The 56148-nt window shown below is 67.5% G+C and carries 49 protein-coding genes and 1 riboswitch (1 of these 50 only partly in view); of the genes, 18 read left to right on the top strand and 31 right to left on the bottom strand.

The window, feature by feature from the left end; translation table 11 throughout:
- Together ACTJJM_RS11915 and ACTJJM_RS11910 are read left to right on the top strand one after the other, a co-directional pair.
- Positions 1–532, top strand: the 3' portion of a protein-coding gene (locus ACTJJM_RS11915) for a cation diffusion facilitator family transporter (protein WP_071306312.1). 449 nt of this gene lie to the left of the window's left edge; only the last 532 of its 981 coding nucleotides appear in the window; its start codon lies off the left edge, out of view; its stop codon occupies positions 530–532.
- Positions 533–643: 111 nt separating this feature from the next.
- A complete protein-coding gene (locus ACTJJM_RS11910) occupies positions 644–1069 on the top strand; it encodes an organic hydroperoxide resistance protein (RefSeq protein WP_004153735.1) in 426 nt (141 codons plus the stop codon).
- A gap of 231 nt (positions 1070–1300) precedes the next feature.
- Here the strand turns inward: ACTJJM_RS11910 and mmsB are convergent, their stop codons facing one another.
- From mmsB to ACTJJM_RS11885, 5 genes are read right to left on the bottom strand one after another with little or no spacing between them, the layout of a single operon-like run.
- The gene (mmsB, locus tag ACTJJM_RS11905; protein ID WP_043401854.1) at positions 1301–2191 is read right to left on the bottom strand and encodes a 3-hydroxyisobutyrate dehydrogenase; all 891 of its coding nucleotides are present in this window, start codon (positions 2189–2191) and stop codon (positions 1301–1303) included.
- Positions 2188–3363 carry an enoyl-CoA hydratase/isomerase family protein gene (locus ACTJJM_RS11900; RefSeq protein ID WP_248854208.1) on the bottom strand — a complete coding sequence of 392 codons (1176 nt, stop codon included), beginning with the start codon at positions 3361–3363 and terminating at the stop codon, positions 2188–2190. The genes mmsB and ACTJJM_RS11900 overlap by 4 nt, the downstream gene beginning before the upstream one ends.
- Positions 3360–4157, bottom strand: a complete 798-nt coding sequence (locus ACTJJM_RS11895; protein WP_010487013.1) for an enoyl-CoA hydratase — start codon at positions 4155–4157, stop codon at positions 3360–3362. The genes ACTJJM_RS11900 and ACTJJM_RS11895 overlap by 4 nt, the downstream gene beginning before the upstream one ends.
- A complete protein-coding gene (locus ACTJJM_RS11890) occupies positions 4154–5320 on the bottom strand; it encodes an acyl-CoA dehydrogenase family protein (RefSeq protein WP_029380118.1) in 1167 nt (388 codons plus the stop codon). Before ACTJJM_RS11890 ends, ACTJJM_RS11895 begins: the two co-directional genes overlap by 4 nt.
- Positions 5321–5334: 14 nt before the next feature.
- Positions 5335–6840, bottom strand: a complete 1506-nt coding sequence (locus ACTJJM_RS11885; RefSeq protein WP_440865599.1) for a CoA-acylating methylmalonate-semialdehyde dehydrogenase — start codon at positions 6838–6840, stop codon at positions 5335–5337.
- Between the two features lie 114 nt (positions 6841–6954).
- On the opposite strand from ACTJJM_RS11885, the gene ACTJJM_RS11880 reads away from it, so the two are divergent.
- Positions 6955–8322: a helix-turn-helix domain-containing protein gene (locus ACTJJM_RS11880; RefSeq protein ID WP_010487019.1), complete on the top strand. Its 1368-nt coding sequence runs from the start codon at positions 6955–6957 to the stop codon at positions 8320–8322.
- A 283-nt stretch (positions 8323–8605) separates the two neighbouring features.
- Here ACTJJM_RS11880 and ACTJJM_RS11875 read toward each other — a convergent pair whose 3' ends face one another.
- Positions 8606–10453, bottom strand: a complete 1848-nt coding sequence (locus ACTJJM_RS11875) for a patatin-like phospholipase family protein (RefSeq protein WP_241873507.1) — start codon at positions 10451–10453, stop codon at positions 8606–8608.
- A 154-nt stretch (positions 10454–10607) separates the two neighbouring features.
- A riboswitch (cobalamin riboswitch) is annotated at positions 10608–10822 on the top strand.
- 160 nt (positions 10823–10982) lie between these two features.
- Between ACTJJM_RS11875 and ACTJJM_RS11870 the strand changes: the two genes are divergently transcribed.
- Positions 10983–11669 (top strand): epoxyqueuosine reductase QueH, encoded by a 687-nt coding sequence (locus ACTJJM_RS11870; RefSeq protein WP_440865596.1) that lies wholly within the window; start codon positions 10983–10985, stop codon positions 11667–11669.
- 56 nt (positions 11670–11725) lie between these two features.
- Positions 11726–12352: a bifunctional nicotinamidase/pyrazinamidase gene (gene pncA, locus ACTJJM_RS11865; protein WP_071306318.1), complete on the top strand. Its 627-nt coding sequence runs from the start codon at positions 11726–11728 to the stop codon at positions 12350–12352.
- Positions 12353–12559: 207 nt separating this feature from the next.
- Here the strand turns inward: pncA and purU are convergent, their stop codons facing one another.
- Positions 12560–13411, bottom strand: a complete 852-nt coding sequence (gene purU / locus ACTJJM_RS11860) for a formyltetrahydrofolate deformylase (protein ID WP_029550788.1) — start codon at positions 13409–13411, stop codon at positions 12560–12562.
- 114 nt (positions 13412–13525) lie between these two features.
- Here purU and ACTJJM_RS11855 point away from each other — a divergent pair, with 114 nt between their 5' ends.
- On the top strand, positions 13526–14437 hold the full coding sequence (locus ACTJJM_RS11855) for a LysR family transcriptional regulator (RefSeq protein WP_010487028.1): 912 nt from the start codon (positions 13526–13528) through the stop codon (positions 14435–14437).
- A gap of 3 nt (positions 14438–14440) precedes the next feature.
- Here ACTJJM_RS11855 and ACTJJM_RS11850 read toward each other — a convergent pair whose 3' ends face one another.
- From ACTJJM_RS11850 to ACTJJM_RS11840, 3 genes are all read right to left on the bottom strand, one after another.
- Positions 14441–15541, bottom strand: a complete 1101-nt coding sequence (locus ACTJJM_RS11850; protein ID WP_043400603.1) for an NADH:flavin oxidoreductase/NADH oxidase — start codon at positions 15539–15541, stop codon at positions 14441–14443.
- 165 nt (positions 15542–15706) lie between these two features.
- Positions 15707–16513, bottom strand: coding sequence for an NAD-dependent protein deacetylase (locus ACTJJM_RS11845; RefSeq protein ID WP_197657278.1), 807 nt, complete (start codon positions 16511–16513; stop codon positions 15707–15709).
- A gap of 55 nt (positions 16514–16568) precedes the next feature.
- Complete coding sequence (locus ACTJJM_RS11840) at positions 16569–16970, bottom strand: acyl-CoA thioesterase (protein WP_004153688.1); 402 nt, start codon at positions 16968–16970, stop codon at positions 16569–16571.
- Between the two features lie 153 nt (positions 16971–17123).
- Here ACTJJM_RS11840 and ACTJJM_RS11835 point away from each other — a divergent pair, with 153 nt between their 5' ends.
- The gene (locus ACTJJM_RS11835; RefSeq protein ID WP_440865592.1) at positions 17124–17759 is read left to right on the top strand and encodes a LysE family translocator; all 636 of its coding nucleotides are present in this window, start codon (positions 17124–17126) and stop codon (positions 17757–17759) included.
- Between the two features lie 144 nt (positions 17760–17903).
- On the opposite strand, the gene ACTJJM_RS11830 is transcribed toward ACTJJM_RS11835, so the two are convergent.
- Both ACTJJM_RS11830 and ACTJJM_RS11825 read right to left on the bottom strand, forming a co-directional pair.
- Complete coding sequence (locus ACTJJM_RS11830) at positions 17904–18923, bottom strand: ribonucleotide-diphosphate reductase subunit beta (RefSeq protein ID WP_005407669.1); 1020 nt, start codon at positions 18921–18923, stop codon at positions 17904–17906.
- Positions 18924–19070: 147 nt separating this feature from the next.
- Positions 19071–21473 (bottom strand): ribonucleoside-diphosphate reductase subunit alpha, encoded by a 2403-nt coding sequence (locus ACTJJM_RS11825; RefSeq protein WP_049409985.1) that lies wholly within the window; start codon positions 21471–21473, stop codon positions 19071–19073.
- A gap of 530 nt (positions 21474–22003) precedes the next feature.
- On the opposite strand from ACTJJM_RS11825, the gene ACTJJM_RS11820 reads away from it, so the two are divergent.
- The gene (locus ACTJJM_RS11820) at positions 22004–22840 is read left to right on the top strand and encodes a DUF2884 family protein (protein WP_164192485.1); all 837 of its coding nucleotides are present in this window, start codon (positions 22004–22006) and stop codon (positions 22838–22840) included.
- Between the two features lie 102 nt (positions 22841–22942).
- On the opposite strand, the gene zapE is transcribed toward ACTJJM_RS11820, so the two are convergent.
- Positions 22943–24043: a cell division protein ZapE gene (gene zapE / locus ACTJJM_RS11815; RefSeq protein ID WP_029380119.1), complete on the bottom strand. Its 1101-nt coding sequence runs from the start codon at positions 24041–24043 to the stop codon at positions 22943–22945.
- Positions 24040–24711 carry an alpha/beta hydrolase gene (locus tag ACTJJM_RS11810; protein ID WP_043400616.1) on the bottom strand — a complete coding sequence of 224 codons (672 nt, stop codon included), beginning with the start codon at positions 24709–24711 and terminating at the stop codon, positions 24040–24042. The genes zapE and ACTJJM_RS11810 overlap by 4 nt, the downstream gene beginning before the upstream one ends.
- A 43-nt stretch (positions 24712–24754) precedes the next feature.
- On the opposite strand from ACTJJM_RS11810, the gene ACTJJM_RS11805 reads away from it, so the two are divergent.
- Complete coding sequence (locus tag ACTJJM_RS11805) at positions 24755–25612, top strand: EamA family transporter (protein WP_440865588.1); 858 nt, start codon at positions 24755–24757, stop codon at positions 25610–25612.
- A gap of 301 nt (positions 25613–25913) precedes the next feature.
- Here the strand turns inward: ACTJJM_RS11805 and ACTJJM_RS11800 are convergent, their stop codons facing one another.
- The 3 genes from ACTJJM_RS11800 to ACTJJM_RS11790 form a co-directional block, all read right to left on the bottom strand.
- Positions 25914–27359: an ExeM/NucH family extracellular endonuclease gene (locus ACTJJM_RS11800; protein WP_440865586.1), complete on the bottom strand. Its 1446-nt coding sequence runs from the start codon at positions 27357–27359 to the stop codon at positions 25914–25916.
- A gap of 292 nt (positions 27360–27651) precedes the next feature.
- Complete coding sequence (locus ACTJJM_RS11795; RefSeq protein WP_043400625.1) at positions 27652–28170, bottom strand: c-type cytochrome; 519 nt, start codon at positions 28168–28170, stop codon at positions 27652–27654.
- 219 nt (positions 28171–28389) lie between these two features.
- Positions 28390–29007, bottom strand: coding sequence for a TetR/AcrR family transcriptional regulator (locus ACTJJM_RS11790; RefSeq protein ID WP_019661871.1), 618 nt, complete (start codon positions 29005–29007; stop codon positions 28390–28392).
- Between the two features lie 161 nt (positions 29008–29168).
- On the opposite strand from ACTJJM_RS11790, the gene ACTJJM_RS11785 reads away from it, so the two are divergent.
- Genes ACTJJM_RS11785 through ACTJJM_RS11775 form a run of 3 tightly spaced genes read left to right on the top strand, consistent with a single transcriptional unit; the run spans position 29169 to position 33962 of the window.
- The gene (locus tag ACTJJM_RS11785) at positions 29169–30332 is read left to right on the top strand and encodes an isovaleryl-CoA dehydrogenase (RefSeq protein WP_019337659.1); all 1164 of its coding nucleotides are present in this window, start codon (positions 29169–29171) and stop codon (positions 30330–30332) included.
- Between the two features lie 10 nt (positions 30333–30342).
- Positions 30343–31953: a carboxyl transferase domain-containing protein gene (locus tag ACTJJM_RS11780; RefSeq protein WP_010487057.1), complete on the top strand. Its 1611-nt coding sequence runs from the start codon at positions 30343–30345 to the stop codon at positions 31951–31953.
- 8 nt (positions 31954–31961) lie between these two features.
- Positions 31962–33962: an acetyl/propionyl/methylcrotonyl-CoA carboxylase subunit alpha gene (locus tag ACTJJM_RS11775; RefSeq protein ID WP_010487059.1), complete on the top strand. Its 2001-nt coding sequence runs from the start codon at positions 31962–31964 to the stop codon at positions 33960–33962.
- Between the two features lie 19 nt (positions 33963–33981).
- Here the strand turns inward: ACTJJM_RS11775 and ACTJJM_RS11770 are convergent, their stop codons facing one another.
- Complete coding sequence (locus ACTJJM_RS11770; RefSeq protein WP_010487060.1) at positions 33982–35148, bottom strand: putative peptide maturation dehydrogenase; 1167 nt, start codon at positions 35146–35148, stop codon at positions 33982–33984.
- Between the two features lie 138 nt (positions 35149–35286).
- Between ACTJJM_RS11770 and ACTJJM_RS11765 the strand changes: the two genes are divergently transcribed.
- Complete coding sequence (locus ACTJJM_RS11765) at positions 35287–35583, top strand: NHLP-related RiPP peptide (RefSeq protein ID WP_010487062.1); 297 nt, start codon at positions 35287–35289, stop codon at positions 35581–35583.
- A gap of 7 nt (positions 35584–35590) precedes the next feature.
- Here the strand turns inward: ACTJJM_RS11765 and ACTJJM_RS11760 are convergent, their stop codons facing one another.
- From ACTJJM_RS11760 to aceB, 4 genes are all read right to left on the bottom strand, one after another.
- The gene (locus ACTJJM_RS11760; RefSeq protein ID WP_440865581.1) at positions 35591–38089 is read right to left on the bottom strand and encodes a putative peptide modification system cyclase; all 2499 of its coding nucleotides are present in this window, start codon (positions 38087–38089) and stop codon (positions 35591–35593) included.
- A 4-nt stretch (positions 38090–38093) separates the two neighbouring features.
- On the bottom strand, positions 38094–39134 hold the full coding sequence (locus tag ACTJJM_RS11755; RefSeq protein ID WP_049410007.1) for a GGDEF domain-containing protein: 1041 nt from the start codon (positions 39132–39134) through the stop codon (positions 38094–38096).
- A 417-nt stretch (positions 39135–39551) separates the two neighbouring features.
- Entirely contained in the window at positions 39552–40853 is a 1302-nt protein-coding gene (gene aceA / locus ACTJJM_RS11750) for an isocitrate lyase (RefSeq protein WP_010487068.1), read from the bottom strand.
- 65 nt (positions 40854–40918) lie between these two features.
- Positions 40919–42541, bottom strand: coding sequence for a malate synthase A (aceB, locus tag ACTJJM_RS11745; protein ID WP_012478791.1), 1623 nt, complete (start codon positions 42539–42541; stop codon positions 40919–40921).
- 109 nt (positions 42542–42650) lie between these two features.
- On the opposite strand from aceB, the gene ACTJJM_RS11740 reads away from it, so the two are divergent.
- Together ACTJJM_RS11740 and ACTJJM_RS11735 are read left to right on the top strand one after the other, a co-directional pair.
- Positions 42651–43619 (top strand): LysR family transcriptional regulator, encoded by a 969-nt coding sequence (locus ACTJJM_RS11740; protein WP_071306331.1) that lies wholly within the window; start codon positions 42651–42653, stop codon positions 43617–43619.
- A gap of 332 nt (positions 43620–43951) precedes the next feature.
- A complete protein-coding gene (locus tag ACTJJM_RS11735) occupies positions 43952–44860 on the top strand; it encodes a LysR family transcriptional regulator (protein ID WP_235651253.1) in 909 nt (302 codons plus the stop codon).
- A gap of 81 nt (positions 44861–44941) precedes the next feature.
- On the opposite strand, the gene ACTJJM_RS11730 is transcribed toward ACTJJM_RS11735, so the two are convergent.
- Together ACTJJM_RS11730 and lepB are read right to left on the bottom strand one after the other, a co-directional pair.
- Entirely contained in the window at positions 44942–46198 is a 1257-nt protein-coding gene (locus tag ACTJJM_RS11730; protein ID WP_019337439.1) for an MFS transporter, read from the bottom strand.
- A gap of 124 nt (positions 46199–46322) precedes the next feature.
- A complete protein-coding gene (gene lepB, locus ACTJJM_RS11725; protein WP_143994095.1) occupies positions 46323–46949 on the bottom strand; it encodes a signal peptidase I in 627 nt (208 codons plus the stop codon).
- A 257-nt stretch (positions 46950–47206) separates the two neighbouring features.
- Here lepB and ACTJJM_RS11720 point away from each other — a divergent pair, with 257 nt between their 5' ends.
- Both ACTJJM_RS11720 and ACTJJM_RS11715 read left to right on the top strand, forming a co-directional pair.
- Complete coding sequence (locus tag ACTJJM_RS11720) at positions 47207–47608, top strand: hypothetical protein (protein ID WP_440865577.1); 402 nt, start codon at positions 47207–47209, stop codon at positions 47606–47608.
- Between the two features lie 3 nt (positions 47609–47611).
- Positions 47612–48058: a 3-dehydroquinate dehydratase gene (locus ACTJJM_RS11715; protein WP_004153636.1), complete on the top strand. Its 447-nt coding sequence runs from the start codon at positions 47612–47614 to the stop codon at positions 48056–48058.
- A 160-nt stretch (positions 48059–48218) separates the two neighbouring features.
- On the opposite strand, the gene dcp is transcribed toward ACTJJM_RS11715, so the two are convergent.
- The 3 genes from dcp to arfB form a co-directional block, all read right to left on the bottom strand.
- The gene (gene dcp, locus ACTJJM_RS11710; RefSeq protein ID WP_311068859.1) at positions 48219–50375 is read right to left on the bottom strand and encodes a peptidyl-dipeptidase Dcp; all 2157 of its coding nucleotides are present in this window, start codon (positions 50373–50375) and stop codon (positions 48219–48221) included.
- Positions 50376–50486: 111 nt separating this feature from the next.
- A complete protein-coding gene (locus ACTJJM_RS11705; RefSeq protein WP_224329368.1) occupies positions 50487–51047 on the bottom strand; it encodes a lysophospholipid acyltransferase family protein in 561 nt (186 codons plus the stop codon).
- A 46-nt stretch (positions 51048–51093) separates the two neighbouring features.
- Entirely contained in the window at positions 51094–51525 is a 432-nt protein-coding gene (gene arfB, locus ACTJJM_RS11700) for an alternative ribosome rescue aminoacyl-tRNA hydrolase ArfB (protein WP_005420755.1), read from the bottom strand.
- Between the two features lie 133 nt (positions 51526–51658).
- On the opposite strand from arfB, the gene ACTJJM_RS11695 reads away from it, so the two are divergent.
- Positions 51659–52186, top strand: a complete 528-nt coding sequence (locus ACTJJM_RS11695; RefSeq protein ID WP_010487093.1) for a DUF2059 domain-containing protein — start codon at positions 51659–51661, stop codon at positions 52184–52186.
- Positions 52187–52256: 70 nt separating this feature from the next.
- On the opposite strand, the gene ACTJJM_RS11690 is transcribed toward ACTJJM_RS11695, so the two are convergent.
- The 4 genes from ACTJJM_RS11690 to ACTJJM_RS11675 all read right to left on the bottom strand — a co-directional run bounded on the left by ACTJJM_RS11690 (position 52257) and on the right by ACTJJM_RS11675 (position 55979).
- The gene (locus tag ACTJJM_RS11690) at positions 52257–53000 is read right to left on the bottom strand and encodes a pseudouridine synthase (protein WP_440865574.1); all 744 of its coding nucleotides are present in this window, start codon (positions 52998–53000) and stop codon (positions 52257–52259) included.
- Positions 53001–53107: 107 nt separating this feature from the next.
- Positions 53108–53686, bottom strand: coding sequence for an O-methyltransferase (locus ACTJJM_RS11685; protein ID WP_440865572.1), 579 nt, complete (start codon positions 53684–53686; stop codon positions 53108–53110).
- Between the two features lie 5 nt (positions 53687–53691).
- Positions 53692–55347 carry a ubiquinone biosynthesis regulatory protein kinase UbiB gene (ubiB, locus tag ACTJJM_RS11680; RefSeq protein WP_010487100.1) on the bottom strand — a complete coding sequence of 552 codons (1656 nt, stop codon included), beginning with the start codon at positions 55345–55347 and terminating at the stop codon, positions 53692–53694.
- Positions 55344–55979: a ubiquinone biosynthesis accessory factor UbiJ gene (locus ACTJJM_RS11675; RefSeq protein WP_440865570.1), complete on the bottom strand. Its 636-nt coding sequence runs from the start codon at positions 55977–55979 to the stop codon at positions 55344–55346. Before ACTJJM_RS11675 ends, ubiB begins: the two co-directional genes overlap by 4 nt.
- Between the last annotated feature and the right edge of the window lie 169 nt (positions 55980–56148).

Here is a 56148-nt window from a genome sequence, read left to right as displayed (position 1 = left end):
AGGCGCGTTGGCCTGGTTCATCCTGCGCGCCAACCGCCGCATCGGCTCGGAGTTCATTGCGCTGGACGCGAAGAACTGGGTGATCGCAGCCAGCATGTCGGCCTGCTATCTGCTGGCCTTCCTCGGCGGTGTGCTGGTGCAGGGCACCTCGCTGGCCTGGGTCGGCCCATACATCGACCCCGCCATCCTCGCCTTCGTCTGCGTGCTGGTGATGATCGCCCCGCTCGGTACCGTGCGCCGCGCGCTGGCCGGCATCCTGCTGGTCACCCCGCCGGAGCTGCAGGCGCACGTGGATGCGGTGGCGCGCGACATCGTCGCCAAGCACGGCTTCGTCGAGCACCGCAGCTACGTGGCCCAGGTGGGGCGAGGCGAGCAGATCGAGCTGTTCTTCGTGGTGCCGGAAAACGACCCACCGCGGCCACTGGTGGAATGGGACCAGCTGCGTGATGAGATCGGCGATGCGCTCGGCGAGGCTTCGCCGGACCGCTGGCTGACCATCATGTTCACCACCGATCGCGAATGGACGATCTAGGCCCACAGGACGATCGATCAAGTTTTTCGTACGCATTGCAACCCAAGGTACGCGAAAACCGGGCAAAGTAGGCTCCAACGCAACACCCACCCACTGACCAGGAGCATCCCGATGTCCATCGAAAAGGTTCTGTACACCGCCCAGGCCACCTCCACCGGCGGCCGTGAAGGCCGTTCCGTCTCCTCCGACAACGTGCTGGACATCCAGCTGTCGACCCCGCGCGAGCTGGGCGGCGCCGGCGGTCCGGGCACCAACCCGGAACAGCTGTTCGCGGCGGGCTATTCGGCCTGCTTCCTGGGCGCACTGAAGTTCGTGGCCGGCCAGGCCAAGGTCGCGCTGCCGGCCGACACCACCGTGACCGGCAAGGTCGGCATCGGCCAGATCCCGACCGGCTTCGGCATCGAAGCCGAGCTGACCATCAACGTGCCGGGCGTGCCGCGCGAGCAGGTGGAAGAGCTGGTGCAGAAGGCGCACATCGTGTGCCCGTATTCCAACGCCACCCGCGGCAACATCGACGTGACGCTGATCGTTGCCTGATGCGGTGCTGCCGGCCAGCGGCCGGCACTACCAACATGAAAGGCAAAAAAATGGGCGGATGCCGGTCGAAACCGGGCATCCGCCCATCCCACCTCGGGTGGGCCCCGGCGCGCGGCCGGGGACGCATTCGCTACGGCGCGCATCCATCCTTCTGGAGGAGAGCCCCCTTGTTGTTCAAGGGGGTGCGCCAACGGCGCGGCGATAAGGTGGAATGCGCGGAACAGCGACCGGTTACCGGTCGCTGGTGATGAGCTGCACGACGCTGGAGAAATCCAGCTTGCCGCGGCCGGCCTGGTGGTTCATCGAGTACAGGTTGCGGGCCACTTCGCCCAGCGGGATCGAGGCGCCGACACTCATCGCCGCTTCCACCGCCAGGCCCATGTCCTTCAGCATCAGGTCGCTGCCGAAGCCGCCGCTGTAACCGCGCGAGGCCGGTGCATTCTCCAGCACGCCCGGCCACGGATTGCACACTTCGGTGGCCCAGCTGCGGCCGGTGCTGACTGCCATCATCTGCGACAGCACCTTCGGGTCCAGCCCGTGCGCCACGCCCAGGGCGATGGCTTCACCGGTGACGGCCATGATCACGCCCAGCGCCATGTTGTTGCACAGCTTGGCCACCTGGCCGGCACCACTGGCGCCCACGTGGAAGATGTTCTTGCCCATCGCCTGCAGCACCGGGCGCGCGCGTTCCAGCGCGTCCTCCTCGCCACCGACGATGAAGGTCAGGGTGCCGGCCTGGGCACCGGCGGTACCGCCGGACACCGGTGCGTCGAGCATCTGCAGTCCACGCGCGGCGGCGGCTTCAGAAACCTTGCGCGCGCTGGCCGGGGCAATGGTGCTGCAGTCGATGACCAGTGCACCGGCCGGAATCGCGGCGAGGATGCCGTCGTCGCCCAGGTACACGCCTTCGACGTGGCGGCTGGCCGGCAGCATCGAGATCACTACCTCCGCATCGGCCAGGGTTTCGCGCGCCGATGCCGCCGCGCTGGCACCGGCATCGACGGCGGCCTGCACCGCGGCCGGAACCAGATCGAACACGCGCACGGTATGGCCGTTCTTGACCAGATTGGCGGCCATCGGGCCACCCATGTTGCCCAACCCGATGAATGCAATGCGGCTCATGCAAGGCTCCTTTCAACAAGGGGAGTGCCCAGGTCGGCCAGCGGATGCGCGGCATCGGCCCAGGGGGAAGCGAAGAAGGTGTCGGCCCACGCGCCGCTGGCCTCGGCCAGGGTGGCCGGGTTCCACTGCGGGTTGCGGTCCTTGTCGATCAGCAGCGCGCGGATGCCTTCGGCGAAATCGCCGTGGGCGGCGCAGTGCAGCGCGGTGATGTACTCCAGACGATAGACACTGGCCAGGTCCTGGCCGGCACTGCGGCGCTGCAGTTCGTACGCCAACCGTGCCGAACCCGGTGCGCCGGCCGCAAGGGTCTTCTGAGCCGCCTGCAACCAGGCGTCGTCGGTCTGCAGGCCGGCAATGCGCGCAACGATGGCTTCAAGGTCATCGCCTTCGCACAACGCATCGACCTGCGCCGCGTGGGCCAGCAGTGGACCGGTGGCGGCATCGCTGGCATGCGACTGCAGCAGATGGGTCAGGCGTTCTTGGTTGTGTGCGGCATCACTGGACCAGGCCACCTGCAGCAGCGCATCGAACACTGCACTGCGGCGCTCTTCGGCCACGTGCACGTCGGCCAAGCCGGCGTAGATGGCATCGCCCGGGTTGAGCAGTGCGCCGGTCAGGGCCAGGAACAGGCCGCCCTTGCCCGGCACGCGCGGCAGCAGCCAGCTGCCACCGACATCGGGGAACAGGCCAACAGTGATTTCCGGGAAGGCCAACTTGGAGCGCTCGCTGACCACGCGGTGGCTGGCGCCGGACATCAGGCCGATGCCGCCGCCCATCACGATGCCATGACCCCAGCACAGGATCGGCTTGGCGTAGGTGTGAATGAGGTAATCGACGCGGTATTCAACGTCGAAGAACTCAGCGGCGTAGTCGTTCTCGCGGATGTCGCTGCGGCCGGCCTCACGGAAGGCGACCATGGCCTTGTACAGGCTGTGCAGGTCGCCGCCGGCGCAGAACGCCTTTTCGCCGGCGCCCTGCAGCACCACCATGGCGATGCCGTCGTCGTCGGCCCAGGCATTCAACTGCTTCAGCAGCAGGTGCGCCATCGGCAGCGAGAAACCATTGAGCGTGCGCGGCGCGTTGAGCGTGGCGATGCCGATACGCGTGCCGTTGCCGGCCACGCGCTCTTCGAAAAGCACCGGTGCGTCGTCGGCAGCGGTGTCGGTGCTCATGCGTTCTTCCACTGCGCGGTGCGCTTTTCCAGGAAGGCAGTCACGCCCTCGACCTGGTCGGCGGTGTCGAACAGGTCGACGAAGGCTTCGCGCTCGGCCACCAGCGCCGAGGCGTGGGTGCCGGTGCGGGTGGACTGCACCAGGGTCTTGCAGGCGGCGATGCTGGTCGGGCTCTGCTTGCCGGCCTTCTTCGCCCATTCCAGCGCCAGTGCCTTGGCTTCGCCCTTGCCAACCTTTTCTTCGGCAAGGCCGATGCGCAGTGCGGTCTCGGCAGTGATGCGCTCACCCAGCAGGATCATGCGCTTGGCCCAGCCCTCGCCCACCAGACGCGGCAGGTTCTGGGTGCCGCCGGCGCACGGCAGCAGGCCGACGGTGGCCTCCGGCAGCGCGACCTGGGCATGGTCTTCGATGATGCGCAGGTCGCAGGCCAGCGCACATTCCAGGCCACCGCCCATGGCGTAGCCGTTGATCGCGGCGATCGACACGCCACGGAACCCGGACAGCGCTTCGAAGGCTTCGCCGAAGCGGCGCGCGGCCTCGCGTGCGGCGGCCTTGTCGCCGGAGGCGAACTGGTTGAGGTCGGCACCGGCGGAGAAGAACTTCTCGCCGTCACCGGTGATCACCAGTGCGTAGATGTCGCGGTCTGCGTTGAGCGCGCCCACCAGGTCGCGCAGCGCGGACAGGCTGTGCACGGTCCAGGTGTGCGCCGGCGGGTTGTTCAGGGTGACCACGGCGGTGTGGCCGTCGGCCTCGACCTTCAGGCCCACGTGCTCCTGGGTACGCCAATCCTTCATCGCAGTTCCTCTTCGGTGTTGAGCAGGTGACGGGCAACGATCACCCGCATGATCTCGTTGGTGCCTTCCAGGATCTGGTGCACGCGGCAGTCACGCAGCAGGCGCTCGATCGGGTATTCGCGGATGTAGCCGTAGCCACCGTGGATCTGCAGTGCTTCATTGCAGACGTTGAAACCCGCATCGGTGGCAAAACGCTTGGCCATCGCGCACCAGACATTGGCATCGCTGGCACCGGCATCGAGCTTGCGCGCGGCGGTGTGCACCATCTGCCGCGCGGCCACCAGCTGCGTGACCATGTCGGCCAGCTTGAACTGCAGTGCCTGGAACTCGGCCAGCGCCTTGCCGAACTGGCGGCGCTCGCCCATGTAGCGGCGCGCGGCATCCAATGCGCCCTGCGCAGCACCCAGCGAGCAGGCGGCGATGTTGATGCGGCCACCATCCAGCCCCTTCATCGCCAGCTTGAAGCCACCGCCTTCCTCTCCCAGAAGATGGCTGACCGGCACGCGGACGTTTTCGAAGGTGATGCCACGGGTGGGCTGGCTGTTCCAGCCCATCTTCTCTTCCTTGCGGCCGAAGCTGATGCCCGGCAGGTCCGACGGCACGGCAATGGCGCTGACGCCACCTGCACCGGCACCGCCGGTACGCGCCATCACCACCAGCAGTTCGGTGGCACCGGCGCCGGAGATGAAGGCCTTGGCGCCGTTCAGCACGTAGAAGTCGCCATCGCGCACGGCGGTGGTCTTCAGCGAGGCCGCATCGGAACCGGCGCCCGGCTCGGTCAGGCAGTACGAGGCCAGCTTGTTGCCCGAAGACAGGTCGGTGCCCCACGCATCGCGGAGTGCCGGCTGGCCCCACGTGGACACCATCCACGAGGCCATGTTGTGGATGCTGATGTAGGCCGCGGTCGACGGATCGACGTTGGCGAGCTCCTCGATGACGACGGCGGCGTCCAGTCGGCTCAGGCCGCTGCCGCCCACTTCCGGGTCCATGTACAGACCGCAGAAGCCCAGTTCACCGGCCTTGGCGATCGCCTCGCGCGGAAAGATGCCCTCCGCATCCCATCGCGCGGCGTGTGGCGCCAGTTCGGCCTGTGCGAAGTCGCGCGCTGCCTCGCGGTACGCCTGCTGCGCTTCTTCCAGTTCCGTCGTCATCGAGTGGCTCATGGCTGCTCCTGCCGTTACTTCAGGCTGATCGTGGTGTTGACGCCGTGGCTCAGCGTTTCGTCATCGAACCAGCGCGCGGTGACCGTCTTGGTCTGGGTGTAGAACAGCACCACCTGCTTGCCGTACGGGCCCAGGTCGCCCAGCTTGGAGGCGCGCGAACCGGTGAACGAGAACAGCGGCACCGGCACCGGGATCGGCACGTTGATGCCGACCTGGCCGACGTCGATGTCTTCCTGGAACTTGCGCGCGGCCGCGCCGGACTGGGTGAACAGTGCGGTGCCGTTGCCGTTCGGGTTGCTGTTGACCATCGCGATGGCGTCTTCCAGCGTTTCCGCTTCGAGGATGACCAGCACCGGCCCGAAGACCTCTTCCTGGTAGATGCGCATGTCGGTGGTGACACCGGCAAAGATGGTCGGGCCGACGAAGTTGCCCTTCTCGAAGCCATCGACCTGCGGCTTGCGGCCATCGAGCACCAGCTTGGCGCCCTGCTCCACGCCCGAGGCGATCAGGCCTTCCACGCGCTCGCGGGCGCTGCAGGAAATGACCGGGCCGACGTCGGTGCCGGCCACGGTGCCGGCACTGACCTTCAGGGTCTTGGCCTTTTCAACCAGATCCTGCACCCAGTTGCGCGCTTCACCGACCAGCACCAGGGTGGAGGCGGCCATGCAGCGCTGGCCGGCCGCACCGAAGGCGGCGCCGACCATCGCGTTGAGGGTCTGTTCCTTGTTGGCGTCCGGCAGCACCACGGCGTGGTTCTTGGCGCCCATCATGCACTGCACGCGCTTGCCGGCCAGCGAGGCGCGGTTGTAGACGTGGGTGCCGACGCGGGTGGAACCCACGAACGAAACAGCCTTGATGTCCGGGTGGTCGCAGATCGCGTTGACCACTTCCTCGCCACCGTGGACGACGTTCAGCACGCCCTTCGGAATGCCGGCTTCCAGGGCAAGCTCGACCAGGCGCATGGTGACCATCGGGTCCTGCTCGGACGGCTTGAGAATGAAGGTGTTGCCGGTGGCGATGGCCATCGGGAACATCCACAGCGGGATCATCGCCGGGAAGTTGAACGGGGTGATGCCGGCGCACACGCCCAGCGGCTGCATGATCGTGTAGGTATCCACGCCATTGGCCACGTTGTTGGCCAGCTCGCCCAGCTGCAGGTTGCCGATGGCGGCGGCGTGCTCGACCACTTCCAGGCCGCGGAACACATCGCCTTCGGCGTCCGGCAGGGTCTTGCCCTGTTCGGCGGTGAGGATGTGGGCCAGCTCGCTCATGTGCTCGCGGATCAGCTGCTGGTACTTCAGGAAGATGCGTGCACGGGTGCCGATCGGGGTCTTGCGCCAGGTCTTGAAGGCTTCCTTGGCGGCGGCGACGGCGGCGTCCACTTCGCCGGTGGTGGCGAACGGCACCTTGGCCAGCACGTCCTGGGTGGCCGGATTGATCACGTCCTGCCAGTGGGAGGTGGCCGATTCGATGAACTGGCCATCGATCAGCATGCGGATACGGGGCGCTGCAACAGTCATGATGACAATCCCACGGGCTCGAAAGATGCTTGGCATTATTCACAGCACCCACCTCGATTTCCGGGCTGAATCCGCTTAATCTGGCCAACACGCCAGACGATTAATGTTAATTCTGTGAATTATTCAGCCACCCAGCGACAACTTGGCCTGCGCCTGCTGCGGCTGCGCGAGCAGCGTGGTTACAGCCAGGCCGACCTGGCACGTGCGCTGGGGCTGTCGGCCAGCTACCTGAACCAGATCGAGCGTAACAAGCGCCCGTTGACGCCGGCGGTGCAGAAGAAGCTGGGTGAGGTGTTGGGCGACGTTTCCTCGCTGTTCGACGAAGATGAGCCCGCCGCACTGCAGGAGGCACTGGGCGAGACCCTGCGCGACCTGGGCCTGGCGGAGGTGAGCGCGACCGAGCTGCGCGCCTTGGCCGGCAACCTGCCGCAGGTCAGCCGCGCCCTGCTGGACCTGCATCGGCGCCACCTGGCGCTGCGCGAACATGCCGCCGCCCTGGAATTCCAGCTGGGCGAGCCGGGTGCCGGCAGCACCCTGCCCGCCGGTGACCAGGTGCGCGAGTTCTTCAACCGCATGCACAACCACATCCCCGAGCTGGACGAACTGGCCGAGCGCCTGTTCGCCGAGTGGGGGCTGTCGCCCGGGCATGTGGCACCACGCCTGCGCCAGCTGCTGGCCGACCGCCATGGCGTGCTGGTGGAAGTGGCGGCGCTGCAGGCCGGGCGCGAGAAGCGCCAGTTCGATGCCGGTGCACGGCGGCTGTGGCTGCCCGATTACCTGGAACCGGGCCAGCAGGCATTCCAGATGGCCGCCGAACTGGCCCTGCACGGCTACCTGCCGCAGATCGATGCGGTGGTGGCGCGTGCCGGCTTCACCGATGAGGCACGCATCGCGCAGGCGCGCATCGGCCTGTCGAACTATTTCGCCGGCGCGCTGGTGATGCCGTACATGCGCTTCCTGCGTGCGGCCGAGGCCAGCAGCTACGACATCGAACTGCTGGCGCATCAGTTCGGCGTCGGCTTCGAGGCGGTGTGCCATCGGCTGAGCACGCTGGCACGGCGCAGTGCGCCGGGGCTGCCGTTCTTCTTCATCCGCGTGGACCGTGCGGGCAATGTGTCCAAGCGCCATTCGGCCACCGATTTCCATTTCTCGCAGGTGGGTGGGTCGTGCCCGCTGTGGATCGTCTACGAGGCGTTCAACCAGCCCGGGCGCATCCTTACGCAGACGGCGCGCATGCCCGATGGGCGCCGCCATTTCTGGCTGGCGCGGCAGGTCAGCAGCGGGCCGGTGGGGCATGGCCAGCCGCGCAAGACCTTCGCGGTGGCGCTGGGCTGCGACCTGCAGCATGCCGAGCGGCTGGTGTATTCGCTGGGGCTGGATGTGCAGAGCCCGGGCAATTCGGTGTCGATTGGCCCGGGCTGCCGGGTGTGCCCGCGCGAGGACTGCATGCAGCGCGCGTTCGCGCAATTGCCGGGGCGGTAGGGTTGGTTCGGCAGGGCTGCGCCCTGCACCTGCCGAAGCCGAAGCAACAGCAACAGCAAAAGCTGGCATTCCGTGGGATGGCGGGGCGGTGTCGGATTGCGGGGACGCCGTGAACCCGTCCCTGGGGGCTTGGCCGCGGCATCCATGCCGCGGACACCCCGCAATCCGACACCACCCCGCCTTCGACGGTTTCCTTCCATCTGTCGGAACGACGTATTGCTCTGGTAGGTGTCGACCTTGGTCGACACGCTTGATCCACGCAAGGCGTGGATCTACTACCGGGTCAGTAGATCGGCGTCACCTTCATCTGCGGCAACGGGCGCGGTGCGCCGTCGGTGAGGTCGGGGCCGAGGTCCTCCCAGCTGCGACCCTGTTCGACCATCAACCCCCACAGCTGCTGCGAGGCCAGCCGCTTGTCTTCCGAACCCAGCTTGTATGACGGTGGCGTCGGCTGGCCAGTGGCAACCATCGCGTACGCCGCGCGGTAGGCCAGCACCTGCTGCGCCGGGTCATCGGTGCGCGCCACTTCCAGCGTGTAGCGCTGGTAGGCCGAGGCCAGGTTGCGCCAGCGGATCCAGTAGTGGTTCTCGAACGAGAATGAGCAGAAGCGCGCGCCCGCCAGGCTGCCCTTGTCGGCGATGCGGGTCAGCACCTCCTGCGGCATGTCCAGGTTCATGCCGCCTTCGTCGCCCTGCAGGCTGACGTGCACGATGCGGTCGCGGTAACCCGGCGCGCGCGCCTGCAGCAGATCGCGCCAGTTCTGCATGGTCGCCACCACCGCGAACAGGAAACGCCCCAGTTCCGCGGCCGCCAGCGGCGTGGCGATCGACTGATAGGTGCGCTGCCAGCCATGACGGTTTTCGGTGGGCAGGAACACCGCGTGTTCCAGCGACTGGCGGCCGCTGCTGCCATGGCTCACGTCTTCGGCGTGCTGCGGGTAGACCAGGTTGATGGCGAAGGTCGGCCAGCGCGGCAAGGCGGCATCGAACAGATGGATCGGGAAGTTGCTGCTGATGCCGCCATCGGAGAACCAGCAGATGCGGAAGGCGGTGATCACCGGGCCACAGGTCTGCCCGGCACTGGTCAGCCCTTCCATGCTGTCGGCCACGTTGTGCTCCTGGTCGGCCGCAGGCGCGGTGGGTTCGCAGCGACGCTCGCGGCGCGAGGGCTCATGCAGCGGCACCGCGCTGATCAGCAGCGGGAAGCTCAGGCTCATGCGCGTGGCCACCAGCACCGGCAGCTTCGGGCCCTGCGGCAGGTGGTAGTACCGTCGCCCCTCCACCTCCAGCGGCGGGCCAGCTTGATCCACCAGCCACTGCACCACGCTGGCCGGGAACAGCTGCTCGAACTCCTCGCGCAGGAACCAGAACTGCGCGCCACCCAGCGGCAGCGTACGCGGCTCGTTGTGCGACACACAGGTGGTGATCATCTGCAGGCTGATCGCATGCGGGCTGTCCGGCTCGCCGGCATAGCGCGGCGCATCGTGCAGGTCGGCGAAGGTGAGCGGTGCATCCAGCGGCTTGCCGGACAACTGCTGCAGGCACTCGTGCAGCCACTCGGTCAACGCCGGCTTGCGTGCATCACGGCCGAGGCCGCTGCACAGGCCCAGCAGATTGCGCCGCGCCACCCGCGCCACCCGCAGCGCGGCACCGGCCACGCCGGCACCGTAAGCGCACAGCAGCGACGGCAGCAGCGTGGCGGCCACGCCGCTCCAGCCACCACCCCACCAGCCCAGGCCGAGCAGCAGCGCCAGCGACACCAGCACTTCCAGCGGCGCGATCTCGAACACGGCAACGGCCAGGCACAGCAGCTTGTGCGGCAGGCGGGCATTGCCGGTCAGCACCACCAGCAGCCGATAGGCCGCACGCGCGCCCCGTGCCGGCTGGAACAGGCTGTAGATGAAGCCGCGCCGCGACAGCTGCGCCGACACCGCCGACAACCCGCCATAGCCGGCATCGCCAGGCAGGTGCTCGCCCGCCTGCTGGCGGCGATCACCGCAGGCTGCCGCGGCCGCCACCGCCGCAGCGATGGCGCCGGCCGAGGTGCCGCCGATGCTCTTGAAGCGATACTCGCGCGCCAGCGCCAGTACCGCATTGGGGTACACGATGCCGCTGGTGATGCCGCCTTTCATGACCAGATCGCAGTACTTCGCCGCCACGAGCCACCTCCCGTCTGTCGATGCACAGTATGGCAAGAGGGGCTCTCACAGCCTGAGAAACGAGCCACAGCCCTGCGCTTTGATTGGCCCTTGACCATTGGCCTCGACGCGTCCACCGTGGGCACGCCGAAGGTATCCCCGCCGTGGCATTGATGGCGGCCGGGATTTAAACGGGAATCCGGTGAAGGCGCCTCGCGCGCCCATTCCGGAGCTGCCCCGCAGCGGTGAATGGAAACGAATCCTGCCAACAGCACTGGGCTCGCGCCTGGGAAGCGGCAGGTAGTAGGTGGGCTGCGGCCCGTGTCCATCAGCCCGAATACCGGCCCCGGCCGGGGACACGACCGTCCCCTGATTCGACCTGGAATCTCCGCGGGGAGGTTGCCGGGGCCGTCGTTGTCCTGCGCGTGCAGGCAATGCGGCCGCGCGCGTCCTTTTCACGGTATCCGGCCAGACCTGTTCACCCACGCGCTGATGCATGGGCCACCGCCGTTGCCGGCGGTCCATGCGGTACTTGACGATGACCGAGTTCCAACGCCCCACCCTGACCCTGCCTGCCGATGGCAAGCGCCTGCTGCTGCATTCATGCTGCGCGCCCTGCTCCGGCGAAGTGATGGAGGCGATCACCGCCTCCGGGATCGACTACGCGATCTTCTTCTACAACCCCAACATCCACCCGGTGAGGGAATACGAGCTGCGCAAGCAGGAGAACATCCGCTTCGCCGAGCAGCACGGCATCCCGTTCATCGACTGCGACTACGACACCGACAACTGGTTCAGCCGTGCGCGCGGCATGGAGAACGAGCCCGAACGCGGCATCCGCTGCACGATGTGCTTCGACATGCGTTTCGAGCGCACTGCGCTGTACGCGCACGAACACGGCTATGACACCATCAGTTCTTCGCTGGGCATCTCGCGCTGGAAGAACATGGCGCAGATCAACGACTGCGGCATCCGCGCCGCGTCGCGCTACGAGGGCCTGCAGTACTGGGACTACAACTGGCGCAAGGGCGGCGGTGCCAGCCGCATGATCGAGATCAGCAAGCGCGAGCAGTTCTACCAGCAGGAGTACTGCGGCTGCGTGTACTCGCTGCGCGATGCCAACCGCCATCGCCGCGAGAATGGCCGTGAGCGGATCAAGATCGGCCTGCTGTACTACGGGCAGGACGCTGGGACGCCGCAGGGCGATTGACCTGTGCCGCCGGGGCGGCCACGCTGGTCGCCCCTTCACGTTGTAGTGGACCTGCCATGACTGCCCTGCCCGCCGATGTCGCCCTGCTGGTGATCGACCTGCAGCCAGACTTCATGCCCGGCGGTACGCTGGCCTGCGACCAGGGCGATGCGCTGGTGGTACCGATTGCCGGTCTGCTGGCGCAGCGCCGCTACCGCACCGTGGTGGCGACACAGGACTGGCACCCGGTCGACCATGCCTCGTTCGCCAGCCAGCACCCCGGCCAACGCCCCTTCGAGACCATCCTGCTGCACGCGCAGCCGCAGACCCTGTGGCCGGACCACTGCGTGCAGGGCAGCGCCGGTGCCGCCCTGCACCCGGGCGTGGACTGGACCGTGGCCGACCTGATCCTGCGCAAGGGCACGCGCCAACAGGTGGATTCGTACAGCGCCTTCCGCGAGAACCATGGCCCCGATGGCGAGCGCCCAGCTACCGGCCTGGCCGGCTGGCTGCACGAGCGCCGCATCCGCGAAGTGCACGTGTGCGGCCTGGCCCGCGATTACTGCGTGCTGTGGAGCGCGCAGGACGCAGTGAAGTCCGGCTTCCGGGTGAAGTTCCTGTGGGAGCTGACCCGGCCGGTGACCGAAGCCAATGACGCGATGGTGCGCGAGGCGCTGGGCAAGGCGGGAATCGCGATCGCCTGACGGGCGACCGCCGGGCATGGCCCGGCGCTACCGCGCACGTCGCTTATGCCGCTTGCGCGCTCCTGCCCACGACAACACAATCGATTCATCCAGCCCCCCAACTACGCCCCCCTACAGATCGCGGGACGGCCGAACCGGGGGCTTTTCACTGGATGAAATCAGGATTCGGTAGTGCCGGGCCATGCCCGGCGGACGCGGGATGGGCGATTACCGGAACACCACCGTTCGGTGCCCGTTGAGCAGGATGCGGTGCTCCACATGGCGGCGCACCGCGCGCGCCAGCACCAGCGATTCGGTATCGCTGCCCAGCCGCACCAGTTCGCGCGGTGCCATCGCGTGGTCCACGCGGGCCACGTCCTGTTCGATGATCGGGCCTTCGTCCAGATCCTCGGTGACGTAGTGCGCGGTGGCACCGATGATCTTGACCCCGCGCGCGTGCGCCTGGTGATACGGCTGCGCGCCCTTGAAGCTGGGCAGGAAGCTGTGGTGGATGTTGATCGCACGGCCGGCCAGTGCGCGGCACAGCGTGGGTGACAGGATCTGCATGTAGCGCGCCAATACCACCAGATCGATGCGCTCGCGCTCGACCAGGTCGATGATCTGCTGCTCCTGCACCGCACGCGTATCGGCGGTCACCGGCAGATGGTGGAACGGCACCTGGTAGGACGCGGCCAATGGCGCGAAATCGGCGTGGTTGGACGCCACTGCCGCGATGTCGACTTTCAACTGGCCGCTGTGGGCACGGAACAGCAGATCGTTGAGGCAGTGCCCCTGCTTGCTGACCAGCACCAGCAGGCGTGCGCGGCGGCGGCCATCATGCAGCTGCCAGTCCATGCCGAAGCCTTCGGCAAGCGTGGCCATGGCGGCGTACACGGTCTCCAGCGGCAGGCTGGCATCGCGGTCGAAATGCACGCGCAGGAAGAAGCGGCCGCTCTCCTCGTCGCCGAACTGCTGGGCGTCGAGGATGTTGCAGCCGTGGTCGAACAGCAGGCCGGACACGCGGTAGACGATACCGGTACGGTCGGGGCAGGACAGGGTAAGGATGGAATCGGGGCGCATCGCCACAGTGTAGGGCAGCGCCCTGCCCAGCGGCCGGATGATCACCGATGCAACCGACCTGCTTGGTTCAGTCCCAAGCGATACTTGGAACTCCCCGTGGCAAGCTGGTCGGTCATGAACCTGTTGCAACTGATCCGCAGCTTCACCCGCACCGCAGAGACCGGCAGCATTGCCGCCGCGGCCCGCATCCTTGGCATCAGCGCCACCGCAGTCGGCCAGAACATCAACCGGCTGGAGGCGCATCTGGGGGTACGGTTGCTGAACCGAAGTACGCGCCAGCTGGCCCTCAGCGAGGCCGGCGCGCTGTACCTGGCGCAGGTGCGCCACATCGAAGCCGACCTGGCGCGCGCGCAGGCGATGGTCACTGCCGGTGACATCGAGCCGGCCGGGCCGCTGCGCATCGCCAGCAGCAGCGCCTTCGGTCGCCATGTGCTTGCCCCCTTGCTGCCTTCACTGCAGCAGCGTTACCCACAACTGCAGCTGGAGCTGCGCCTGACCGACCGCGCCGTGCAGCATGGCCCGGAAGCGGTGGATGCCAGCATCCGCATCGGTGCGCAGCTGGAAGATGGCGTGGTCGCACGGCAGCTGGCACGCGTGCCCTTCGTGTTCTGTGCCTCGCCGGCCTATCTGAAAGCGCACGGCACCCCGCAGCAGCCCTCCGAGCTGAGCGGTCATCGCGGGCTGCTGCACCGCTTCCCCACCGATGGCCGGCCGCTGCGCTGGGGCCTGCTGAAGGATGGCCAGCGCGTGGACGCCGCACTGCCGCCGAGCATGGTCTGCGATGACATCGATGCACTGGCAACGCTTGCCGCGACCGGTGCCGGCATCACCCGGCTGGCCGCATTCGTGGCCGAGCCCTATCTGCGCGATGGACGCCTGCAGGCGGTGTTCGGCGCCGACACGGCGTGGCGCCCGGAGCCGATGGAGGTCTATTTCTGCGTCAGCGACCGCCGCGACTTCACCGCCAAGATCCGCGCGCTGTTCGAGCACCTGCAGGCCGGCATGGCGCCGGCCTGGCGGGTGTGAGCCTCAGCGCGCCTTGAACACGCCGCGCGCGTCGCGCGGCTCGCAGCGCAGGTACTGCGGCGCCGGTTCCACGCTGTCGCGCAGCGCGGCGGCGGCATGCCACGGCCAGCGCGGGTCGTAGAGGATGCCGCGCGCCAGGGCCACGGCATCGGCGTGGCGATGGCGCAGGATCGATTCGGCCTGCTCGGGCTCGGTGATCATGCCCACAGCGATGACCGGCATGCGCACCTTGGCCTTGATCGCCGCCGCGAACGGCACCTGGTAGCCCGGGCCGACGGTGATCTTCTGGCGCTCGTCCAGGCCGCCGCTGGAGACATGCAGGAAATTGCAGCCGCGCGCGTCCAGCACCTGGGCCAGCGCTTCGCTCTGCACCAGATCCCAACCACCGTCGACCCAGTCGCTGGCGGAAATGCGTACACCCACGGCGACCTTGTCGGACACTGCCGCACGCACCGCGTCGAACACTTCCACCAGCAGGCGCAGGCGGTTCGGCAGCGAGCCACCATAGCCATCGGTGCGGCGGTTGCTCAGCGGCGACAGGAACTGGTGCAGCAGATAGCCGTGTGCGGCATGCAGCTCGATCAGCTCGAAGCCCAGGCGCTCGGCGCGCACCGCACTGGCGGCGAAGGCGGCGATGACCTCGGCGATGCCGGCCTCGTCCAGTTCCTGCGGTGCCGGATCGCCGGCATGGAACGGCAGCGGCGACGGCGCCACGGTGGACCAGCCACGCGCATCATCGGCTGGCAACTGGCCGCCGCCGTCCCACGGGCGCTTCACCGAGGCCTTGCGGCCGGCGTGGCCGAGCTGGATGCCCAGCGGCATCGGCGACCAGCGGCGGACGCTGGCCAGCACCTGTGCCAACGCGGCTTCGGTACCGTCGTCCCACAGGCCCAGATCGGCCCAGCTGATGCGGCCGCGCGGCTCGACCGCGGTGGCTTCCAGGATCAGCAGGCCAGCGCCCGACTGCGCCAGGTTGCCCAGGTGCATGGCGTGCCAGTCGCTGGCGCGACCGTCTTCGGCGGAGTACTGGCACATCGGCGCGATGACGATGCGGTTGGACAGGGTCAGGGGGCCGAATGAAATCGGCGAGAACAGCTGGCTCAAGACGGTGATGAACGACGTAGGGGGTGCGTATTGCACCGCTGCGCGGCTCGCGGATCAACCATCTGGATGGATCGCTGTTTCGCGGGGACGCATGATGGGTAGCGCCGGGCCATGCCCGGCGAACGTGCGGCGCGGCACCCCGTTTCCGCCGGGCATGGCCCGGCGCTACCCGGTAACGAGCCCTGCCAGCGCCTCGGCGCAATCCCGCTCATCCTTGAACTGCAGCAGGTCGTCGGCACGGGTGCGGCCGCGGTTCAGCGCCGCCACCGGCAGCCCTGCCCTGGCCGCCGCCTGCACGAAGCGGAAACCGGAATAGACCATCAGCGAAGAACCCACCACCAGCACGGCGTCTGCCTGCTGCAGGTGCTCATGCACCGCTGCCACGCGTTCACGGGGCACGTTTTCGCCGAAGAACACCACGTCCGGCTTCAGCAGGCCGCCGCAGGACGGGCAATCGGGCACCACGAAGCTGGAGAAATCGGTCTCCAGATCGGCGTCGCCATCCGGGGCGATACCGGCCTCCAGCGCGTCCCAGCCCGGATTGGCGTCTAGCAGGCGCTGCTGGAAGTCCTCGCGGCCGCGGCGGCGTTCGCAGCCCATGCAGCGCACCCGATCCAGTCGGCCATGCAGGTCGATCACGTTGCGGCTGCCGGCCCGCTGGTGCAGGCCGTCCACGTTCTGGGTCAGCAGCACCTGCAGCTTGCCGCGGCTTTCCAGGGCAGCCAGGGCCTGGTGGGTGCCATTGGGCCGGGCCAGGCCGAAGCGCGGCCAGCCCAGCAGGCTGCGCGCCCAGTAGCGCTGGCGGGTGGCCGCCTCGCCCATGAAGGCCTGGTAGGTCACCGGCGGCGTGCGTTTCCACTGGCCGTCGGTATCCCGGTAATCGGGAATGCCCGAGGCGGTGCTGCAGCCAGCGCCGGTCAGCACGAACAGGCGCTGGGCGCGGTCGATGAAGTCGGTCAGTGGCGGGGTCATGGCTGCCAGATGGGGGCGCGGCGGCGCCCCCGCAAGCGCCGGTCCGTTGGCCGGGTCAGGCCGCCGGCAGCGGTGGCACCGCGATCGGGTGGCCTTCCTCGTCCAGCGCGATCATCACGAAGTGACCGCGGGTACACAGCTTGCGCTCGCCGCTATGCAGGTCTTCGGCGACCAGCTCCACCTCGACCTTCATCGAGCTGCGGCCGACTTCGACGATGCGGCCGATGGTTTCGACCATCTGGCCGATGCGGATCGGCAGCTTGAAGTCGACCTGGTCGCTGCGCGCGGTCACCACCGTGCGGCGCGAATAGCGGGCGGCGGCCAGGAAGGCCGCCTTGTCCATCCACGCCAGTGCCTGGCCACCGAACAGGGTGCCGAGGTGGTTGGTGTGGTTCGGGAAGACGATTTCGGCCATGCGCACTTCGGTGGGCGGCACGGTCTCGGGGATCGGGGTCATGGGGGTGCTTCGGTGTGTGGGGACCGGTAATTTTATGCGACCGGCGTGACGGCCATCGGAACGCATGTGCAATGGCCACCTGGCAGCGGTGCCTGCGCAGGCCCCGCCCATGGCAGGCGCTACACTGCGCCACGCCCACTGCCAGGACCGCCCATGCCCGCACTTTCCGACCTGTTGGCCTTTGCACTGGTCTCGCTGGCCATGGTGATCACGCCCGGGCCGAACATGATCTACGTCATCTCGCGCTCGATCTGCCAGGGGCCGATGGCGGGACTGATCTCGCTGGGCGGGGTGGCGCTGGGCTTCGTGTTCTACATGCTGTGCGCGGCGCTGGGCATCACCGCCCTGCTGATGACGGTACCGTTCGCCTACGACGCGCTGCGCATCGGCGGCGCGCTGTACCTGCTGTACCTGGCCTGGCAGGCGCTCAAGCCGGGTGGCCGTTCGCCGTTTGCAGTGCGCGACCTGCCGCAGGACAGCCCGTGCAAGTTGTTCACGATGGGCTTCCTGACCAATCTGCTGAACCCCAAAGTGGCGGTGATGTACCTGTCGCTGCTGCCGCAGTTCCTGCACCCGGACAGCGAAGGCAGCGTGCTGATGCAGTCGATCGTGCTGGGCTCCACCCAGATCCTGGTCAGTGTCAGCGTGAATGGCATGATCGCGCTGACCGCTGGCAGCATCGCCGGCTTCCTGGCCGCGCACCCCACCTGGCAGATGGTGCAGCGTTGGCTGATGGGCACGGTACTGGCCGGGCTGGCGGTGCGCATGGCGGTGGAAGGGCGGCGATAGCCGCTCTTTGTAGAGTCGGGCCATGCTCGACTGATCTTCGCGGACAGCAGTCGAGCATGGCTCGACTCTGCAAAAGCCAGGCGCGCAACAAAAAACCCCGGCGATCGCCGGGGTTTTTTGTTGCGACAGGCTTGACCGGTTCGATCAGAAGTTCATGTCGAAGGCCACTTCGCCCTGCACGCCGACCTGGTAAGCCGAGACGCGGCGTTCGAAGAAGTTGGTCAGTTCCTGCACGTCCTGCAGTTCCATGAACGGCAGCGGGTTGCGCACGTTGTACTTCTTTTCCATGCCCAGCTTGGCGAAATGCTGGTCGGCGCAGTGCTGCAGGTACTGGCGCATGTCGCGGGTGGAAATGCCGGCCACGCCGCCGGACAGCACGTCCTCGGCGAACTGCACTTCGCACTCGATCGCCTCGGCCAGCATGTCGTAGACCTGCTGCTTCATCTCTTCGTCGAACAGGTCCGGTTCTTCCTCACGCACCACACGCACCGACTCAAACGCGAACTCCATGTGCGCGCTCTCGTCGCGGAACACCCAGTTGGTGCCCGAGGCCAGGCCCGGCAGCAGGCCACGCGAACGGAAGTAGTACACGTAGGCGAAGGCAGCGAAGAAGAACAGGCCTTCGATGCAAGCGGCGAAGCAGATCTGGTTGAGCAGGAACTGGCGGCGCTGTTCGCGGGTCTCGATGCGGGTCAGGCTCTGGATCGAGTCGATCCACTTGAAGCAGAAGTCGGCCTTCTTCTTGATCGAGTCGATGTTCTCCACCGCCGAGAACGCCTTGGCGCGCTCTTCCGGATCCGGCAGGTAGTTGTCGAGCAGGGTCAGGTAGAACTGCACGTGAAGCGCTTCTTCATACAGCTGGCGCGACAGGTACATGCGCGCTTCCGGCGCATTGAGGTGCTGGTACAGGTTCAGCACCAGGTTGTTGGACACGATCGAGTCGCCGGTGGCGAAGAACGCGACCAGCCGGTGGATCAGGTGGCGCTCACCCGGCGACATCTTGCTGTGCAGGTCGGTGATGTCGATCTGGAAGTTGATCTCTTCCACCGTCCAGGTGTTCTTGATCGCGTTCCTGTACATGTCATAGAACTGCGGGTAGCGCATCGGGCGCAGGGTCAGTTCAAAACCGGGATCGAGCAGCATCTGCTTGGGCTTGTCGGCCATGGGTGTTTCCTTGAATTCTCGGGTCAAAACGCCGGGCGTGGCCCGGCGCTACCTTGGTGTTTCCGTACTGCAGCCGAGCATGGCTCGGCTCTACAGGTGCGAGGTGTTCGAGTGCCGACCAACGGTCGGCAGCCACCGCGCGGCGTGTTACTGGCAGGCCTCGCAGGCTTCCGGGTTTTCCAGCGAGCAGGCGATGGCTTCGTCCGGGCTGAACACCTTGGCCGGGGCCGCGCTGCTCACCGTGGTCTTGGCGATCTTGGTGGCCGGGCGCGAACGCAGGTAGTAGGTGGTCTTGATGCCCTGCTTCCAGGCGTACATGTACATGGAGGACATCGCGCCGATGTTCGGGCTTTCCATGAACAGGTTGAGCGAGGCCGACTGGTCGATGAAGGCGCCACGCTCGGCGGCCATGTCGATCAGCGAGCGCATCGGCAGTTCCCACGCGGTGCGGTAGACCTCGCGCAGCGTTTCCGGAATCTGCGCCACGCCGGCGATGGAACCTTCGGCCAGCTTGATGGCATCGCGCATGTCGGCGGTCCACAGGCCCAGCTTCTTCAGCTCGTTCACCAGGTAGCGGTTGACCTGCAGGAAGTCACCGGACAGGGTCTCGCGCTTGAACAGGTTGGACACCTGCGGCTCGACGCACTCGTAGCAGCCGGCGATCGAGGCGATGGTTGCGGTCGGGGCGATCGCGATCATCAGCGAGTTGCGCAGGCCGTGTTCCTTGATGCGCTCACGCAGGGCATCCCAGCGTGCGGTGTCTTCCGGCACCACGTTCCAGGCGTCGAACTGCAGTTCGCCGCTGGCGGCACGGGTGTCGTTGAACGACGGGTGCTTGCCGCGTTCCTGGGCCAGCTCGCAGGAGGTTTCCAGCGCGTGGAAGTAGATCGCTTCGGCAATCTTCTTCGACAGGGCGCGGGCTTCGGCGCTGTCGAACGGCAGGCGCTTGCGGAAGAACACGTCCTGCAGGCCCATGCAGCCCAGGCCGACCGGACGCCAGCGCAGGTTGGCGCGGCGGGCGGTTTCGATCGGGTAGAAGTTCAGGTCGATGACGCGGTCGAGCTGGCGCACGGCCAGGCGCACGGTCTCGGCCAGCTTCTCGAAGTCGAACTCGTTGTGCTCGTCGAAGTGGTTGCCCAGGTTGATCGAACCCAGGTTGCACACCGCGGTTTCATCGTTGGAGGTGACTTCCAGGATTTCGGTGCACAGGTTGGACAGGTGGATCACGTTGCCCGGACGCAGGGTCTGGTTGCTGGCGCGGTTGCACTTGTCCTTGAAGGTCATCCAGCCGTTGCCGGTCTCGGCCAGCGTACGCATCATGCGGGCGTACAGCTTGCGCGCGGAGATGGTGCGGTTGGCCTTGCCCTGGGCTTCGGCCTGCAGGTAGGCCTGCTCGAAGGCTTCGCCGAACAGGTCGGTGAACTCCGGCACGACGCGCGGATCGAACAGCGACCATTCCTGGTCGGCCTCGACGCGCTTCATGAACAGGTCCGGCACCCAGTTGGCCAGGTTCAGGTTGTGCGCACGACGGGCTTCGTCACCGGTGTTGTCACGCAGCTCGAGGAAGTCCTCGATGTCGGCGTGCCAGGTTTCCAGGTACACGCAGGCCGCGCCCTTGCGCTTGCCGCCCTGGTTCACTGCGGCCACGGACGAATCCATGGTCTTCAGCCACGGCACGATGCCGTTGGAGTGGCCGTTGGTCGACTTGATCAGCGAACCACGCGAACGCACACGGGTGTAGCTGACGCCGATGCCGCCGGAGAACTTGGAAAGCTGGGCGATGTCGCCGTACTTGGAATAGATCGACTCCAGCGAGTCCTGCGGCGAGTCCAGCAGGAAGCACGAGGACAGCTGCTCGTGGGTGGTGCCGGAGTTGAACAGGGTCGGGCTGGACGGCAGGTAGTCCAGGTTGCCCATGCGCTTGTACAGCGCCAGGGTCTCGGACACGTCCTCGCTCAGCGCGCTGGCGATGCGCAGGAAGAACTGCTGCGGGGTCTCGATCACCTTGCGGGTGTGCGGGTGGCGCAGCAGGTAACGGTCGTACAGGGTGCGCAGGCCGAAGTAATCGAAGTTCAGGTCCAGCGAGATGTCGATGGCATCGTTGAGCTTGCGTGCGTTGGTCTGCACGAAGTTCAGCAGGCGGTCGTTGATCAGGCCGACTTCGTGGCCACGGCTGACCGACTGCGAGAATGCGTAGATTTCCTGGCCGGAGACTTCCTTGGCGATGTAGTTGGCCAGCAGGCGCGCAGCCAGGCGGCCGTATTCGGGCTCTTCACCGATCAGCAGGGCGGCGGTGCGGATGGACAGTTCGTCCAGCTCGCGGGTGGTGGCGCCGTTGTACAGGCCGGAAATGGTGCGGGTGGCCACGCGCATCGGATCGACGGCGTGCAGGCCTTCGGAGGAACGCTGCACCGCGCGCACGATCTTGTTCAGGTCCACCAGTTCGGTCGTGCCATTGCGCTTGGTCACACTCATCGCGTTGGCCGTCGGCGGCGACGTCAACAGGAATTCGCTTTCCTTCTCGATGGTGGCGCTGGATTCGGTGGTCACGGCGTGTGTCCTCTTGGCGTGATTGGTGGGTGCTCGATGCATCGGGTGACGCAGCCCGGGACATGACAGCCCAGGATGGCAGGACGGCGTCGCAGGGGATGAGACCCTGCGCCTGCCACTGCCGTTGGCGATCGCGGATGGGTACCCCGGGCATCCCCTGGAATTGGGGTTGCTGCGACCGACGGCCACAAGATAGTGGGGGTAGTGGGGTCCGTCAACGCCAAATGTAGTGAAATTCGGCAATCCCTTGCGCCGCAAGGATCGTGCCATCGGCGCCCGGATCAGACGCTTCAGACCTGCCGGAACGGGCTGCGCAGTCAAGCCCGAAAGGCGTCATTGCGGTGGTACAACGCACCGCGAAAACGGAACAATGACAGCTTCACATGACAGTGATGAAACTGGCTAGGGACAACCCTGTGGATAGATGGTGGGCAGCCGGTGGGAATCCGGTGGACGGGTGACTTCCGGCCGGTGACGCCCGCGCGCTGACGGCGGATGCTGGCCGCTCGCTCCCGGAAAAGGATGCTCCGATGCACCTGCGGTTGCCCGCGCTGGCCCTGCTGCCCGCCCTGTTCATCGCCCCGGCGCTGGCCGCCGAGGGGCTGGACCTGCGTTCGGACCAGTGCGGCATCCATACCGACTATGACGTGCTGGTGGACAGCGGCGGCATCTGGCTGCGGCATGGCCCGCAGGCGCCGCATGAAGTGGTGTTCCACGACGGCGAGCTGAGCCTGGACGGCAGGATGGTCACGGTCAGCGCCGCCGACGCCGCCCGCCTGCGGCAGATGGAGGCCGGTGCCCGCCAGTTGATGCCGGCGGCCACCGCACTGGCCCACGAAGTCTCCGGGGTCACCTTCGATGCGCTGGACGCTGCCTTCGAGGCCATCACCGGCAAGTCCCGCAACCGCCAGATGCGGGCGATGCGCGGCGAGATGCAGGACTGGATCGACGCCAGCCTGGGCCGCGGCTACTGGGAACAGGAAGCCTTCGGCGACGGCTTCGACGCGCACATCGAGCAGATGGCCGAGACGATGGCCGGGTCGATGACCCGCAGCGTGCTGTGGCAGGTGTTCACCGGCCGCGCCGGGGCCATGGAGCGCCGCGCCGATCGCCTCGATGCCGAAGTCGACCGCCGCATGGAAGCGCGCAGCCAGCAGCTGGAAGCCAAGGCAATGGCCCTTTGCCCGCTGGTGCGTTCACTGGCAGAGGCCCACGATGCGCTGGAAGTGCGCTACCAGGGACAGCCACTGCGGCTGCTGGAGCGCGGCGAGAGCGTTCGGGTGGAGCACGGCAGCGGCTCGGGGCTGCATGTGTCGGCCGGGCCGGATGAGCGGCCGTTGGGGAGCGCGGTTGCGCCCACCCGATAGCCGCGCCGTGCTGTCGTAGAGCCGAGCCCACGCTCGGCTGCTTTTCGGCACATCATGCAAAGGCAGCCGAGCGTGGGCTCGGCTCTACAAACGGCACTACCCTCACGCCCGGTGCGGGGTGCCCAGGTATTCGGCGCTCTGCATTTCGATCAGGCGCGAAGCAGTGCGCTCGAACGCGCCCTGCAGGCGCTGGCCGGTGTACAGCTCGATCGGCGAGGTGCTGGCGGTGCAGACCAGGTTGACGTGGCGGTCGTACAGCTCGTCGATCAGGTTGACGAAGCGGCGCGCGGCATCTTCGTTCAGGCGATCGAATGCCGGAATGCCGCCCAGCAGCACCGTGTTGAACTCGTGCGCGATCTCGATGTAGTCCGAGGGCCCCCGCGGGCCCTCGCACAGCGCGGCGAAATCGAACCAGGCGATGCTCTTGCCGCGGCCACGGACCGGAATCTTGCGACCCTCGATCTCGATGTTGCCGGCCTTGGCCGGCTGGCCGCCACTCAGCTCGTTCCAGCGCGTGGCCAGCCACTCATCGCTGTCGGCCGCCAGCGGTGCGCGGTACACCGGCGAGCGGGTCAGCGCGCGCATGCGGTAATCCTCGGTGCCTTCGGCGTACAGCTCGACGCAGAAGCGCTGCAGCAGGCCGATGGCCGGCAGGAAGCTCTCGCGCTGCAGGCCATTGAGGTACAGGTTCTCCACCGCCGTGTTGGAGGTGGTGACCAGGGTCACGCCTTCGGCGAACAGCCGCTCGAGCAACCGTGCCAGCAGCATGGCATCACCGATGTCGGTGACGAAGAACTCGTCGAGCACCAGCACGCGCAGGTTGCTGCGCCATTCCTGGGCGATCTTCGCCAGCGGGTCGCTCTGGCCCTGGTGCTCGCGCAGGCGCTCGTGGACGCTGCGCATGAAGCGATGGAAGTGGGTGCGGTACTTCTGCTTGATCGGCAGGCCGTCGTAGAACAGGTCGACCAGGAAGGTCTTGCCGCGGCCGACGCCGCCCCAGAAGTACAGGCCCTTGACCGGCTCGGGCTTTTTCCAGAACGAGGACAGGCGGTCCAGCCAGCCGTCCTCGGCACTGTCCAGCAGGCCCAGGTGGATGCGGTCCAGCTCGGCCAGCGCCGCGTGCTGGGCCGGGTCGTTCTGCCAGTCGCCACGGGCGACCCCTTCCGCGTACCGCTGCGACGGGGTCAACTCGGTTGCACTCATGCCGCTGCGCCCAGCCAGTGCTTCACGCCGTGGGTCAGCGCGCCGCGCAGGTCGATCAGCTTGCGGTGGAAGAAGTGGCTGGTCTCGGGCATGCGCACCAGCTCATGCGGGAAGTCCAGCGTGTCCAGCCACTGGTAGACGGCCTGCGGGTCGACGATCTCGTCCTGCTCGCCCTGGATCACCAGCCAGCGCGCCGGCGGTGCGATGCCATCGAAATCCCAGCGACCGGCCGGCGGCGCGATCGAGATCAGCGCTTCCGGCTGCAGCGCGGCAGCGGCCTTCAACGAAACGAACGAACCGAAGCTGAAACCGGCCAACCACAGGCGGTCGTCCGGACGCTGGCTGCGCACCCAGGCGGCGACGGCCTTCAGGTCATCCTGCTCGCCCACGCCGTGGTCGAACTCACCGGCCGACGCGCCAACACTGCGGAAGTTGAAGCGCACCGTGGCGATGCCCAGCTCGCGCAGGGTGGTGGCGGTCATGGTGACCACCTTGTTGTGCAGGGTGCCGCCCTCGGTGGACAGCGGATGGCAGACGATGGCCACGATCGGCTGCACCGGCACATCGGCCTTGGGCAGGTCGACGACCACTTCCAGCGGGCCGGCCGGGCCGTCCAGTTCGAGGCAGGCGGTTTCGCCAGGGGCGACGGGGAACGAAGGCTTGTGCATGGCACCATGATACCGTCCCCTGCCCCCGCCCTGTGCCCGCCCCATGCTCTACCTGTCCTTGGCCGTGATCTGCAGCGTGCTGGTTTCGGTGGTGTTGAAGCTGGCCAACCGCCGCCAGCTGGATGTCGCGCAGATGGTCACCTGGAACTATCTGGTCGCTGCAACGCTCACCGCCGCGGTGCTGCAGCCGCCGTTGGATGCACTGCGCGCGCCGCATGCGCCGTGGCTGTCATTGCTGGCGCTGGCGGTGGTGCTGCCGTCGATCTTCCTGGTGCTGGGCCGCGCGGTGGCGGTGGCCGGCATCGTCCGCAGCGACGTGGCGCAGCGGCTGTCGCTGCTGCTGTCATTGGCCGCCGCGTTCCTGTTCTTCGGCCAGACCGCCACGCCGTGGAAGTTGGTCGGCCTGGCGCTGGGCCTGGTCGCCATGGTGGCGATCAGCCTGCGCCCGCGCGGACCGGCGGTGGCGTCCTCACCCGGTGGCTGGGGCTGGCTGCTGGGCGTCTGGGCCGGGTTCGCGGTGGTCGACGTGCTGCTCAAGCAGGTGGCGCTGTCGGGCACGCCGTCGATGGCGGCGGTGCTGGCCAGCTTCAGCGTGGCCTTCGTGCTGATGCTGGCCCTGCAGCTGTGGCGGCATGTCAGTGGCCGCAGCCGGCTGGCCTGGCACAACCTGGGCGCGGGTGCGCTGCTGGGCCTGCTCAATGGCGGCAACATCCTGTTCTATGTGCATGCGCACCAGTCGATGCCGGACAACCCGGCCACCGTGTTCGCCGGCATGAACATCGGCGTGGTGGTGCTGGGTGCACTGGTGGGCGTGTTCGCGTTCGGCGAGGCAACCACGAAGTGGAACCGCGCGGGTCTTGCGCTGGCGGTGCTGGCGATCGGATCGATCGCCTGGGGGTGAGCGTTGGTTGCGGCGGGCCATTTCCGCGCCCGCGGTGGGATGTCACTTTTCTTTTCGCGCGAAAAGAAAAGTAACCAAAAGAAACGCGCCGCCAGCCGCGAGCCGGTGCTGTGCACCGGTTCCCTGCGCTTCTCGGTGAACCAGGGGACGGCGCCGAACTCGCTGCGCTCAGACATCGGCGCCTCTTCGCCCCTGATTCACCTGCGATGCTCGGCTCGCTTGAAGGCGGACTGGTAGATCAAAAGCAAAGGCGGCATCCGTGCCGATCAAGGTGCCTACCAGAGCAGATCCCCGGCGAACCTTATCTGTCGAAACCCAGCAGCAGTGGGTCGTGGTCGGAGCTGCGCCACGGGCCCTGCACGTTGCGGCCCTGGTAGCCGCTGGCGTCCTGCTCGTCGGCGTTGCTGTGCCATTCGGCGGCGCCGCGCAGGCGCTTGGCCATGCCCGGGCTCAGCAGCGCGTGGTCAAGGCGGCCGGTATAGCCGTTGTAGACGTAGCTGTAGGGATGCTCGACCTTGGCGACCTTGAACGCGTCCTGCCAGCCCAGGTCATGCAGGGTGCGGATCGGGTCTTCCATCGCGTAGGCATTGAAATCGCCGAGCAGCACCGCGTCCTTGACACCGGTACCGGTCGGGTCGGTCTGCAGCCAGGCATGCAGCTGCTGCGCGGAGGTCACGCGGGTGGCGTTCCAGCAGCCCTGGTTGTCGTTGCGGTCGGCGTCGGCACCGGCGGCGTCGCGGCAGCCCTTCGACTTGAAGTGGTTGGCCACCACCACGAACGGTGCGCCCTGCTTGCCCTGGAAGGCCTGCGCCAGCGGCACGCGACTGTGCTCGACGAACGGGCCACCGGTCAGCGTGGCCGGCTTGCCGACCGGCTGCAGGTGCGCGCTGCGGTAGATGATGCCGACCCGGATCGGGTTGTCGCCAGGGCCGTTGCCCGCGTCGACGAAGCGCCAGTCGCCCTGCGCACCGCGGTCCCGGTTGAGCGCATCGACCAGTTCGGCGATGGCCGACTGAGGACCGTAGCCGTCGTTCTCCAGCTCCATCAGCGCGGCGACATCGGCGCCCAGCGCGTTGACCGTGGTGACCAGCTTGACCACCTGCGCCTTGTGCTCGTCCAGCGTGCGCGCGCCGCGCAGGGTCGGGAAGCCACCACCCTGGCCATCACCATTGAAGAAGTTCTCCAGGTTGAAGGCCGCCACGTGCAGGCTGCCCGGCACGGTCGGCACCGCCGGACGCTTCAGCTCCGGTAGCTTCAGCGCGCCTTCGACCTGCAGGCGTGGACGGCCCTGTGCGTCCACGCGCACGATGCCCTGCACGTTGCGCAGCTGCATGCCGGTGCGCAGCACCGGGTTGGCCGGCAGGTAGGCCACGCTGGCCGGGTCGCGGGCATCGCTGCCGTCGTCCAGCACCAGGCGGCGGCGCTGGTTGTCGGCCATCACCTGCTCGTAGCCGGCAGTACCCGGCGCGGCCACTTCGGTGGGCTGCCAGAGGCGGCCATCGAAGGCCACGGTGAGCTGGCCGAAGCGCTCCAGGCCGTCGGTACCGGCCAGGGTCAGCGGTGCGGCGATGCGCACGCGCTGGCCATCCAGCACACGCCAGTCGACCGGCGCGGCGGTCAGTACCACGGTGGCGCTGCTGCGCGCGGCAGCGGGCGTCGTAGCCGGTGCGGCCTGCGGCTGGGCCTGGGCAAAGGCGCCGCCCGGCAGCAGCAGGGACAGGGCAAGGGCGAGGGAACGGCGGCGCATCGACGGGCGACTCCATGGAAGAGGCGCACAGACTACCCCTGAAATGCGAAACCCCAGCGACGCGCGCGGTTTTGGCCTTGGCCGGCAAAGCCGCCGGCGGCGGACGGAGAACGACCGGGGCGATTGGGCGACCGGCGGGTAGCGTCGACTGTCAGTCGACTATCGCGCGCAGCGCGGGCATTTTTGGTGGCGTTGGGAAGAGCAGTCGACTGACAGTCGACTCTACCCCCGTTCCGCGGTTCCGCCATCCCGTTCGGCCGTTCCATGTTTCGACGTTTTCGCCGTTCGCCGCCTACTTCAGGTTGCCCAGCATCCAGTCCACGGTGGCGTGGATCTGCTCCTCGGTCAGCGCCGGGTTGCCGCCCTTGGGCGGCATGATGCCGCCGTCCGGGCCGGTGTAGCCCTCGATGGCGTGCTTGTAGAGGGTGTCCTTGCCCTGTGCGATGCGCTTGTCCCAGTGCGAATGGTCCAGCGTCGGCGCCATGCCCACACCGGTGGTGTGGCAGGCGGTGCACAGGTTGTCGAAGATGACCTTGCCGTCCTTGGTGCCGCCGTAGGCCACCTGCGACGCGGCCTTGGCCAGCGCGGCGGCCTTGGCGGCGGCCTGCGCGGCGGCGCCGGTGCTGCCGGCATAGACCGCGCCGGTGGGCGAAATGCGCTGTTCGGTGCGCTTGGCCGCGGCCGGCGACACCTCGGGCGGAATCCGGGTGTGGATGTAGGCGGCAAGGAGGATGAGGCCGAGGGTGATGGTCGCCAGCAGCGCGATCACCATGGAGAAGCGTTTCAGGAACTCCAGATCGTAATTCCGCACTCTTCGTTACCCCTGGCTGATAGTCGTTGGACCACGGCTGAGCGACTGCGTGATGGACCGAGTATAGAACGCGCTTTGCGTGCGACAACAGGCGTCACTGCTGGTGCGGCGCAACATGCGGCCGTGGCCGCATGCGGGTAGCGCCGGGCCGTGCCCGGCGAGCGCGAAGCGCGGCAACAACGGTCGAGGATGGCAACAGCCGCCGGGCATGGCCCGGCGCTACCGTTTTGCGGGGGCGCCGATCGCGCGCAGGCAGAAGCTGCAGATTGCGTCCACCAGCGCGTCCTCGTCGCGGTGTGCTTCGCGGCTGGGCGCGGTGGGACCGACCATCGCCTCGGTGAAGGCACCGACCAGGCAGGCGGCGGCCACATGCGCGTCCTGCGCCGGCAGCTCACCGGCCGCCACGCCCTCCTCCACCAGCCGCAGGAACACGTCGCCGAAGGCGCGACGACCGCGCATGCGCTCGGCTTCCACATCCGGGTCGACCGGTTCGACGATGAAGGCATGCGCCAGCCCCGGCCCGGCCAGGGCGCGGCGGACGAAGGCGGCGATCGCCAGCCGCAGGCGCTCACTGGCCACCTCCGGGCCACTGGCGATGCGCTCCATGATCGCGACCTCGTGGGCCACCGCAGCGTTGAGCACCTCCACGAACAGCTCGGCCTTGGACGGGAAGTGCCGGTAGATCAGGCCGGTAGACACCCCCGCCTGGGTCGCCACGGCGGTCACCGGTGCATTGCGCCAGCCGCCGGTGGCGACCAGCTCGCGAGTGGCCAGCAGGATCCGTTCACGGGCCCCGGCCAGCCGTTCTTCCATCAGTGCAGAGCGTTTGTAAGCCATGTTTTGATTCTAGTTTCAATTTTTGAATTTGTATTCACTTCTTACCCGAACCCCGCTACGCTGGGGTCCAATCGCCCGTGCGGGCAGCGGTCCTGCAGACCGCCGCCCGCTCCCCCGCCGGGTGCGTCCATTTCCTGCCATCCCGCCGTGGAGCCACCACAATGCACGTGCCATCCCTGAACTTCGACCTTGGCGAAGACATCGACCTGCTGCGCCAGAGCGTGGCCCATTTTGCCGCCGCCGAGGTCGCACCGCTGGCCGCCGAGGCCGATGCCACCAATCAGTTCCCGCTGGCCCTGTGGCCGAAGCTGGGCGAACAGGGCCTGCTCGGCCTCACCGTGGAAGAAGAATACGGCGGCACCGGCATGGGCTACCTGGCCCACGTGGTGGCGATGGAAGAGATCTCGCGTGCTTCCGGCGGCATCGGCCTGTCCTACGGCGCGCACTCCAACCTGTGCGTGAACCAGCTGCGCAAGAATGGCAACGAAGAACAGAAGCAGCGCTTCCTGCCGGGCCTGTGCAACGGCAGCCTGGTCGGCGCGCTGGCGATGAGCGAGCCGGGTGCCGGTTCGGACGTGGTGTCGATGAAACTGCGCGCCGACAAGCGTGGTGACCGCTACGTGCTCAACGGCAACAAGATGTGGATCACCAACGGCCCGGATGCCGACGTGCTGGTGGTCTATGCCAAGACCGACATGGACGCCGGCGCCAAGGGCATCACCGCGTTCCTGGTCGAGAAGGGCATGAAGGGCTTCTCCACCGCGCAGAAGCTGGACAAGCTGGGCATGCGTTCCTCGCCCACCTGCGAGCTGGTGTTCCAGGACTGCGAAGTACCGGAAGAAAACGTGCTGGGCCAGATCGGTGGCGGCGTGCGCGTGCTGATGTCCGGCCTGGACTACGAGCGCGTGGTGCTGTCCGGCGGCCCGCTGGGCCTGATGGCCGCGGCGATGGACGTGGTGATGCCCTACGTGCACGAGCGCCACCAGTTCGGTGAGGCGATCGGCAGCTTCCAGCTGATCCAGGGCAAGATTGCCGACATGTACGTGGGCCTGGGCGCCTGCCGTGCGTATGTCTATGCCGTGGCACGCGCCTGCGACCAGGGCCGCACCACCCGCCAGGACGCCGCCGGTGCCATCCTGTACGCCGCCGAGAAGGCGACCTGGCTGACCGGCCAGGCGATCCAGATCCTGGGCGGCAACGGCTACATCAACGAATACCCGACCGGCCGCTTGTGGCGCGACGCCAAGCTGTATGAAATCGGCGCCGGCACCTCGGAGATCCGCCGCATGCTGATCGGCCGCGAACTGTTCCAGCGCACCCTGTAAGGCCACCGCGATGACCGTCCTGAACAGCCAGCTGCAACCGGGCAGCGAAACGTTTGAAAGCAACCGCGCGGCCATGCAGGCCGTGGTCGACGACCTGCACGCCACGCTTGCCCGCACTGCACTGGGCGGAAGCGAGGCGGCACGCGCCAAGCACACCGCGCGCGGCAAGCTGCTGGTGCGCGACCGTATCGACGCCCTGCTCGACCCCGGCAGCGCCTTCCTGGAAATCGCGCCGCTGGCCGCGCACGGCATGTATGACGATGCCGTGCCCGCTGCGGGCGTGGTGGCCGGCATCGGCCGCGTGAGCGGCGTGGAATGCGTGATCGTGGCCAACGATGCCACGGTCAAGGGCGGCACCTACTACCCGATGACGGTGAAGAAGCACCTGCGCGCGCAGGAGATCGCCGAGCAGAACCACCTGCCGTGCATCTACCTGGTCGATTCCGGCGGGGCCTTCCTGCCGCTGCAGGACGAGGTGTTCCCCGACCGCGATCATTTCGGCCGCATCTTCTACAACCAGGCCAACCTGTCGGCGCAGGGCATTCCGCAGATCGCCTGCGTGATGGGCAGCTGCACCGCCGGTGGCGCCTACGTGCCGGCGATGAGCGACGAGACGGTGATCGTGCGCGAGCAGGGCACGATCTTCCTCGGCGGCCCGCCGCTGGTGAAGGCCGCCACCGGTGAAGTGGTGACGGCCGAGGAACTGGGCGGTGCCGACGTACACACGCGCATCTCCGGCGTGGCCGACCACATGGCCGACAACGATCTGCAGGCGCTGGCACGGGTGCGCGCGATCATCGCCCAGCTGAACTGGCGCAAGCCGGAGCCGGCGATGGCGGTGCAGGCGCCCGAGGAACCGCTGCTGCCGGCGCATGAACTGTATGGGGTGATTCCCGCCGATACGCGCAAGCCCTACGACGTGCGCGAAGTGATCGCACGCCTGGTCGATGGCTCGCGCTTTGACGAGTTCAAGCCGCGCTATGGCGCAACACTGGTTACCGGCTTCGCGCATCTGAACGGCTACCCGATCGGCATCATCGCCAACAACGGCATCCTGTTCTCCGAGTCGGCACTGAAAGGCGCGCACTTCATCGAGCTGTGCACCCAGCGCAACATCCCGCTGGTGTTCCTGCAGAACATCACCGGCTTCATGGTCGGCCGCAAGTACGAACAGGGCGGCATCGCCAAGGACGGCGCCAAGCTGGTGATGGCAGTGGCCTGCGCCAAGGTTCCCAAGTTCACCGTGGTCATCGGCGGCTCGTTCGGTGCCGGCAACTACGGCATGTGCGGCCGCGCCTATTCGCCCAACTTCCTGTGGATGTGGCCCAACGCACGCATCGGCGTGATGGGCGGCGAACAGGCCGCCAGCGTGCTGGCCACGGTCAAGCGCGATGGCATCGAAGCCAAGGGCGGCCAGTGGCCGGCAGCGGAGGAAGATGCGTTCAAGGCACCGATCCGCGAGCAGTTCGAGCAGCAGGGCCACCCGTACTACGCCAGCGCGCGCCTGTGGGACGACGGCGTGATCGATCCGGCCGACACCCGCCGCGTACTGGCCCTGGCGCTGTCGGCCAGCCTCAACGCCGCCCCGCAGCAGACGCGCTTCGGCGTGTTCCGCATGTAACCCGTGCCATGACCGAGCCTGTTGCCATGTTCACCAAAGTCCTGATCGCCAATCGCGGCGAAATCGCCTGTCGCGTCATCGCCACCTGCCGCCGCCTCGGCATCGCCACCGTGGCGGTATATTCCGATGCCGACCGCAACGCGCGCCACGTGCGCCTGGCCGACGAAGCCATCCACATCGGTCCGGCCGCTGCACGTGAAAGTTACCTGCGCGGCGATGCCCTGCTCGACGCCGCACGCCTGACCGGCGCGCAGGCGATCCACCCCGGTTACGGCTTCCTGTCCGAGAATGCCGACTTCGCCGATGCCTGCGCCGCCGCCGGCATCACCTTCATCGGGCCGCCGGCCAGCGCCATCCGCGCGATGGGCGACAAGAGCGCGGCCAAGGCGCTGATGGCCAAGGCCGGTGTACCACTGACGCCGGGCTACCACGGCGACCAGCAGGAACCGTCCTTCCTGCGCGAACAGGCCGACGCCATCGGTTACCCGGTGCTGATCAAGGCCAGCGCCGGTGGCGGTGGCAAGGGCATGCGCAAGGTCGAGCGCAGCGAGGACTTCGTCGATGCGCTGGCCAGCTGCCAGCGCGAGGCGGCCTCGGCGTTCGGCAATGACCACGTGCTGGTCGAGAAGTACGTCGAGCGCCCGCGCCATATCGAGATCCAGGTGTTCGGCGACAGCCACGGTGAGGCGGTCTACCTGTTCGAGCGCGACTGCTCGGTGCAGCGCCGCCACCAGAAGGTGCTGGAAGAAGCCCCGGCGCCAGGCATGAGTGCAGAACGTCGCGCGGCGATGGGCAAGGCGGCGGTCGATGCCGCGCGCGCGGTGGGCTACGTCGGTGCCGGCACGGTGGAGTTCATCGCCGGCCCGGACGGCGATTTCTACTTCATGGAAATGAACACCCGCCTTCAGGTCGAGCACCCGGTGACCGAATACATCACCGGCACCGACCTGGTGGAATGGCAGCTGCGCGTGGCCTCGGGCTTGCCGCTGCCGCTGCGCCAGGAGCAGCTGGCGATCCACGGCCATGCCATCGAAGCACGCCTGTACGCAGAAGATGCCGACCGCGGCTTCCTGCCCTCCACCGGTACCCTGCGCCGCCTGCGCCTGCCGGCTCCGTCGGCCCATGTGCGCGTGGATACCGGCGTGGAGGAAGGCGACAGCATCACCCCGTACTACGACCCGATGATCGCCAAGCTGATCGTCTGGGACGTGGACCGCGACGCCGCGCTGCGCCGCATGAGCCAGGCACTGGCCGACTGCCAGGTGGTGGGCGTGACCACCAATGCCGGCTTCCTGCGCCGCCTGGTGAACACCGATTCGTTCGCGCACGCCAAGCTGGATACCGCGCTGATCGAACGCGAACAGGCGGCATTGAGTGCAGCGGGCGATACGGATGATGCCCTGTGGCAGCTGGCCGCCGTGGCCGCTGTTGCAAGCACTGCCGGTGCCGGCAGCGATGCGCGCGACCCGCATTCGCCGTGGCAGGCGCAGGACGGCTGGCGCCTTGGCGCGTCCGCGCCGCGCGTATTGCCGCTGCAGCAGGGAGAGCGCCGGCACACGCTGAAGGTGTGGGCGCAGGCCGATGGCTGGCGCGTGCAGTGCGACGATGCGGCGCCGGTGCAGGTGATCGGCACGGCCAGTATGCAGGGCCTGACGGTGCAGCTGGGCGAGCGCCGCTGGTCGTTGCAGCTGCTGCGCGACGGTGACCAGCTGTACCTGTTCGGCGCCGACGGCCAGCACCGTTTCACCCTGCACGATCCGGTGGGTGAATCGGACCACGCCGTGGCCGACGCCGGCAGCCTGCTGGCGCCGATGCCGGGCAAGATCGTTGCGACGCTGGTCGCCGCCGGTACCGAGGTCAAGCGCGGCACGCCGCTGGTGGTGCTGGAAGCGATGAAGATGGAGCACACGCTGCAGGCACCGGCGGACGGCACGGTGAAGGGTTACCGCGCCAAGGCCGGCGACCAGGTGGGTGACGGTGCAGTACTGGTGGACTTCGAGGCGGCGTGAACGCCGCGGCGGCGACCGCTCAGCGGTCGTCGCCCACCACCACCCGGCCAGCAGGATCGAATTCGGCCGTGTCCAGCGTGGCACTGCGCCAGCCCAGGCCGCAGATGGCCATCGCGCTCTGCCCGATGCCGTCGAAACCGAAGGCACGATCGACATCGGCATCGTTGATGGCTGCGGTGACGAATGCCGCCAGGCCACGCTCGGTCGCGCACAGGTACAGCAGCTGCGAGATGTGGCCGACATCCAGCGTCACCGCACGATACGCCTTGGCGTGGTTGCGGTACTTCCAGAAGCAGCGGTCGTACCGCGGTGCCAGCACCAGCAGCGCCGGTGCATCGGCGAACCACTCCTGACCGGACAGCATCCGCCGTGCCAGCGCGGGCAATGCATCAGGCGGCGGCGAGGGCAGCGGCAGCACGGCGTGCTGCACCGGGTGGTAGTGGTACAGGCCCGGTGCCAGTCCTTCCACGTTCTGCACCAGCAGGAAACCTTCGGTGGGATGCAGGCCGCCACCGGAGGGCACGTTCTTCTTCAGGAACTCGGTATCACGCTCGACCTTCTGCACCGCGTGGGCCATCAGCGTGCGCTGCAGCACCTGGGCCAGCAGCGGCAATGGCAGCGCGCGCTGCGGGTCGAAATTGCGGCAGGTCGTGCGCTGCGCCAGCAGCGCGTCGAACGCCGCCTCTTCGCTGCGCGGCAACGGCTGGTAGTCGCCCTGCAGGGCCTGCACCACCGGTGGTGGCGGCCCCAGCCGCTGGCGCAGGCCGGCAGCGGTATCCAGCCCCTGGCGACGCATGTCCTCCACGCTGTCCACCGCCTGCCAGCGCGCATGGCGATGGGCCAGTGCGGCCAACGGCCACCACTGGCTGCGACGCAATGCCTCATCACGCATCTGGTGCCCGACCTCATCCGGCGGGTCGGTCAGCACCAGCCCCTGCTCGACCAGGCGCGCCAGCATCGCCGGAGAGGTGCCGGCCGGCGGTTCGCTCCAGCGGTGCGCGCTGAGCTCGCCCAGCAGCTGGCGCTCCTCGGCGTCCACCGGCAGCGGCTGGTCCAGATGGGCGGCCAAGGCCACCCAGCTGATCTGGCTGTCCATCTCGGCCTGGCCGGCCAGCATCGCGCGCAGGTCCAGGGTGACCGACTCGCGGGGCTCGAACATCAGGCTGGCGCAGCGGCGCAGGCGCATGGGTTTCCTTCCTTCTGCCGCACAACCGGCATAGCAGCAACGACCGCGAAGCGGCCAACTTTAGCGACATGCACGCCACCGCCCTCAATGGCAGGCTGTCGCGGCCGATACGAGAAAATCAACCTACGGACGATCTCCATGAGCACCCATCCCCGCCTTTCCGCCGAAGACGCCAGCACCCTGCTGGACCACCTCATCGGCAACGACGACTTCCGCAACCACTTCACCGCATCGCCGGGCAAGGCCCTGGCCTCGATCGGCCTGGACGGTGCCGTTGGCGAGAACGACTGCATGAAGATCGGCACCCTGGCTTCGGTCGAGGAGCTGCGCCGCACCCGCGATTCGCTGCATGCGTACCTGAGTGCCTCAACCGCCTCGATGACGGTGGTGTTCTGCTTCGAAGCCGACCGGATCGACGAGCGCGTCAACGCCTGAGTCCGCATCAGCGCGGCACCCGCACCGACGTCGCCTCCGTGGCGATGTCGTGCACATTCAGGGGCTGCCAGACCTGCATGGACGCCACCTCGGCAATGGCCTGACCGTGGTGCCGGGCCAGCCAGGCCTGCTCGCGGCGCACGCCGGCAGTGTCCTGCTCGGCACGCAATGCCTGCAGCAGCACAACATGGGCCTGCACCGGTTCGCTGCCATCAAAGGTGGGCTCGAGCAGGTGGCGTGCCGCTTGCGGACGCTGTTGCGCCAGTTCGGCCATCGCCAGCACAACCCGGCGCCACTTGCCCACCACAGGGCTGCGCTGCCGCTCCAGCAGTTCGCCGTGGTCACGCAGCCACTCTGCGGCCAGCGCATGCTGGCCCTGGCGCTGGGCCAGATAGGTCAGGGCCAGCAGCTGCAGACTGCGGCTACCCACGGCGGAGTCGTCGTTCTTCCGCAGCAGCGGTCGCAGCATGGCGGCGATGGATTCAAGCTCCTTCGCATCGCCGGCCGTGCACAACGTGGTCACGGTGGCGTGTTGCAGGCGCTGATGGATCTGGTAGTCGATCAGATCCGGTGCCGGGCCATCCGCAGCGATCGCGGCATGCAGGCTGCTGCAATCACGCTGCTCCGCAGCCACCAGCAGGTTTGCCCGCAGGCGCATGCGCTGTTGCAGGTCATCCCCCCGCGGCAACCGCATCAACAGCTGCTTTGCCTGTGCGTCCAGGCCCTGCGCAACCAGCACGTCCACATCCAGGTCGTCGGCCTCGTCATTGCCGCGCAGCATCTGTGCCTGGTGCAAGGTGCGCATTGCCTGCTGCGGCTGGCCGAGGCCCAACTGTGCCCGCGCCAGATGGATCATCGGATACAGCCGCAACGGGTCCTGAGGCACCGTCGCGGCGCGCGCATAGGGCGCGGCCTCGGCGAAGCGATTGTCCTGCAGCAGCCCCCAGGAGGTATTGGACAGCCCCGCAAACGAATCCGGATAGATCTTGGCCAATGCACGCCACTGTTCCAGCGGCCAGCCACCGGGTTCCAGTTCGGCCTGCCAGCCCTTCAGGTACAGGCGCTCACGCGCGGGCAAACGCTGCTGCTGGGCGAGCGCGTGCTCCAGCGCGTCACGCGCGTCCGCGACCTGCGCGGTGCGGGCCAGCAGCTTGGCCACGCCCATGTAGGCCAGGGCGAAACCGGGATCGATATCGATCGCCGCCTGGTAGAGGTTGCGTGCTTCTTCGAAGCGACGCTGGCCCAGTGCGCTTTCGGCCAGGGCAAACGCACGCAGTGCGCGCAGGTCCTGGGTCGATGCCCGCGGCAGCGGCAACGACTGTTCCAGGCTCGCCACCGATTCGCCCAGTCCGCGCCGCAGGCGCCCGACCACGTCGTCCACCGCGAACACCATCTGATCGGATCGATCCACGGTGGCGGTGAACGTCTGGATCACCTGGCCGGTGCCGGGTGCGGCGACGTCGATGGCCAGCTCATAGCCACCAATCTTCTGCCGCACGGTCGGCAACAACACGGCGCGCGCACCCTCGCGCACCGCCACCTCGGCCGCGGTATCGCGGTTGAGCCGGGTATCGCCCGAGAGCCGCGCCATTTCCAGGCTCTCGCGGATCTTGCCCTCCGACAGCACGTTCACGTAACGCGACTGCTCCAGCGCAATCCGGATGGCGTGCCGCATCGAGTCGTCGAAGATCGGGTCGCCAGTGAGGTTGTCGACATCGCCGAGCACCACCCAGTCGCGCTCGGCGAACGCGATCGCCGGTTCCGGTCGCAGCAGCAGCCAGCCGCCCAGCACCACCACCGTCAGTACCAGACCTTCAGCGGCCAGCACCAGCGGCTGCCGCCACAGCGGCAGGTCACGGCGCGCCTTGGCATTGGCACGCGGCATGCGCAACGGCGCCGCACCGATCTCGCCCACTTCGATCACTTCCTGCACCACCGGCACGCCCTTGAAGCGCCAGCGCCCGTGCGACTTCCACAGCAGGCGCGCGCCGCGCTCGCCCAACGCATCGGTGGCGCGGCGGGTCAGTGATTCGGCCACGGCCGACAACAGGATCTGGCCAGGCCGTGCCAACATCATCAGGCGCGCCGCCATCGGCTTGGCCAGCCCTTCCACTTCCATCGACTTGGCGCCGGCGCGCACCGCTTCGGGACTGTTGTCCCAGGTCAGTACGTCACCCACATGCAGGCCGGCACGCGCACGCAGTTCAATCGAACGCTGCTGGCCCAGCGTGTGCAGTTCGCACTGGTAGTCCAGCGCGAAACCGAGCGCATCGATGGCGCGCTCGAACAGCATGAACAGACCGTCGGAGCGATCGATCAGCTGGCCATTCCAGCGGTGCTGCAACACCAGCACCAGGCGGTCGTGTTCCTGGAACAGGCTCGCGGCCGCGACGTCGCCGATCCGCTCGACCAGCTGCAGCGAATCACACAGATCGGTGAACAGCAGGGCGCGTAGCTGGGGGCTATGCGGGGCTGACGTTCCGTTGTCGCCATTCATCGCCTGCATCTCCCTATGGGCCGTCCGGAGCATCCACCCAGCGCAGGCAGTTGCCGCCATCGCGCTTGGCCTGGTACAGCGCGCGGTCCGCACTGGCATACCACTCGCTCCAGCCGGCCTCCGGCGCCAGCAGGCTGGCACCGATGCTGACCAGGCTGACATGCGGCGTGCCATGACTGCGTTCGAGCAGGCCATGCACCGCGCTGAGGATGAACTCGGCCGCGTGCTGCACGATCTCGTGATTGCCACGGCGCAGGATCAGGCAGAACTCATCGCCGCCGAGGCGGCAGGCCAGGTCCTGCTCACCGGCCATCGAGCGCAGGATGTTGCCCATGCTCTGCAGCACACGGTCGCCGGCCTGGTGGCCGTGACGATCATTGATCTGCTTGAAGCGGTCGCAGTCGATCAGCAGCAGGGCCTGCGGCAACCCGCCACCGTCGGCGCGGCACTCCTGCAGGTACAGGGTCAGGCCACGGCGGTTGTGCAGCCCGGTCAGTTCATCGGTACGCACCAGCTCACGGGTGTGGGTCAGCTGATGGGTGGTGATGTACAGATTGTCCAGCGCGGTTTCCAGATCATGGTTGCGCCGGCGCAGCTGGCTGATCAGGGCCTGCTCGTTGGTCAGCACGCGCATGATCGTGCGCCGCAGGAAGTAGGCGACCAGGCCGGGATCGGATTCCACCAGGCGATGGAAATCGGCCGGGCCCAGCTCCAGTACTTCGCAGTCGGCCAGCGCGCGTGCACTGGCGCTGCGCAGGTGATCACCGACCAGCAGGCCAAGCTCACCGAAGAACTCATGCTGGCCGAGCGTCTTGATCACCAGGTCCTCGCCGAAGTCCAGTTCGATCTGGCCCTGGAGGATCACATACATCCGTTCGCCGCGATGGCCACGCTGGAACAACCACTGTCCGGCATGAAGCTTGCATGGACGGGCAAATCTGGCGAACAATGCCACCTCGGCAGCGGACAGCAGCGCGTGCACGATCTCGGCCATCGCCACCCGGGCGATACCTGACGTCACATCACTGTTCTCGGCCGCACCCCTGCCGGTCATTCCCTGCACCCGCCGCCAGCGTCCCCTGGTGAGCCGCGGAGCATAGCACCGCTTTAAAGTGTGCGCCCTATCTCATTTTGACCCTTCTGCCGATCTTGATTGATGTGAAGATCGGTAGTGGCCCGTTCTGGTCACGGGTGTCCGGGCAAAACCCCTGCGGGATCAATCCGATGCCGGGTTTCACAGGGTTTCGGCCAAGTTGCCGGCACACGGGGTGCGCCTGATTGACGCTGCCTGCTGGCCGCGCCTTTGCATCGATACAACAACGCCGGCAGGTCCCCCGACCGGCCGGCGTTGTCTGGCCCTTCCCTGGCCACCCTGATCGCTCTGAGGCCCGGTAGTGCCGGCCGCTGGCCGGCAACCATCTGGACCTCGGGAACATCGACGGGTTGCCGGCCAGCGGCCGGCACTACCGCATCACGCAGCGCGTTCGCTGCGCCCGCCGTGGAACTGCTCTTCCTCGGTCGAGCCGGTCAGCGCGGTGGTCGACGACTGGCCCTGCTGGATCGCCTGGGTCACCGCGTCGAAGTAACCGGTACCGACCTCACGCTGGTGCTTTACCGCAGTGAAGCCACGCTCGGCCGCTTCGAACTCGGCTTCCTGCAGTTCCACGAACGCGCTCATCTGGCGGCGTGCATAGCCGTGGGCCAGGTTGAACATGCCGTAGTTCAGCGCATGGAAGCCGGCCAGGGTGATGAACTGGAACTTGTAGCCGTAGCTGCCCAGCTCGCGCTGGAACTTCGCGATGGTGGCGTCGTCCAGGTTCTTCTTCCAGTTGAAGCTGGGCGAGCAGTTGTAGGCCAGCAGCTTGCCCGGGAACTTCGCATGGATCGCCTCGGCGAACCTGCGTGCGAATTCCAGATCCGGCTTGCCGGTCTCGCACCACACCAGGTCGGCGTAGGGTGCATAGGCCAGGCCACGGCTGATCGCCTGGTCCAGGCCATTGCGGGTCTTGTAGAAGCCCTCGACGGTGCGCTCGCCGGTGGCGAACGGCTTGTCGTTGCCGTCGATGTCGCTGGTCAGCAGGTCGGCGGCTTCGGCATCGGTACGTGCCACCAGCAGGGTCGGCACGCCCAACACGTCGGCGGCCAGGCGCGCGGCGTTGAGCTTCTCGACCGCCTCACGGGTCGGCACCAGCACCTTGCCGCCCATGTGGCCGCACTTCTTCACCGAGGCCAGCTGATCCTCGAAGTGCACGCCGGCGGCACCGGCCTCGATCATCGCCTTCATCAGTTCGAAGGCGTTGAGCACGCCGCCGAAACCGGCTTCTGCATCGGCCACGATCGGCTGCAGGAAGTCGATGTCATCCTTGCCTTCGGCATGGTGCAGCTGGTCGGCGCGCAGCAGCGTGTTGTTGATGCGCTTGACCACCGCCGGCACCGAATCGGCCGGGTACAGCGACTGGTCCGGGTACATCTGGCCGGCCAGGTTGGCGTCGGCCGCCACCTGCCAACCGGACAGGTAGATGGCCTTCAGGCCAGCCTTGACCTGCTGCATGGCCTGGTTGCCGGTCAGCGCACCCAGCGCGTTGACGAACTCGCGCTCATGCAGCGACGCCCACAGCTTCTCCGCACCCAGGCGGGCCAGCGAGTGCTCGATGTGGACGGTGCCGCGCAGGCGCACCACGTCGGCGGCGCTGTAGTTGCGCTGGATGCCTTCCCAGCGCGGGTTGGTATCCCAGTCGTGCTGGATCTGTTCGGCAGTGGGCAGCTTGCTCATGTCTTTCTCCAGTTCGGTTCGTGCGTGCAGCGGGGAGGGAAACGGCGTGGAAACGCGGGCGGGAGTCAATCGATGCGCGCGTAGGCCGGCAGGGTCAGGAAATCGGTCAGTTCGTCGCTGCGGCTCAGTTCGCCGAGCAGGGTGATGGCTTCGCCGATGCGTGTACCACCAGGCAGCGCGGCGGTATCGCCCAGCCGTGCCGGCAGCTGCGAGAGAGTGGAATCCAGCAGCGCCAGATCGATCGCGGTGCCGTCGTCCAGTTGCTGGCCAGGCGTATGCAGCCACTGCCACAGCTGGCTGCGGCTGATCTCGGCGGTGGCCGCGTCCTCCATCAGGTGGTGGATCGGCACGCAACCGTTGCCATCCAGCCACGCCGCCAGGTAGCGCACGCAGACTTCCACGTTGCCTTCGAAGCCGGCACGGGTGATGGTGCCCGGCGGGCGCGCGATCAGTTCATCGCGGCCCACGCGCACATCCTGGCGCAGCACGCTGTGCTGGTTCGCACCGGGCATGTGTTCGTCGAAGATCGCCATCGCCACTGGAATCAGCGCCGGATGCGCAACCCAGGTGCCGTCATGGCCGGCGGTGACTTCGCGCAGCTTGTCGGCGCGCACCCGGGCCATCGCCTGTTCGTTCGCCGCGGCATCGTTGTTGATCGGGATCTGCGCGGCCATGCCGCCCATCGCATGCGCACCGCGGCGGTGGCAGGTCTGGATCAGCAGTTCCGAATACGCCTTCAGGAACGGCTGTGTCATAGTCACCTGGCCGCGTTCGGGCAGCACGCGGTCGGCGTGGCGGCGGAAGGTCTTCAGGTACGAGAAGATGTAATCCCAGCGCCCGCAGTTCAGGCCGACGATGCGGTCACGCAGTGCGTGCAGGATCTCGTCCATCTCGAACACCGCCGGCAGCGTTTCGATCAGCACGGTCACCTTGATCTGGCCGTGCGGCAGGCCGAGCATGCCTTCGATGTGCGACAGCGCGGTCTCCCACAGCGCGGCCTCTTCCATGCTCTGCAGCTTGGGCAGGTAGAAGTACGGGCCGCGGTCCTTGGCCTGCAGGGTGCGGGCGTTGTGGAAGGCGAACACCGCCGCGTCGAACAGGCCGCCGGCGATGAACTGGCCGTCGATGCGCACGTGCTTCTCGTCCAGATGCCAGCCGCGCGGGCGCACGATCAGCACGGCCTGTTCGTCGTACGGGCGCAGCGTGTAGTGCTTGCCATTGGCGGCGGTGAATTCCAGATCACCACGCACCGCCGCCGCCAGCGACTGCTGCCCGGCCAGCAGGTTGCGCCAGGTCGGCGAGGTCGAATCCTCGAAGTCGGCCATGAACACCTTGGCGCCGGAGTTCAGCGCGTTGATGACCATCTTCGGGTCGGTCGGGCCGGTGATCTCGACGCGGCGGTCCTGCAGCGCGGCCGGCAGCGGCGCAACGCGCCAGTCGCCGCTACGGATCGCGGTGGTGTCTTCACGGAAGTCCGGCAGGCCGCCCTGGTCGAAGAACGCCTGGCGTTCACGGCGGGCCTGCAGCCGTGCCTGCCGGCCCGGTTCCACCGCACGGTGCAGCGACACCAGCAGGGCCAGCAGCGGCGCCGGCAGCACGGTGTCCTGACCGGCCACGCGGGTCGCCAGGGCGATGCCGGGGGTGGCCTTGCTGGCAGGGGTGGGAACAGCGGAAGCGACGGCGGACATGGGGCGACTCCAGCGGTGGGGAACGCCTCCACGGTGCCGCCCGGGCCGAGTATTTGGCAAAACAGTTTTTGCAATGCTCTACATAAGTTGTGCTAATACTTGTAACGCCATGACCACGCGCCCCTCGCCAAGTCCGCGTTTTTCCTACAAATCCGACCGGTTGAAGCCGTTGCGCGCGTTCTGCCAGACCGTGCGTCTGGGCTCTGTCTCACGGGCGGCTGAGGCATTGTTCGTCAGCCAGCCGGCCATCAGCCTGCAGTTGCAGGCCCTGGAACGGGAGCTGGGCGTGCCGTTGTTCGAGCGCAGCGGGCGTCGCCTGGTGCCCAGCCGCGAGGGCCAGCTGCTGTACGAAATGGCGCAGCCGCTGGTGGAGAACCTGGACGGGCTGGAGGCACGCTTCCGCGACAAGGTACGCGGCCTGGATGCGGGCGAGCTGAACATCGCCGCCAACAGCTCGACCATCCTGTACCTGCTGCCGAAGATCGTCGAACGCTTCCGCCTGCACTACCCGGACGTGCGCCTGACCCTGCACAACGCGATCAGCGCCGACGGCACCGACCTGCTGCGCGAGGATGCCGCCGACCTGGCGATCGGTTCGATGACCGATGTGCCGGCCGACCTGACCTACGCCCCAGCCTACCGCTTCGAACAGGTGCTGATCGCGCCGCATGACCATCCGCTGGCCAAGGGCGGCGAGCTGGAGTTGGCCGATATTGCGCGCTATCCGCTGGTGCTGCCGCCGAAGCGGCAGATCACCTACCGGCTGGTGGACCAGGTGTTCCAGCGCCACCGCATCGCCTACACCGTGGCGCTGGAGGTGGGCGGCTGGGAGGTGATCAAGCAGTACGTGGCGATGGGCATGGGCATTTCCATCGTGCCGGCGCTGTGCCTGAACGAGGCCGACCACGAGCGGCTGGCGGCGCGGTCGATGAAGCGCTGGTTCCCCGAGCGCAGCTACGGGGTGATCGTGCGGCGTGGCAAGGCGTTGTCGGCGCAGGCGCGGGCGTTCATCGAGCTGATCCAGCCGGAGTTGTTCAGTCCGCGCGATTACGACCAGAGCGGGCATTCCGAGCGGTAGGGGTGTTCGGCAGGGCTGCGCCCTGCACCTGCCGAGGCCGAAGCAACGGCAACAGCGGGCTATCCGTGGGATGGCGGTGCGCTGTGGGTGGGCAGGACACGCCGTGAACCCATCCCTGGGGGCTCGATGGCGCCATCCATGGCGCCAACGGTCCTGCCCACCCACAGCGCACCGCCTCTGACAGTTCTCCGCGGCTGTTGGTAGGTGTCGACCTTGGTCGACACGTCATCAATGATCGAAATGGGCTTTTGTAGAGTCGAGCCATGCTCGACTGGCGGAAAAACGATCAAAGAAGACGCCAGGCACGGTGCCGGTCTGGCTAGACTGGCGCCATGTCCATCGAACTGCGCCACCTGCGTTACTTCCTTACCGTCGCCGATACGCTGCACTTCGGCCAGGCCGCCGAGCGGTTGGGGATGTCACAGCCGCCGCTCAGCCAGCAGATCCGCCAGCTGGAAGATCTGATCGGGGCGCGCCTGTTCGTGCGCAGCCACCGTCGTGTGCAGCTGACGCCTGCCGGTGAGCTGCTGCAGGAGCGTGCACGCGCCATCGTGCAGCAGGTGGAAACAGCGGTGGACGAGGTGCAGCGCGCGCAGCGCGGCGAGCAGGGCGAACTGCGTATCGGCCTGACCCGGGCCACGCCACTGTCACCGCAGATTCCGCGTTCGATCCTGCGCTACCGCCAGCAGTACCCGCAGGTACGGCTGCAGCTGAGCGAGATGAACACGCTGCAGCAGATCGATGCGCTGCTCGACGGCAGCCTGGACGTGGGCATCATCCGCAAGCGCGCGTTGCCGCCGGAACTGGTGGCGCACAGCCTGTTCGTCGATCCGCTGGCGTTGATCGTGCATGCCGGCCATCCTGCCCTGCACAGGCTTTCGAAGCAGGGCACGTTGTCGCTGCGCGACTTCGCGCAGGAGCCGTTCGTGGCATTTCGCCGCAGTGCCGGTGCGGGCATCCATGACCACATGATCGCGTTGTGCGCGGCCGCCGGGTTCACGCCGCGCATCGCGCAGGAGGCGGGCGAAGCCTCGACCCTGATCAGTCTTGCTGCTGCCGGCCTGGGTGCGGCGATCCTGCCGTCGTCCTGCGATCACATCCGGGTGGAGGGCGCGCGCTTCGTGGCGCTGGCCGATGCCGGTGCGCATTCGGAGGTGCAGCTGGCGTGGCACCGCGAGGGGGTGACGCCGCTGATCCGCAATTTCGCCGGGTTGTTGCGCGAGGCGTTCGTGGAGGGCTGAGCGTGCCCCCCCCGGTAGTGGCCAACCCTGGTTGGCCCACGACCACAACGCCGACCAAGGTCGGCCTCTACCAGACCAGGATCACGCGGTCACCGGCTGCGGGGCGCGCTGCTGCAGCGCCCAGACAATGCCACCGCCGATCAGGGTCAGCACGGCGGCGAACAGGCACACACCCCGCCAGTCCCACGCCGCATAAGCCAGGCCGCCTAAACCACCGAGCACACTCGAACCCAGGTAATAGGCAAACAGGTACAGCGCCGAGGCTTCCGCGCGCATCGTGCCGGCACGGCTGCCAACCCAGCTGCTGGCTACCGAGTGACCGCCGAAGAAGCCGAACGTCACCAGCGCGATGCCGAGTGCCATTGTGCTCAGCCAAGGCAATGCCAGCAGCGCGATGCCGGCACCGATCAGCGCGAACGAGATCGACAGGATGCGGCCGCGTCCGTAACGCGTAGCCTGCTGGCCCATCCACGCCGAACTGAAAGTACCCACCAGGTAGACGCTGAAGATCAGGCCTACCACGGTCTGGCTGAGGTGGTACGGCGGCGCCAGCAGGTGGTAGCCCAGGTAGTTGTAGAGGGTGACGAACACGCCCATCAGCACGAACGAGGTGGCGAACAGCCACGGCAGGCCCGGGTCGGCGAACAGCATGCGCCAGCGTGACGGCAACTGACGCAGGCCATCCCGGCGGGGGTGGAAGTGACGCTGTGGCGGCAGCTGCAGCCACAGCAGCACGGTGCTGGCCACGGCGATGATCGAGACCACGCCGATGCCCCAGCGCCAGCCCCAGTGGTCGGCGATGATGCCTGCCAGCAGTCGCCCGCTCATGCCACCGATGGCGTTGCCGCCGATGTACAGGCCCATCGCCAGGCCCAGCGCGCGGCTGTCCATTTCCTCGACCAGGTAGGTCATCGCCACGGCCGGCACGCCGCTCAGCGCCAGGCCCAGCAGGGTGCGCAGCACCAGCAGCGTGGTCCAGTCGTCCACCAGCGCGGTGCTCAGCGACAGCATGGCCGAGGCCAGCAGCGCAGCAATCATCAACGGGCGGCGGCCGACCGCGTCGGACAGCAGGCCGGCCAGCAGCATGGCCACCGCCAGCGTGCCGGTGGTCAGCGACAGCGACATTGCGCTGCCGGCGGCGGACACGCCGAAGTGGCGGCTGAATTCGGGCAGCAGCGGCTGCACCGTGTACAGCAGCCCGAAGGTGGAGAAGCCGGCCAGGAACAGCGCCAGCGCGGTGCGGCGGAAAGCCGGCGTGCCCTGCTGGATGCGGGTGTCGGAAGCGGGGTCAACAGCGTGGGGGCGGCGTTCGACGGTCGCGGCGGTTTCGCCAGTCATGGGATCGGTGGGCCGGTGGGGACGGCCGGGTATGGGAGGGAACGGGCCTCAGACTAGGCCCGTCCATCCAGTCGATCCATAACCTGATAGGTCAGGATTGATACACAGAAAGTATCAATTCAGCTTACAGGCGCTGCCACTCGAAGCCGGCGCCCCGGCGGTAGTACACCGCCACAGCGCGGCCGTAGACCTTGTCAGCGTCGACGAAGCCGAAGAAGCGGCCATCGAAGCTGTTGCCGCGGTGGTCACCCAGCACCAGCACCTTACCGTTGGGCACCACCAGATCGGCGATGTCCGGGCCGCCGCCCATGTCCAGATCGAGGCGGGCACGGCGTTCACCGAAGGCTTCCGCGTCCTGCAGGTCGGCGGTCTGCAGTGGCTGGCCGTTGATGCTCAGGTGCCCTTCGTGCAGCTGCACATGGTCACCGGCCACCGCGGCCACCCGCTTGATCAGGCGGGTGCCGTCGGCCGGCGAATCGAACACCGCCACCTCGCCGCGCTGCGGGGTGCCGGTCGCCATCAGTTCCTTGCCGGTAAACGGCAGGCGCAGCCCATAGGCACGCATGTCCACCACCACCCGGTCGCCGGGCTGCAGGGTCGGCTGCATCGAGCCACTGGGCACTACGTAGTGGTTGGCCAGGGTATCGCGGGCGGCGGCGAGCAGGCCGAGCATCACCAGCAACGGCAGCGCCTCTTTCTTCAGCCAGGCCAGCGCGCGTTCGGAAAAGGGAGGGCGGGCAACAGCGTCCATGGCAGGCTCCGGGTCAGTGGTAGCTGCATCAGACCACATCCGGGCCGAAGAGGTTCCCGCACCGGCTTGCTGTAGAGCCGAGCCCGCGCTCGGCTGCTCTTCAAGCGTCGGTGCACGCCAGCCGAGCGTAGGCTCGGCTCTACAGGATGGGTTACGCAGGTTTTACGCCGTGCCCCGGCCACGGGCATCGCACCTTTACGGCCAGCACGCGCATCGTGTCTCCACCGCGCCGCAGGGCGCATTCCGCAAGGTGTTGTATGACCCTCCTGGTGATCCGCCACGCGTCTCCGTCGGCGCCGCGCCCGCAGTTGCCGGCGCAGCTGAGCGGCCATCGCGTGCTGTGCAGCGACTGCGCCAGTCTGTCCGAAGTGGGCCAGTGCCTGTGCCAGCTGCAAGCGCGCTCGGCCGACTGGGTACTGCTGGATGTCGGTGCCGCCGACGAGGCGCAATGGCAGGCCGAAGGTGGCGCGCTGCAGGCGGCGCTGGAACGGCTGCCGGCGCAGTACATCGAGCTGCAGGCGCCCAGCGAGCCCGGCCTGGAGGCACGCCTGCGCCTGCAGCATGGCCCCGCCGCAGTGGTGGTGGACCAGCGCAGCCAGCAGGCCGGTTACCCGTTGTCGCTGGCCATCGTTGGCCGCCGCCTGGCGCAGGAGGGCTGAGCCATGTCGATCTTCATCATCCGCGGCCCGGAGGCGGCCGGAGCATTGATCCGCACGGCGATGCCACTGCCGGCGCCGGTACTGAAGTCGCTGGTGCATCGCGCGATCGATGCCGGCACCAGCGTGGCGATCCGTGCCTGCGGTTCGGAACAGGAGCTGCTGGATGCGCTGCGCGTGGCTGATCACAGCCGTGGCGAGGTGACGCTGCTCGATCCGGGTGCATGTGCCAACAGCCTGCGCCTGCAACGGTTGCTGCCCTATCTGCACAACGCGTACGTGGAAGTGCATGACGACGGCGCGGTGGCCGAGCCGTGCCTGCCGGCCGGTGTCGGCCAGCGCCTGGGCATTGCGGCCGGTTACGGTGCACAGAGCTATGTGCTGGCGCTGGATATCGCGCTGGACCACCTGGGGCTGGCCGAGCAGGCCAACCGGGTGCATGTGGGGACGTAGCGCTGTTTGTAGCGTCGAGCCATGCTCGACTGGCTTTTCGTGGAAAACCAGCCGAGGATGGGCTCGGCTCTACAAGGGCGCGAAAGGCAGCCGAGCGTAGGCTCGGCTCTACAGAAGAGCAAAGAAAAACGGCGGGGTTTCCCCCGCCGTTTTCGCTTTCTTATTTCAGCCCGCGGAACTTCAGCAGCGGTTCCACCGACGGGTCCTTGCCGCGGAAATCGCGGTACAGGGTCGACAGCTCCACACTGTTGCCGCGCGAGAGGATCTTGTCGCGGAATTCCTGGCCGTTGGCCGCGGTCAGGCCACCGTGTTCGGTGAACCACTGGTAGGCGTCATGGTCCAGCACTTCGGCCCAGAAGTAGGCGTAGTAGCCGGCCGAGTAACCACCGCCCCAGATGTGGTCGAAGTAGGTGGTACGGTAACGCGGCGGCACCTGCGGCAGGTCGACCTTGAACTTCTTCAGCGCGCTGGCTTCAAAGGCGCCGACATCCTGCAGCGGCGCGTCGGCCTTCTGCGTGTGCCAGGCCAGGTCCAGCAGCGCGGCCGACAGGTACTCGGTGGTCGCGTAGCCCTGGTTGAAGCTGCGTGCCTTGAGGATCTTGTCGACCAGTTCCTGCGGCATCGCCTCGCCGGTCTTGTAGTGCTTGGCGTAGTTGGCGAACACCTTCGGATCCAGCGCCCAGTGCTCGTTGAACTGCGACGGGAACTCGACGAAATCACGCGAGGTGGCGGTGCCGGCAATCGACGGGTACTTCACGTTCGAGAACATGCCGTGCAGCGCATGGCCGAACTCATGGAACATGGTGGTGACGTCGTCGAAGCTGATCAGCGCAGGCTGGCCGGCGGCCGGCTTGGTGAAGTTGCAGACGTTGTAGACCACCGGCTTGGCACCGGTCAGGCCGTCCTGCTCGACGAACACGTCCATCCAGGCGCCGCCGGACTTGCTGTCACGCTTGAAGTAGTCGGTGTAGAACAGCGCCAGCGAGGTGCCGTCCTTGTCGAACACTTCGTACACCTTCATGTCCGGGTTGTAGGTCGGAATGTCGGTACGCGGCTTGAAGGTGATGCCGTACAGCTGGGTGGCGGCGTAGAAGACGCCGTTCTGCAGCACGTTGTCCAGTTCGAAGTACGGCTTGATCTGCGATTCGTCCAGATCGTACTTGGCCTTGCGCACCTGCTCGGCGTAGAAGTCCCAGTCCGAAGCGGCGACCTGGAAACCACCCTTCTGCGCGTCGATCACCTTCTGGATCTCGCCGGCTTCGGCGCGTGCCTTGGCAGTGGCGGCCGGCACGGTGTCGGTCAGCAGCTTGAGCGCGGCAGCCGGGGTCTTGGCCATCTGGTCGCCCAGCTGGTAGTCGGCGAAGGTGTCGAAGCCGAGCAGCTTGGCCTTCTGTGCACGCAGCTGGGCCAGGCGCTGCACGGTCTGCCGGGTGTCGTTGGCATCGCCGCGCTCGGCGCGGGTTTCCGAAGCCTTCAGCACGGCGGCGCGCTGGTCGCGGTCGCTCAGCGAGCCGAGCACCGGCTGCTGTGTGGTGTTCTGCAACGGCAGCAGGAACTTGCCATCCAGCTTGCGATCCTTGGCGGCGGTGGCAGCGTTGTTGATCGCATTCTCGTCCAGGCCGGCCAGCTTGGCCTTGTCGTCGACAACGACGGCCGCAGCGGCCGTGGCGGCCACCAGACGGGTATGGAACTGGGTGGAAAGGGTGGTTTCTTCCACGTTGAGCTTGCGCAGGCTCGCCTTGTCGGCGTCGGACAGCTGTGCGCCAGCGCGCACCAGGCCGTCGTAGTAATGCTCGACCAGGCGCTTCTGCACCGGGTCCAGTTCCAGCGTGTCACGCTGGTCGTACAGCGACTTCACGCGCGCGAACAGCTTCGGATCGAGGTTGATCTCGTCCTGGTGCGCGGCCAGCTTCGGCGCCACTTCTTCCTGGATCTTCTGGCGTGCATCGTTGGTATCGGCCTGGACCAGGCCGAAGAAAATGCGCGACACGCGGTTCAGGGTCTCGCCGCTGCGCTCCATCGCCACGATGGTGTTGTCGAAGGTGGCCGGCTCGCTGCTGTCGGCGATCTTGCGCACGTCGGCCAGGTGCTGGCGCATGCCTTCCTCGAACGCCGGCAGGTAGTCGCTGTCCTTGATCTTGTCGAACTGCGGCGCCTGGAACGGCAACGTGCTGGCGCTCAGCAGCGGATTGGTGGAGGCTTCGGCCGGCTCCTGGGCCGGGGCTTTCTGGGCATCGGACACGGGGGTGGACTCCTTGCCGGAACAGGCCGCCAGCGCCAGGCTGATGGCGGCGGCCAGGACTACGGTACGCGACATGTAAAACACTCCTTGGGCAGACGGTACGGGATACCAGCCCTCCACCCTACTCCTGTCGCGCTCGCCCGGCATGTGCCGGACGTGGCGTCTATGCGGCGGCCTGCGGCAGGCTCAGACCGTACCGCGGGTCTTGCCCATCCACGGCCGGTAGAACTCGCGGATGGCGGCCATGTCGGCGGCATCATCGCCGCTGGGCGTGAACAGCGGGCCGATGCCGATGGTCTTTTCCGGGTAGTGGAAATACGCAGCCAGGATCGGCACGTCGGCCATCCGGGCGATCTTCAGGAAGCCGGCCTTCCAGTCCTTCACGGCCTTGCGGGTGCCCTCGGGGGTGATGGCGAACCACATCTTCTCGTTGTTGCGCAGCAGGTCCACCGCCTGGCCCACCGTGCCCTGCGGCGAGCTGCGGTCCAGCGGGATCACGCCCAGCTTGTGCAGCAGCGGGCCCAGCGGCCACCAGAACAGCGATGCCTTGCCCAGCACCTTGACCTTCATTCCCAGCGCGATCTTGGCCGCCATGCCCCACAGGCCGTCCCAGTTGGACGAATGCGGCGCGATGATGAACACCAGGCGGGGAATGTCAGGCAGGGTGCCGGTCACCTTCCAGCCGCCCATGCGCAGGGTGCAGCGCGCCAGCCAGCGCAGGAAGGCGTTGGGTTTGACCTGCGGCATCTGCGGCGGCACGGCCGGCAGCAACGAAGTCGGGTTGTTCAAGCAATCACTCCCAGTCACGTGATGAGCGCCCGCGCTTGATCTGCGCGCGCCCGCGTTTGGCGTCCAGACGACGCAGTTTCGACCCGAGGGTCGGCTTGGTGGCCTTGCGCGGCTTGGGCACGCTCAGCCCGGCCTGGATGAAGGCCGCCAGCCGCTCGCGCGCATCCTCGCGATTGCGATCCTGGGTCCGGAAACGTTGCGCGTCGATGACCAGCACGCCTTCGCCGGTCATGCGCCGGTCACGCCGCGCCAACAGGCGCGCGCGCAACGGTTCGGGCAACGAGGGCGAGTTGGCCACATCGAAACGCAGTTCCACCGCGGTGGAGACCTTGTTGACGTTCTGGCCACCGGCACCGCTGGCACGCACGAACCGCTCGACGATCTCGCCGTCGGGGATTTCAAGCTGCGCGCTGATGGTGACCGGTCCACTGCCCATCCGCGCATTGTAGCGGCAGCCACGTGCCGGAGTGCGGCATCGCGCACCGTATGCCGCCGATCAGGTACCGAACACGCCGCCTTCGCCTTGGCTGCGGGTATGCTGGCCGTCCCATGTACCGCAGGAAGCCCGCATGACCCGCACCGCACCCGCCCTGCCGTCCCTGCTGCGCCGCGCCGCCCTGCTGCTGGCGCTGGCCGTGGCCAGCGTTCCGGCCCTGGCCGCGCCACCGACCGATGGCGACATCAACCGCCTGCTGTCCGCGTCACGGGCGCAGAGCATGATCGACACCATGCTGCCGCAGATCGAGGCGATGCAGCAGCAGCAGTTCCAGCAGGTGGCCGCACAGCGCCAGCTCAACGCCCAGCAGCAGGAACAGCTGAAGCGGATCCAGGCGCGGACCAGCCAGACCCTGCGCCAGGCCCTGTCGTGGCAGCAGCTGCGGCCGATGTACGTGGACCTCTACAAGAAGACCTTCAGCAAGGAAGACGTGCTGGCGATGGCCGAGTTCTACGAGAGCGCGGCCGGCCAGAGCCTGCTGGACAAGACCCCGGCGCTGATGCAGAACGTGATGGTGGCCATCCAGGCGCGCATGCAGCCGCTGTTCGCGGATCTGCAGAAGGACCTGGAAGCGATCGTCAACGAGCCGGAAAAGAAATAACGGGGTGCGCCGGGCCACGCCCGGCCGCTGGCTGTAGAGCCGAGCCCACGCTCGGCTTACCGCAGCAGCATCAGGCGTCGTCCACCTGCCAGCCGAACAGGCCCAGCGCCTTCTGGAACTCGCGGTCCAGCGGCGCACGCACATCCACCGTGCCACCGTCCGGATGCGGGAAACGCAGGCGCTCGGCATGCAGCAGCATGCGGTGCACGCCCTGCATGCGGAAGATGCGGTTGTGGCGACCATCACCGTGGCTGGTGTCGCCGATCATGTGATGCGAGAGATGCTTCAGGTGCCGGCGGATCTGCCGGAAGCGCCCGGTCTGCGGCTGGCAACGCAGCAGCGCGTAGCGCGAACGGGTGAACTCACCGACCGGGACCGACAGCTCGCCGGTGGCCAGGCGCTGGAAGTCGGTGACCGCCGGCTTCTTCACCGGCTTGCCGGGGCCGCCATCCAGGTCATGGTCGACCTGCCAGGAGAGCTCGGCCGGCCAGCCCCGGCAGACGGTCAGGTAGTCCTTCAGCACCTCGCCGCCCATCAGGGCCTTGCCCAGTGCACTGGCGGTATCGCGGTCGAAGGCCAGCAACAGGCAGCCACTGGTGGCGCGATCCAGCCGGTGGACCAGGAAGATCGGGCGGCCCAGCTGCTCGCGCAGGCGGTCGGCCAGGAAATCGTCTTCGCCACGGGCCAGCTTGCTGTCGTGGACCATCAGCCCGGCAGGCTTGTTGACCACGGCCAGGCGTTCATCCAGGTGCAGCAGCTGCAGGGGCGCGGTGTCGGTCTCGACCGCGGCGAGGGTCTCGGGTTCGGTGCTCACCGCGGGATTATAAAGGCCTGCCTTCTGTAGAGCCGAGCCCACGCTCGGCGGCTCTGCGCGACCGGCAACAGCCTGCCAACCAAGGTTGGCACCTGCCTGTAGAGCAGTCAGGCGCTGCGTACGGCCAACAGCTCCCCATTGCCCACCGGCACCAGGCTGGTGCTGAAGTCCGGATCAGCCTCCAGCAGCGCCCGCAGCGGTTCCATCTGTTCTGCATGCGAGGTGGCGTTGTCCACCACCAGCAGGCCACCCGGGCGCAGCACGCGACGCAACTGCGGCCACCAGCCGGCGTATTGCCCGCGGTCCGAATCGAGGAACAGCAGGTCGACGCTGGCATCCGCGGCCAGCGCCAGCCACGGTCCTGCATCGTCGTGGACCAGCGTGATGCGATCGGCCAGGCCACTGCGCGCGAAGGTGTCACGCGCCATCGCCACCTTGTCCTCCGCGTATTCCAGCGTGGTCACGTGGCCGTCGATGGCGGCGGCAGCCTCGGCCAGCCACAGCGTCGAATAGCCGTTGGAGGTGCCGATCTCCAGCACCTGGCGCGCAGCGCCGAAGCGGACCAGCACGGACAGGAATTCACCTGTCTCCGGCGTGATGTTGAGCATGCGGCGGCCACGCGCGCTTTCGCGGGCGTCGTTGTCTGCGCCGAAGCGGGTCAGTTCGTCCTTGAGTGCCTGCAGCATGGGGCCTACTTCCACCACGCGCGCAGCAGCGCCACTGCGCCGACCGCACCAGACAGCCAGCTCCACGCCGGCACGTCGCCCCAGTACCAGCCCGGTGGCTGCAGCACATACATCAGTGCGGCGATGGCCAGCAGGCCGACGCCGGTGATCGCGCCGACCGCATGCTTCTGCAGGCGCTGCACGCTGGCATCCAGTGCGGCCAGGTCGCGCGAGCGCATCGACAGTTCGTGGCGACCTTCCACCTGCTGGGTCAGCCAGGCATGCACCAGGCGCGGCATGTCCGGCGCGTGGGTCATGATTTCCGGCAGGCGCTTGCCGATCTCGCGTACCACCCGGCGCGGGCTGTAGCGCTCGCGCAGGATCTTCGCCAGCACCGGCTTGGCCACTGCCCAGATGTCGATCTGCGGATCGAGCTGGCGGCCGACGCCTTCGATGTTCAGCAGGGTCTTCTGCAGCAGGATCAGCTGCGGCTGCAGGGTCAGCTGGTAACGCTGGGCCACGCGGAACAGCTTCATCAGCACTTCGGCCAGCGAGATCTGCGACAGCGGCCGGGTGAAGTACGGCTCGCACACCGAACGCACGGCCGCTTCCAGGTCATCGATGCGCACGTTGTCCGGCATCCAGCGCGCCTGCACATGCAGTTCGGCGATGCGGCGGTAGTCGCGGTTGAAGATGGCCATGAAGTTCTCGGCCAGGTAGTACTGATCTTCCTGCGAGAGCTGGCCCATGATGCCGAAGTCCAGCGCGATGAAGCGCGGGTTGGCGCGACGCGACGGATCGGTGTCGACCCAGATGTTGCCGGCGTGCGCGTCGGCATGGAAGAAGTTGTCGCGGAACACCTGGGTGTAGAACACCCGCACGCCCTTGGCGGCCAGCGCCTTGCGGTCGATGCCGGCCTTGTCCAGCGCGGCGATGTCGTCGGACGGAATGCCCCACACGCGCTCCAGGGTCAGCGCGCGCTCGGCGGTGTGGCTCCAGATCACTTCCGGCACGTACAGGTCGTCGCTGTTTTCCCAGAAGCGGCGCAGCACGCTGGCATTGGCGCCTTCACGCTGCAGGTCCAGCTCGGCGGACAGGGTGTTTTCGACCTCGGCCACCACTTCGCGCGGACGGATCTTGTCGGCGCGTGGATGGGTGCGCTCGACCAGGGCGGCCAGCGAATTGAGCAGGGCGATATCAGCGTCGATCTGCTTCTCGATGCCCGGGCGCAGCACCTTGACCACCACCTGGCGGCCATCGGCCAGCGTGGCCGCGTGCACCTGTGCGATGGAGGCCGAGGCCAGCGGTTCGGTGTCGAAACTGGCGAAGGCCTCGCTGACCGGCAGACCGAGCGCTTCCTCGACGATGCGACGCGCGGTCTCACCATCGAACGGCTTGACCCGGTCCTGCAGCAGAGTCAGCTCATTGGCCACATCCGGCGGCACCAGATCGCGGCGGGTGGACAGGATCTGGCCGAACTTGACGAAGATCGGGCCGAGATCCTGCAGCGCCAGGCGCAGGCGCGCACCGCGCGACTGTGCGGCGATGTCGGCCGAGGCGCGCGGCACGAACGGCTTGGCCAGGCGCAACCAGCGCTCGGCCGGTGTGCCCTGCAGCAGGTCGTCGAGGCGGTAACGCAGGATCACCCGGCCGATGCGGCTGGCGCGCAGCACGGCCTTCATGCGGCACCCCGCAGGCGCTGTACGCGTGCACCAAGGCGCTCCACGTCGTCGCGCAGCACGTCCACATCATCGTGGAAGGCATCCAGTTCAGCGCGCGGCACTACATCGCGCGATTCCTCGGTGATGAATTCTGCGGCGCTGTGGGCCAGGTCGACCGCGCCCTGGCGTGCGTGCTGCAGGGCGCTGCGCAGGGTATTGGCGACCTGCACGCCCAGTACCTCGCCGAACACGGTGACGAAGGGCTGCTGCCAGTCCGGGTCGAAGCCCTTGGCGAGCTGCTGCAGGCGGCGTGCCAGTTCGGCGTCGCCGGCCACGCGCACGCGGCCCTTGCCGTTGTTGTCACCGCGCCGTGCGTTGGCCAGCAGCGGCAGCTGCGCGAGCACGCCGGCCAGGCTGCTGCGCACGGCCAGGTCGGCTTCCTGCGCATCCACCGGGCCGACCCGCAGCTGGTCGCCGTCGACGCTGATGCGCATGGCCAGCGACGGCGCTTCCAGGGTCAGATCGATATGCCGGCCATCCAGGCTGGTCAGCGCATGGCGGGTATCCGGATCCAGCGCCAGCGCGCGGTTCAGGGCGATCTGCAGGGTGCGGCCGGCGACCGGCTTGAGGGACTTGAGCAGGGAGAGAGCCATGTGTGCATTCTACCTGCGTGGGTGGGGGGCTTGGGCCGGGCTGCCGCCCGGCACCCGCAGAGGCACCGGCCGCTGGCCGGCAAGATCAACATCAAAAGCGGGCTATCCGTGGGATGGCGGGGTGGGTCCGGTTGCGGGGGACGCTGCAAGTACGTCCATGTAGCTCGGT

It is taken from the genome of Stenotrophomonas sp. 22692, assembly GCF_052045015.1.
In the GTDB taxonomy this organism is placed as follows: Bacteria; Pseudomonadota; Gammaproteobacteria; order Xanthomonadales; family Xanthomonadaceae; genus Stenotrophomonas; species Stenotrophomonas geniculata.
The sequence above is the reverse complement of the archived record's forward strand: the minus strand, read 5'-3'. Positions and strand labels throughout refer to the sequence as shown.

Bases quoted from the DNA above. Each gene is read 5' to 3' on its own strand.
- ACTJJM_RS11910 (WP_004153735.1), top strand. From the start codon at position 644: ATGTCCATCGAAAAGGTTCTGTACACCGCCCAGGCCACCTCCACCGGC.
- mmsB (WP_043401854.1), bottom strand. From the start codon at position 2,191: ATGAGCCGCATTGCATTCATCGGGTTGGGCAACATGGGTGGCCCGATG.
- ACTJJM_RS11900 (WP_248854208.1), bottom strand. From the start codon at position 3,363: ATGAGCACCGACACCGCTGCCGACGACGCACCGGTGCTTTTCGAAGAG.
- ACTJJM_RS11895 (WP_010487013.1), bottom strand. From the start codon at position 4,157: ATGAAGGATTGGCGTACCCAGGAGCACGTGGGCCTGAAGGTCGAGGCC.
- ACTJJM_RS11890 (WP_029380118.1), bottom strand. From the start codon at position 5,320: ATGAGCCACTCGATGACGACGGAACTGGAAGAAGCGCAGCAGGCGTAC.
- ACTJJM_RS11885 (WP_440865599.1), bottom strand. From the start codon at position 6,840: ATGACTGTTGCAGCGCCCCGTATCCGCATGCTGATCGATGGCCAGTTC.
- ACTJJM_RS11875 (WP_241873507.1), bottom strand. From the start codon at position 10,453: ATGAAAGGCGGCATCACCAGCGGCATCGTGTACCCCAATGCGGTACTG.
- ACTJJM_RS11870 (WP_440865596.1), top strand. From the start codon at position 10,983: ATGCGGTACTTGACGATGACCGAGTTCCAACGCCCCACCCTGACCCTG.
- pncA (WP_071306318.1), top strand. From the start codon at position 11,726: ATGACTGCCCTGCCCGCCGATGTCGCCCTGCTGGTGATCGACCTGCAG.
- purU (WP_029550788.1), bottom strand. From the start codon at position 13,411: ATGCGCCCCGATTCCATCCTTACCCTGTCCTGCCCCGACCGTACCGGT.
- ACTJJM_RS11855 (WP_010487028.1), top strand. From the start codon at position 13,526: ATGAACCTGTTGCAACTGATCCGCAGCTTCACCCGCACCGCAGAGACC.
- ACTJJM_RS11845 (WP_197657278.1), bottom strand. From the start codon at position 16,513: ATGACCCCGCCACTGACCGACTTCATCGACCGCGCCCAGCGCCTGTTC.
- ACTJJM_RS11840 (WP_004153688.1), bottom strand. From the start codon at position 16,970: ATGACCCCGATCCCCGAGACCGTGCCGCCCACCGAAGTGCGCATGGCC.
- ACTJJM_RS11835 (WP_440865592.1), top strand. From the start codon at position 17,124: ATGCCCGCACTTTCCGACCTGTTGGCCTTTGCACTGGTCTCGCTGGCC.
- ACTJJM_RS11830 (WP_005407669.1), bottom strand. From the start codon at position 18,923: ATGGCCGACAAGCCCAAGCAGATGCTGCTCGATCCCGGTTTTGAACTG.
- ACTJJM_RS11820 (WP_164192485.1), top strand. From the start codon at position 22,004: ATGCACCTGCGGTTGCCCGCGCTGGCCCTGCTGCCCGCCCTGTTCATC.
- zapE (WP_029380119.1), bottom strand. From the start codon at position 24,043: ATGAGTGCAACCGAGTTGACCCCGTCGCAGCGGTACGCGGAAGGGGTC.
- ACTJJM_RS11810 (WP_043400616.1), bottom strand. From the start codon at position 24,711: ATGCACAAGCCTTCGTTCCCCGTCGCCCCTGGCGAAACCGCCTGCCTC.
- ACTJJM_RS11805 (WP_440865588.1), top strand. From the start codon at position 24,755: ATGCTCTACCTGTCCTTGGCCGTGATCTGCAGCGTGCTGGTTTCGGTG.
- ACTJJM_RS11800 (WP_440865586.1), bottom strand. From the start codon at position 27,359: ATGCGCCGCCGTTCCCTCGCCCTTGCCCTGTCCCTGCTGCTGCCGGGC.
- ACTJJM_RS11790 (WP_019661871.1), bottom strand. From the start codon at position 29,007: ATGGCTTACAAACGCTCTGCACTGATGGAAGAACGGCTGGCCGGGGCC.
- ACTJJM_RS11785 (WP_019337659.1), top strand. From the start codon at position 29,169: ATGCACGTGCCATCCCTGAACTTCGACCTTGGCGAAGACATCGACCTG.
- ACTJJM_RS11780 (WP_010487057.1), top strand. From the start codon at position 30,343: ATGACCGTCCTGAACAGCCAGCTGCAACCGGGCAGCGAAACGTTTGAA.
- ACTJJM_RS11775 (WP_010487059.1), top strand. From the start codon at position 31,962: ATGACCGAGCCTGTTGCCATGTTCACCAAAGTCCTGATCGCCAATCGC.
- ACTJJM_RS11770 (WP_010487060.1), bottom strand. From the start codon at position 35,148: ATGCGCCTGCGCCGCTGCGCCAGCCTGATGTTCGAGCCCCGCGAGTCG.
- ACTJJM_RS11765 (WP_010487062.1), top strand. From the start codon at position 35,287: ATGAGCACCCATCCCCGCCTTTCCGCCGAAGACGCCAGCACCCTGCTG.
- ACTJJM_RS11760 (WP_440865581.1), bottom strand. From the start codon at position 38,089: ATGCAGGCGATGAATGGCGACAACGGAACGTCAGCCCCGCATAGCCCC.
- ACTJJM_RS11755 (WP_049410007.1), bottom strand. From the start codon at position 39,134: ATGACCGGCAGGGGTGCGGCCGAGAACAGTGATGTGACGTCAGGTATC.
- aceA (WP_010487068.1), bottom strand. From the start codon at position 40,853: ATGAGCAAGCTGCCCACTGCCGAACAGATCCAGCACGACTGGGATACC.
- aceB (WP_012478791.1), bottom strand. From the start codon at position 42,541: ATGTCCGCCGTCGCTTCCGCTGTTCCCACCCCTGCCAGCAAGGCCACC.
- ACTJJM_RS11740 (WP_071306331.1), top strand. From the start codon at position 42,651: ATGACCACGCGCCCCTCGCCAAGTCCGCGTTTTTCCTACAAATCCGAC.
- ACTJJM_RS11735 (WP_235651253.1), top strand. From the start codon at position 43,952: ATGTCCATCGAACTGCGCCACCTGCGTTACTTCCTTACCGTCGCCGAT.
- ACTJJM_RS11730 (WP_019337439.1), bottom strand. From the start codon at position 46,198: ATGACTGGCGAAACCGCCGCGACCGTCGAACGCCGCCCCCACGCTGTT.
- lepB (WP_143994095.1), bottom strand. From the start codon at position 46,949: ATGGACGCTGTTGCCCGCCCTCCCTTTTCCGAACGCGCGCTGGCCTGG.
- ACTJJM_RS11720 (WP_440865577.1), top strand. From the start codon at position 47,207: ATGACCCTCCTGGTGATCCGCCACGCGTCTCCGTCGGCGCCGCGCCCG.
- ACTJJM_RS11715 (WP_004153636.1), top strand. From the start codon at position 47,612: ATGTCGATCTTCATCATCCGCGGCCCGGAGGCGGCCGGAGCATTGATC.
- dcp (WP_311068859.1), bottom strand. From the start codon at position 50,375: ATGTCGCGTACCGTAGTCCTGGCCGCCGCCATCAGCCTGGCGCTGGCG.
- ACTJJM_RS11705 (WP_224329368.1), bottom strand. From the start codon at position 51,047: ATGCCGCAGGTCAAACCCAACGCCTTCCTGCGCTGGCTGGCGCGCTGC.
- arfB (WP_005420755.1), bottom strand. From the start codon at position 51,525: ATGGGCAGTGGACCGGTCACCATCAGCGCGCAGCTTGAAATCCCCGAC.
- ACTJJM_RS11695 (WP_010487093.1), top strand. From the start codon at position 51,659: ATGACCCGCACCGCACCCGCCCTGCCGTCCCTGCTGCGCCGCGCCGCC.
- ACTJJM_RS11685 (WP_440865572.1), bottom strand. From the start codon at position 53,686: ATGCTGCAGGCACTCAAGGACGAACTGACCCGCTTCGGCGCAGACAAC.
- ubiB (WP_010487100.1), bottom strand. From the start codon at position 55,347: ATGAAGGCCGTGCTGCGCGCCAGCCGCATCGGCCGGGTGATCCTGCGT.
- ACTJJM_RS11675 (WP_440865570.1), bottom strand. From the start codon at position 55,979: ATGGCTCTCTCCCTGCTCAAGTCCCTCAAGCCGGTCGCCGGCCGCACC.